The organism is Actinomycetospora chiangmaiensis DSM 45062, assembly GCF_000379625.1.
In the GTDB taxonomy this organism is placed as follows: domain Bacteria; phylum Actinomycetota; class Actinomycetes; order Mycobacteriales; family Pseudonocardiaceae; genus Actinomycetospora; species Actinomycetospora chiangmaiensis.
This window is the reverse complement of record NZ_KB903243.1, coordinates 111955-168525: the sequence shown is the minus strand read 5'-3', so window position 1 is coordinate 168525 and position 56571 is coordinate 111955. Positions and strand designations below refer to the sequence as shown.

Sequence of the window (56571 nt, the reverse complement as noted above, 5' to 3'; positions counted from 1 at the left end):
CACCCCGCCGACCTGGGAGCGCACGCGCTGACGGCGCTCATGGAGCGGACGGGTGTCGACCCCGGGGCCGTCGAGGACGTCCTCATGGGCTGCGTGACACAGCTCGGCCCGCAGGCCGGGGTGATCGGCCGGACGGCGTGGCTCTCCGCCGGCTTCCCGGAGCACGTCCCCGGCACCACGATCAACCGCGCGTGCGGCTCCTCGCAGCAGGCGCTGCACTTCGCGGCGCAGGGGATCATGTCCGGGACGCAGGACCTGGTCGTCGCGGCCGGCGTGGAGAACATGGCGATCGTGCCGATCGACGCGAACGCCTCGGTGCTCGAGCGCATGGGCACCCGCCGCGAGGGCGCGAAGTGGATCGAGCGCTACGGCGAGCAGGAGATCAGCCAGTTCCGCGGGGCGCAGCTCATCGCGGACAAGTGGGGCATCACGCGGGAACGGATGGAGGAGTTCGCGGTCGAGTCGCACCGGCGGGCCGCCGTCGCGACCGACGAGGGCCGGTTCACCGGGCAGATCGCCCCGCTGAACTCCCTGTCCCGCGACGAGGGCATCCGGCCGAACGTCGACCTCGAGAAGATGGCCTCCCTCCCGCCGTTGCGCGAGGGTTACGCCCTGACGGCGGCGGTCTCCTCGCAGGTGTCGGTCGGTTCGGCGGCCCTGCTGATCGCCTCCGAGCAGGCGATGCGCGACCACGGCCTCAAGCCGGTCGCGAAGGTCTCGACGATGGCTGTCGTCGGAGAGGACCCGGTCCTCATGCTCACCGGCCCCATCCCCGCGACGCGGTCGGTCCTGAAGAAGGCGGGCCTGACGATCGACGACATCGACCTGTTCGAGTGCAACGAGGCCTTCGCGCCGGTGGTGCTCGCGTGGGCCGAGGAGACCGGCGCCTCGCTGGAGCGCACCAACGTCAACGGCGGTGCCATCGCGATGGGCCACCCCCTCGGAGCGACCGGAGCCGTGCTCGCGACGAAGCTCGTGCACGAACTGCGCCGTACCGGCGGGACGCGCGGTCTGCAGACGATGTGCGAGGGCGGCGGCCAGTCGAACGCCACCATCATCGAGCGAGTCTGAACAGCCCAACAGTGAGGGCCGGTCGGCGCCGGTCGTTCCGACCATCGAGGGGCGGATCGGTTCCCTGCTCGCGCGACCCGCGTGGGGCTCGCACCATCATGGGGTGAGCCTCGGGCGGGTGGTCGGCATCCTGGTGGGGCTGCTCGTGCTCTACGCGATCATCTCCCAGCCGCTGACCTCGGCGGCGATGGTCCGCAGCGGGGGCAACGCCCTGCAGTCGGCGGGGACGAGCCTGATCCAGTTCGTGCGGGGCGTCGCGCCGAGTGGCGGGTCGTCGGGGTCGGCGTCGGTGTCGGTGTCGGGCGCGAGTTCGTCCGGATCAGGGGCCGGCACCTACACGGTCCGATCCGGCGACACCCTGTCCTCCATCGCCGCGCGCAACGGCGTGAACCCCGGATCGCTCGCAGCGCGCAACGACATCGCGAACCCGAACCTGATCGTCCCCGGCCAGCAGCTGTCCCTGCAGTGACCTGTTCGCCGAGCAAGAACTGGTCGAGCCGCGCGACGTGGTCGCTCATCGATCACTTCGCGCGGCGGGATGAGATCTTCGAGGTGGCTCGGCCCGGTGCGCCCCTCCGAGGAGGGCCGGAACCGTCAGCAGCTGTCCCTGCGCTGACCGGGGACGCGGAGATCAGCGCGTCGCGTTGTGGCCGCGGACGCCCTCGGCGAACTCGACGGTGAACCCGTCGGGATCGCGGAGCTGCATCGAGCGCTCGAAGCCCCGGTCGCGGGGCGGTACACGGACCTCGATGCCCGCGGCGACGAGCTCGGCGTAGCGGCCGTCGAGATCGTCCGTCCCGAGCTCGACCTGCACGAGGGCCGCGGCGGCGCCGAGCCGGCCCACGGCAGCACGGGCCTCGAGCAGTCCGAGCGTCGCGCCGTCGAAGCGCAGCAGCGCGAACCCGCCGTTGCGAATCTCCTCGACGAAGCCGAGCGACCCGTAGAAGCGGACGGACCGCTCCAGGTCGGTGACGGGCAGACTCAGGCCTTCGAACCAGGTGGTCATGACGCTCCTCGCGCAGCACGATCGGACGCGCCACGGGGAGCCGCCACCGGCGACACCCGGAGCGTTCCGACGCCGCACTCCGAGCGAGCGCGAGCGTACCGGTGCGCCACGCCCCTGTGTGCGTCCGTGCCAGGGCACGGAAAAGTACTGACGGGGTGGAGCCACCTAGACGACGACCGACGTCTCCACCGTGTACCGGTCGGCGCGGTAGAGGTGGCGCCCGACCTCGACCAGGGCCCCGGCGTCGTCGTACACGAGCATCTCGGCCGTGACGCAGGCCAGCGGCGTCTCCTGCTCGAGCAGCGACGCCTCCTCGTCGGTCGCCAGGCGGGCGCCGATCGTCTGGCGGGCGATGGCGATCTGCACGCCGCGGGCGCGCAGCAGATCGTAGAGGCCGGTGACGGTGAGCTCGGCGAGGTCGTCCTCGGTGAGGCGCACCGGCTCGGGCAGGTAGTTCGTCATGACGGCGAGCGGCTCGTCGTCGGCGGAGCGGAGCCGGCGGATGCGCTGCATCGTCTCGTCGGGCGGCAGCACCTCGGCGAGCCCGAGCGACGACGCGGGCACGGTGTCGGCGGAGAGCAGCCGGGTCCGCGGCGAGCGACCCGCCGTCGTGAGGTCCTCGTGGAGCGACGACAGCCGGACGTCGCGGTGGATCGCGGGGCGGGTGACCTGCGTGCCGAGCCCCCGGCGCCGCACGAGCATGCCCTTGCGGACCAGTTCCTGGATGGCCTGCCGCGCGGTCGGCCGCGCGAGGCCGAGCCGCTCGGTGAGGGCCAGCTCGTTCTCGATCCGGTCGCCGGGCCGCAGCTCTCCGGAGACGATCTTGCCCTCGATCGCCTGGGCGAGCTGGTGGTAGAGCGGCACGGGGCTGGTCCGGTCGAGCCGCACGTCCAGCGGGACGGCCTCGGAGCGGGTGGCCATGGCGCGAGCATAACGCTCCACGTCCTATTGTCATCATGTCTGTACAAAGTATTGACGTTGTCGGTGGCCCGGCCTACCGTTCGCTCCTGACGCCGGAACCCGCCGCGACGAAGCACCGAGAGGGCCATCATGAACGCCTCCGTCGAGCCGCCCGAGGTCCTGACGTTCGGCCGGGCCGGGGTGGACATCTACCCCCTGCAGGTCGGGGTCGGGCTCGAGGACGTCACCTCGTTCGGCAAGTTCCTCGGGGGGACCACCGCCAACGTCGCGGTGGCCGCGGCCCGGCTCGGGCGCCGCGCCGCGATCATCACCGGCGTCGGGGACGACCCGTTCGGCCGCTACGTGCGCCGGGAGCTGAACCGGCTCGGGGTGGACGACCGGTACGTCGTCACGAACACCGAGTACGCCACGCCCGTCACCTTCTGCGAGATCTTCCCGCCGGACGACTTCCCGCTGTACTTCTACCGGAAGCCCACCGCGCCGGACCTGCAGGTGCGTCCTGCGGACCTCGACCGCGACGCCATCGCGGGCACCGACCTCCTGTGGCTCTCGGTCACCGGGCTGTCCGAGGAGCCCTCGCGCTCGGCGCACCACGAGGCGCTCGCCGCCCGTGGCCCCGGCCGCACCGTGCTCGACCTGGACTACCGGCCGATGTTCTGGGAGTCCCCGGAGCAGGCCCGCGCCGAGATCCAGAAGATCCTGGGCCAGGTGACGGTGACGGTCGGGAACCGCGAGGAGTGCGAGGTCGCCGTCGACGAGACCGACCCGGACCGGGCGGCCGACGCGTTGCTCGACGCCGGGGTGACGCTCGCCGTGGTCAAGCAGGGGCCCAGGGGCGTGCTCGCCAAGACCCGGACGGAGCGGGTGGTCTCCCCGCCGCTCGACATCACCCCCTACAACGGCCTCGGCGCCGGCGACAGCTTCGGGGGCTCGCTGGCCCACGGTCTGCTCGCGGGCTGGCCGCTCGCCGAGGTCCTGCACCGCGCCAACGCGGCCGGGGCGATCGTCGCCTCGCGCCTCGAGTGCTCCACCGCCATGCCGACGCCGGCCGAGATCGACACCCTCCTCGCGGAGCAGAACCCCGTCGCTCCGCTCGCCCCTGCCGGCGACCCGAACGAGAACCCGGTGACCCCGTGACCCCCTCCTTCGTGTCCGACCTCGCGGAGCTCCGCGACGTCCGGGCGCACGACCCGGGCCGCGTCGGCGCGCTGCTCGCCGCTCGGGCGCGCCAGCCGTTCCTGCCCACCGACCGCCGGCTCATGCTGGTCGCGGCCGACCACCCCGCCCGCGGCGCGCTGTCGGTGCGCGGCAACCCCGACGCGATGGAGAGCCGCCCCGAGCTGCTCGACCGGCTGGTCACCGCGCTCGCCCGCCCCGGCGTCGACGGGGTCCTGGGCACCGCCGACGTCCTCGAGGACCTGCTCCTGCTCGGGGCGCTCGAGGACAAGGTCGTGGTCTCCTCGATGAACCGCGGCGGCCTGGCCGGCTCGGCGTTCGAGATGGACGACCGGCTCACCGGCTACGACGTGGCCGCCACCGTCGACGCGGGCTTCGAGGCCATCAAGATGCTCACCCGCATCGACCTCGCCGACCCCGCGACCGTGGTCACCCTCGAGACCTGCGCGCAGGTCGTCAGCGAGGCCAACCGCGCCGGCATCGTCGCGATGGTCGAGCCCTTCATCTCGCGCCGGGTCGACGGCCGCGTGGTCAACGACCTGTCGCCCGAAGCCGTCATCCGCTCCGTGCACATCGGGCAGGGTCTCGGCGCCTCCAGCGCCTACACCTGGCTCAAGCTGCCCGTGATCGACGACATGGAGCGGGTCATGGCGGCGACGACGCTGCCGACGCTGCTCCTCGGCGGCGACCCGGCCGGCCACCCCGACGACACCTACGCCTCGTGGGCCCGTGCCCTCGCGCTCCCCGGGGTCCGTGGGCTCGTCGTCGGCCGCTCCCTGCTCTACCCGCCCGACGACGACGTCGCGGCCGCCGTCGACACCGCCGTGTCGCTCGTCCGGCCGCCGAAGGAGGCCGCGGCATGACCCGCACCGTCCTCGGCAACGAGCTCCACCTCCCGTCGGGAAGCACCGCCGCCGACGGCTTCGACACCCTGATCACGCCCGAGGTCGCCGGCTGGAGCCACTCCTCGTTGCGCATCCTCACGCTCGCCCGCGGCGAGGAGCGGAGGGTCGCGACGGCGGGTGAGGAGATGTTCGTCGTCCCGCTCGGTGGGGCGAGCGGAGCGACGGGGAGGGGCCGGGCGTCGGGCGCGGTCACCCTCGGAGGCACGACGTTCGAGCTGCAGGGCCGGTCGAGCGTGTTCGCCGGCGCCACCGACGTCGTCTACCTCCCGGTCGACGCCGAGGTCACGGTGCGCGGCGAGGGACGCTTCGCGCTCACCGGTGCCCGCACCGACCGGCAGCTCCCGTTCCGCTACGCGCCCGCCGCCGACGTGCCGGTCGAGCTGCGCGGCGCCGGGCAGGCCAGCCGGCAGGTTCGCAACTTCGGCACCGTCGGGGTGTTCGAGACCGCCTCGTTGATCGCGTGCGAGGTGATCACCCCGAACGGGAACTGGTCGAGCTACCCGGCGCACAAGCACGACACGGCGGGCCCGCACGAGTCCGAGCTCGAGGAGATCTACTACTTCGAGATCGCGCCCTCGCCGCACGGCACCCCGGGCATCGGCTACCACCGCACGTCCACCTCGGAGGCGGGCGAGATCGACGTGCTCGTCGAGGTCCGCGACCGCGACACCGTGCTCGTCCCGTTCGGCTGGCACGGACCGTGCATGGCCGCGCCGGGGCACGACATGTACTACCTCAACGTCATGGCCGGCCCCGGGCCGGAGCGTGCCTGGCGGATCACCGACCACCCCGAGCAGGCGTGGGTGCGGGAGACGTGGGCGGACCAGGGCATCGACGCCCGATTGGGAGGCCAGTAGTGGAGACCGTCCGGCTGACCGTCGCCCAGGCGACGGTGCGCTTCCTCGCCGCGCAGTACTCCGAGCGCGACGGCGTGCGGCAGAAGCTGTTCGCCGGCTGCTTCGGCATCTTCGGCCACGGCAACGTCGCTGGCCTCGGGCAGGCGCTGCTGCAGGCGGAGCTGGCTGGAGACGCTGCGCCCGACGCCTTCAGATACGTCCTCGGGCGCAACGAGCAGGCCATGGTGCACACCGCGGTGGCCTACGCCCGGACGCAGGACCGGCTGCGCACCTGGGCCGTCTCGACGAGCGTCGGCCCGGGCGCCACCAACATGGTCACCGGCGCCGCCCTCGCGACGATCAACCGGCTGCCGGTGCTGCTCCTCCCCGCCGACACGTTCGCCGACCGCGCCGCCTCTCCGCTGCTGCAGGAGCTGGAGCTGCCGGGTTCGGGCGACGTGACGGTCAACGACTGCTTCCGGCCGGTGTCGAAGTACTTCGACCGCGTGTGGCGCCCCGAGCAGCTGCCGGCCGCGCTGCTCTCGGCCATGCGCGTGCTCACCGACCCGGCCGAGACCGGCGCCGTCACCGTCTGCTTCCCGCAGGACGTGCAGGCCCAGGCCCACGACTGGCCGGTCGAGCTGTTCGCCGAGCGCACCTGGCACGTGGCCCGCCCGGTCCCGGAGCGGTCCGCCGTCGCGCGGGCCGCCGAGGTGATCCGCTCCGCGCGCGTGCCGCTCGTCGTCGCCGGCGGCGGCGTGCACTACAGCGGTGCGGTCGAGGCCCTCGGCGCGTTCTGCGAGGCCACCGGCATCCCCGTCGGCCAGTCGCAGGCCGGCAAGGGCACGCTCGCGTGGGACCACCCCCAGTGCCTCGGCGCGATCGGCTCCACGGGCACCACCGCGGCCAACGCGGTCGCCGCGGACGCCGACGTCGTCATCGGGATCGGCACCCGGTACTCCGACTTCACGACGGCGAGCCGCACCGCCTTCGCGCACCCGGACGTCCGCTTCGTCAACGTGAACGTGGCGCCGATCGACGCGGTGAAGCACTCGGGCGTGGCCGTCGTGGCCGACGCGCGCGAGACGCTGGAGGCACTGACCGCTGCGCTCGAGGGCCACACGGTCGACGCGTCCTACGTCGAGCGGTACCGCGCCCTGGACGCGGAGTGGGCCGCGACCGTCGACGCCACCTACCACCCGGAGACCCCGGCCGGTGCCGACGGCCTGCTGACACAGGGCGAGGTCCTCGGCATGGTCAACGACCTGTCCGACCCCCGCGACGTCGTGGTGTGCGCCGCGGGCTCCATGCCCGGCGACCTGCACAAGCTGTGGCAGACGCGGGACCCGAAGGGCTATCACGTCGAGTACGGCTACTCCTGCATGGGCTACGAGGTGGCGGGAGGCCTCGGCGTCGCCCTCGGGTCGCCCGACCGCGACGTGTTCGTCCTGGTCGGCGACGGTTCCTACCTGATGATGGCCACCGAGCTGGTCACCGCCGTGCAGGAGGACCTCAAGGTCATCGTGGTGCTCGTCCAGAACCACGGCTTCGCCTCGATCGGCGCCCTCTCCGAGTCGCTCGGCTCGCAGCGGTTCGGCACGAGCTACCGCTACCGCACGTCGTCGGGTCGGCTCGACGGCCCGCACCTGCCGGTCGACCTGGCCGCGAACGCCGAGTCGCTGGGCGTGCCGGTCCGCCGCGTCCGCACGGCGGACGAGTTCGCCGCAGCGGTGACCGCGGCGAAGGCCGAGGACCACGCATCGGTCATCCACGTGGAGACGGACCCGCTGATCGGGGCACCCGACTCTCGGTCCTGGTGGGACGTACCGGTCAGCGAGACCGCCACGCTCGCCTCCACCCGGTCCGCCCGAGCCACCTACGACGCCAACAAGGCGAGGCAGCGGCCCTTCCTCGCGCCCGCCGAGAAGCACTGATTCGGAGATACGAGATGACCAGCACGCTGGACGAGACCGCCACCACCCCCACCGACGGCGGCGTCCCGGAACTCACCCACTGGATCGGCGGCCGGGCCACCCCCGGTGGCAGCGGGATCTACGGCGACGTCACGAACCCCGCCACCGGTGAGGTGAGTGCGCGGGTGCCGTTCGCCTCGGCCGAGGAGGTCCTCGACGCGGTCGCGGCGGCGAGGGCGGCCTTCCCTGCGTGGCGGGACACCTCGCTGGCGCGGCGCACCTCGATCCTCTTCCGGTTCCGGGAGCTGCTGAACGCCCGGGCGGGTGAGCTCGCGGAGCTCATCACCGCCGAGCACGGCAAGGTCCTCTCCGACGCCGCCGGGGAGGTCGCCCGCGGCCAGGAGGTCGTGGAGTTCGCCTGCGGCATGCCGCACCTGCTCAAGGGCGGGTCGACGGAGAACGCCTCGACCGGTGTCGACGTGCACTCGGTCCGCCAGCCGCTCGGGGTCGTCGGGATCATCTCGCCGTTCAACTTCCCGGCGATGGTGCCGATGTGGTTCTTCCCGATCGCGATCGCGGCGGGCAACACGGTCGTGCTCAAGCCGAGCGAGAAGGTCCCGTCGGCGGCGCTGTGGATGGCCGAGCTGTGGCGGGAGGCCGGGCTGCCCGACGGCGTGTTCAACGTCGTCAACGGCGACAAGGTCGCCGTCGACGGGCTGCTCACCAGCCCCGACGTCAGGTCGATCAGCTTCGTCGGCTCCACCCCGATCGCCCGGTACATCTACGAGACCGGCACCGCGCACGGCAAGCGCGTCCAGGCCCTCGGCGGCGCGAAGAACCACATGGTGGTGCTGCCCGACGCCGACCTCGACCTCGCCGCCGACCAGGCCGTCAACGCCGGCTTCGGCTCCGCGGGGGAGCGCTGCATGGCCATCTCGGCGCTCGTCGCGGTCGGCGACTGCGCGGACACCCTGGTCGGGAAGATCGCCGAGCGGGCCCGCGGGCTGCGCACTGGCGACGGACGCCGGTCCTGCGACATGGGCCCGCTGGTGACGAAGGCGGCCCAGGACCGGGTCTCCGGCTACGTCGACGCGGGCGAGCGCGAGGGCGCGACGGTCGTGGTCGACGGGCGCAACGGCGAGTTCGACGCCGACGGGCAGGGTTTCTTCGTCGGCCCGACGCTGCTCGACCACGTCGGCACCGACATGTCCGTCTACACCGACGAGATCTTCGGCCCGGTGCTCAGCGTCGTGCGCGTCGACTCCTACACCGAGGCCGTCGACCTGATCAACGCCAACCCGTACGGCAACGGCACCGCGATCTTCACCAACGACGGCGGCGCGGCACGGCGGTTCCAGAACGAGGTCGAGGTCGGGATGATCGGCGTGAACGTGCCGGTCCCGGTGCCGATGGCCTACTACTCCTTCGGCGGCTGGAAGAACTCGCTGTTCGGCGACACCCACGCCCACGGCACCGAGGGCGTCCACTTCTTCACCCGCGGCAAGGTCATCACCACCCGCTGGCTCGACCCGTCCCACGCCGGGCTGAACCTCGGCTTCCCCACCAACGCCTGACCCCGCGGCCCGACGGCGGGATGAGGAGCACCCGCCGTCGCGGGAACGCGATCGAGACGCCCTCGTGGGGGAGGAGCGTCCGCGAGCCTCCTGGCGATGGGAGCTGCGGAAGCGGCCATGGCTTCCGGCGCGTCCCGGGATGCACGACGTGCACCTCGCCGTCAGCGCATGCCTGGAGCGCTCTAAGTACATCCTTATATTGTCTGTACAAAGCGTTGACGACGACGGGTGCGGCTGCCTAGCGTCGTTCCCGTCCGGTGGCGTCGAGCCCCGACCCCGACTCATCGAGGAGATCGCAGTGAGCAGCATCCGCGTCGGCTCCGCCCCCGACTCGTGGGGCGTGTGGTTCCCGGAGGACCCGGAGCAGACGACCCCCGAGCGGTTCCTCGCCGAGGTCGCCGGTGCCGGGTACGACGTGATCGAGCTCGGCCCGTACGGCTTCCTGCCGACCGACCCGATCGCACTGGCCGACGCCCTGCGCGGGCACGGCCTGTCGGTGTCGGCCGGCACGGTGTTCGAGCACCTGCACCAGCCCGACTCCTGGGATCACGTGTGGGACCAGGTCGCCGACGTCGCGTCCCTGACACGCGCGGTCGGTGGCGAGCACCTCGTCGTCATCCCGGAGCCGTGGCGTGACCACAAGACCGGTGCGCCGAAGGAGCCCCGTGAGCTCGACGCAGCCTCCTGGGACCGCCTGACGACGGGCATGGACACCCTCGGCCGCCGCGTGCTCGAGGAGTACGGGCTGCGCGTGCAGTTCCACTCGCACGCCGATTCGCACGTCGGGTACCAGCGCGAGATCGAGCGCTTCGTGGAGTCGACCGACCCGCGCTACGTGAACCTCTGCCTCGACACCGGCCACGTCTCCTACTACGGCGGCGACAACGTCGCGATCATCCGCGCCTACCCGGAGCGCATCGGCTACCTGCACCTCAAGCAGGTCGACCCGGCGATCGTCGCCCGCGTCGAGGCCGAGGACCTGCCCTTCCCCGACGCCGTCCGCGCGGGCGCGATGATCGAACCGCCGCTCGGCGTGCCGTCGATGCCCGACGTGCTCGCCGCCGTGGAGGAGGCCGTCCTCCCGGTCAACCCGGACGTCTTCGCCATCGTCGAGCAGGACATGTACCCCTGCCCGCCCGACATGCCGCTCCCCATCGCGAAGCGCACCCGCACCTACCTCGCCGGCTGCGGCGGCGCCGTCGCCGTCGGCCCCGCCGCCCTCACCACCGCCTAGGAAGGAGACACCCCATGACCAGCCCCAGGGTCGAGCTCAGCTCCGCTGCGTCTCCCGACGACCTCCGCGTCGCCGTCCTCGGCGTCGGCAAGATGGGCGCCTTCCACGTCGACAGCCTCTCGCGCCGCACCCGCGGCGCCCGGGTCACCGTCGTCAGCGACTTCGTCGACGAGCAGGCCCACCGTGTCGGCGACCCGGTCGGCGCCCGGGTCGTCGCCGACCCGCTCGAGGCGATCCGCGCCGACGACGTCGACGCCGTCGTGCTCGCGAGCCCGGGCGCCGCGCACCACGAGCAGGTCCTCGTTTGCCTCGAGGCCGGCAAGCCCGTGCTGTGCGAGAAGCCGCTGACCGTCGAGGCGTCCACCTCGCTCGAGGTGTACCGCCGCGAGTCGGACCTGGGCCGCCGTCTCATCCAGGTCGGCTTCATGCGCCGCTTCGACCACGAGTACGCCCGGCTGCAGCGCATGATCGCCGCCGGCGAGTTCGGCGCGCCCCTGATGCTGCACTGCACGCACCGCAATCCGGACGTGCCGAACTTCTTCGACTCGCAGTTCATGATCCGCGACTCGGTGGTCCACGAGGCCGACACCGCCCGCTTCCTGCTCGGCGAGGAGATCGCCGCGGTGAGCGTGGTCAAGGGTCGTCCGACCTCCACCGCTCCGGCCGGCACGTCCGACCCGATGCTCGTGCTGTTCGAGGCCGTATCCGGCGCGTTGGTGACCATCGAGATCTTCGTGCGGACCGGGGTCGCCTACGAGGTGCGCACCGAGCTCGTCGGCGAGCGCGGCTCGGCAACCATCGGGCTGGACCAGAACGTCGTCGTGAAGCGCCCCGGCGGTACCTGGGGCGGCACGATCACGCCCGGCTTCGTCGAGCGCTTCGGCCAGGCCTACGACGACCAGATGCAGCGCTGGGCCGACGCCGCCCGCGCCGGGATCGCCTCCGGCGGCGACGCGGTCGACGGCCCGGGCAGTTGGGACGGCTACGCGGCCGCGGCCATCTGCGAGGCCGGGGTGGCCGCCGTCGTGAAGGGCGTCCGCGTGGAGACCGGGATGGACGCGCGATGAAGCTCGCCCTCGATGCGCAGATGTTCCACCGGACGACGCCGGTGGTCGACCTGCCCGACGCCGTCGCCCGCGCCGGCTACCAGTGGATGGAGCTCTCCCCGAAGGAGGACTTCATCCCGTTCTTCGCACACCCGCGGGTGGACTCGGCGACGGTCGCGACCCTGCGTCGCCGCGCCGCGGACGCAGGCGTCGGGATCTCGTCGGTGCTGCCCGTCCTGCGCTGGTCGGGGCCGTCGGAGGAGGCCCGCCAGGCCGCCGTCCGGGCGTGGCGGCGGGCCATCCGCATCACCGTCGACCTCGGCGTCGACACGATCAACACCGAGTTCAACGGGCGGCCCGAGGCCGCCGAGCACGCCGAGGCCATGTTCCTGCGCTCGTTCGAGGAGCTGGCCCCGGACTTCGAGCGCGAGGGCATCAGGCTCGTGCTCGAGCCCCACCCCGACGACTTCATCGAGGACGGCCACGCCGCCGTCGACATGATCGCCGGGCTGGACCGGGACTGGATCACGTTCCTGTACTGCACCCCGCACACGTTCCACCAGGGGAACGACGCGGCCGGGATCATCGCCCACGCCGGGGCGCGGGTGACCAACGTGCACCTCGCCGACACGCTCGACCACCAGGCGTCGGGCGGGCTGCGCTACATCGTCAACCCGCCGGGGTCGACGGTGCGGGTGCACCAACACGCGCCGATGGGCGCGGGCGAGGTCGACTTCGACGAGGTCTTCGCGGCGCTCGCGACGGAGGGCTTCGACGGCACGCTCACCCACTGCGTGTTCGGGTGGGAGGAGCGCGCGCTCGACGTGGTGTCCCGCGATCGCGAGACGATCACGGCCCTCGTCGGGAAGCACTTCGGGACCGTCACCTGGGAGACGCCGTGACCGGCATCGGGCTCGTCGGGGCCGGGTGGATGGGCCACCTCCACGCGCGGGCGTACGCGCGGTTGCCGCACCACGTGGCGCTCGCCGACCGGCCACGCCTCGTCGCGGTGGCCGACGCCGTCGCCGCGGCGGCCGACGACTTCGTCGCGCGGTACGGCTTCGAGCGGGCCACCACCGACTGGCGCTCCGTGGTCGACGACCCGGCCGTCGGAGCGGTGAGCGTCGCGGCGCCCAACGGGTTGCACCGGGAGATCGGCGTGGCGGTCGCGCAGGCCGGGAAGCACCTGTGGATCGAGAAGCCCGTGGGCCTGACGTCAGTGGACACCGCCGCGGTCGCGGACGCCGTGCACGCCGCCGGCGTCACCTCCACCATCGGCTTCAACTACCGGATGGTGCCCGCGATCGCCCGGGCCCGGCGGCTGCTCGCCGAGGGTGCGATCGGTCGGCTCACACACGCCCGCTTCCGTCTGCTCACCGACTTCGCCGCCCATCCCGACGGCGGATTGAGCTGGCGGTTCACGCGGGCGCAGGGCGGGTCCGGGGTGCTGAACGACCTCGCCGTGCACGGCGTCGACCTCGTCCGCTTCCTCGTGGGCGAGCCGCGCAGCGTCGTCGCCGACGGCGAGCGGTTCATCCCTCGCCGCCCGGTGGCAGCGGCGGGGGCGAGCCAGTACTCCCGCGGGGGCGACGAGTACGGCGACGTCGAGAACCTCGACTACGTCTCCGTGCTCGGCCGGACCGTCGACGACGTCATCGTGCAGCTCGAGGCCAGCCGCGTGGCGGTCGGCGACCAGAACGACTACGGGTTCGAGATCCACGGGACGAAAGGCCTCGTGTCGTTCGACTTCCGGCGGCCGGGGGAGTTGCTGGTCTCCTCCGGCGACGGCTACGTCGACCAGGCGAGCTCGGTGGTGGCCGCCGCCCCGGGCGACGGCGACTTCGCCCTGTTCCAGCCCGGTGCCGGCAACCCCACGTCCCTGGACGACCTCAAGGTCTCCGAGGCGAACGCGTTCCTGCGTGGCGTCGGCGGCGGAGCCGTGGCGCCCGGCGCGACGATCGACGACGCCCTCGCGGCCGCCCGCGTGCTCGACGCGATCGCGCACTCGATGGACAAGCGGGCCTGGGTCGACCTGGGCTGAGCCGCCCCTCCGTCGAGCGGGCCAGCGGGACCGTGGTGCAGCACGAGTGGGCGGCGCAGCGGTCGGGCGCACGGATGGCGCACCTGGAGGGCGTCGGCCACTGGTGGCCCGAGGAGCCGCCGACGCCGGTCGCCGCGGCGCTGCAGGCCTTCTGGGCGGAGCTGCCCGATGTCGCCCGCGCTCCGGCGACCCGCACCTGACCCACCGAGCGGAACCCGACCCCTCAGGCCGGCGCGGAAGTCTCGAGGTCGATCTGCGGCGGATAGACCATGTGCGCCGCGACGGTGCAAGCGGTCTCCGGGTCGGCCTCCCGGGCAATCAGGTGCAGGGCGAGGTCGATGCCGCTCGTGACGCCGCCACCGGTGACCAGCGACCCGTCGTCCACGACCCGTGCGTCCCGCCGCACGAGCGCGCCGGACGCCTCGAGCGCGTCTATCGCGCTGGGGTGCGTGACGGCGGGTCGACCGGCGGTGAGGCCCGCGGCCGCCAGGATCATCGCCCCGGTGCAGACCGAGGCGACGATCGTACCGCGATCCGACAGGTCCGCGACCCGCTGCGGAAGCACCCCGCGGTCGGCCACTGCCCGGGCACCGGCTCCAGGCGTGAACCACCCACCGCCCGGAACGACGACGAGGTCGGGCTCCCCGAGCACCTCGGACACGGTCAGCACCACGCCGTGCGCACTCGTCACGGTGCCTGGCGCGTCTACTCCGACCAGCGTCGACGACCATCCGTCGAGCCGATGCGACGCGTGTGAGAACACTTCGTGCGGCCCGAACGCGTCCAGGTCGTCGAAGCCGTCGAACACCACGATCTCGATCCGCATGGCACCCAGCCTGGCCCGACCCGTCGTCGGGAACGAGTGGCTGGAACGACGATCACCACCAGAATCCGGCCAGTTACTGATCCGCGCTCGGAGCTCGCAGCGCTCCATCGCTCTGGGCGTGCTTCGACGGGATTCCCGACGACAGCTCGCTGGCGCGTTGATCGACGAGCCGGGTGAGGAGTTGCTGGGCGTAGCCGAAGACGAGGGCGTACGCCAGGATCTGCTGCTGGGACCCGAACGACCAGGTCAGGCCGGGAATTGCTTGGCCGTTGATCAGGATCAGTGCGCCGACCGCGGTCAGGGCGCCGGACGGGACCTTCAGTAGTGCGAGCGACGTGGCGAGGTTGTAGGGCGTCGGCCGACGGTCACCAGACCGTGCGTGTGCGGGGCTGTACCGACGAGTGACGTGAGCCGATCGAGGGCTCATCGCCCCGGTGAAGGCTCGCGCGGCGCGGCGGGAGCGCCGGTCGAGGAGCGGACCACGACCTCCGGCGGGATCACGACCTCCCGGCGTGTGGACCGTCCGCCGTCGAGACGCTCGCCGATCAGGTCGAGGGTGTGGCGGGTGAGTCCCGGGACGTCCTGGCGCACGGTCGTCAGGGCGACCGCGCCCATCCGCGCCAGGGGCGAGTCGTCGAAGCCGCCCACCGACACCTGCCCCGGCACGTCGACCCCGGCGCGCTGGAGTTCGGCGATGAAGCCGACCGCCGCCTGGTCGTTGAAGAGCAGGACGGCCGTCGGCCACGTGCCGGACAGCACCGCGCGAGCGCTCCGCACCCCGTCGTCGGCGTCCTTCCCGCCGGCGAGCACCAGCGGTTCCAGCCCGGCCTCGGCCATCGCGCGCCGGTACCCCGCCTCGCGGTCGGCCGCGATCACCACGTCATGGCCTCGGACATAGGTGATACGACGGTGTCCGAGCCCGATGAGGTGGCGGACCATCTCGGACACCCCCGACTCGTCGTCGAGGCGCACCACGTCGAGCTCCGCGCCCGGCATCCGTCGCCCGACCGTGACGACCGGCACCTGCCGGTCGAGGGCCACCAACCGATCGACCGGAGCCTCGGTACCGATCAGCACGAGCGCCTCGCACCGGGAGTCGAGCAGCGATTCGACGGCCCGCGCCTCGTCGCGGTGCGGTGTGCGCGGCCCGAGGAGCAGGTCGTAGCCGATCCGGTCGGCGGCCGCGAGCATCTCCTCGGCCAGCTCGGCGTGGAAGGTCGAGCGCACCTCCAGCACCACGCCGATCATCCGACTGCGTCGCGACGCCAGGGCGCTGGCGGCGCGGTCGGGTCGGTAGCCCAGCCGGTCGGCCGCGGCGAGGACGCGCTCCACCGTGTCGGCCGAGGGCCCCGGCGCCCCGCGCATCACCATCGACACCGAGGCCCGGGACAGCCCGACCTCGGCGGCGACGTCCTCGAGACGGATGCGCCGGGTCACGGCTACAGGTCGAGTCGCAGCGACGCGGTGCAGGACCGGGACACGCAGATCATCATGCAATCGTTCCGCGAGCGCTCCGCCGCGTCGAGCACCGAGTCGCGGTGGTCGGGCACACCGTCGAGCACCCGGGTCTCGCACGTGCCGCAGGTGCCCTCGGCGCACGAGGAGACCACGGTCGCGCCGGCCTCCTCGACCACCTCCAGCACCGACCGCTCCGGCGGCACGTCCAGCGTGACCCCGGTCCGCGCGAGCTCGACGGTGAACGCCTCGGCCCGCAGCGGCTCGCCGATCGGCTTCGGGCTGAACCGCTCGACGTGCAGCGCGCCGGCCGGCCAGCACGCACACCGGTCCTCGACCGCCGCGAGCAGCGGCTCCGGCCCGCAGCAGTAGACGAGCGTGTCCTCGCGCGGTGTCCCGAGCAGCGTGTCCAGGTCGAGCAGCCCGACCTCGTCCTGCGGTGCGACGGTCACCCGGTCCCCGTAGCGCGCCAGCTCGTCGAGGAACGCCATCGACGCGCGCTGCCGCCCGCCGTACACGAGGTGCCAGTCGGCCCCCGCCGTGTCGGCCGCAGCGATCATCGGCAGCAGTGCGGTGATCCCGATACCGCCCGCGATGAACAGGAACCGCTGCGAGCACGCGAGCGGGAAGTTGTTGCGCGGCCCCCGGACGCGGAGTCGGTCGCCGACCTGCAGCGTGTCGTGCACGTGCCGCGACGTCCCACGCCCGTCGGCCTCGCGCAGGATGCCCAGTCGCCACGTCTCCCGGTCGCCCGGCGAGCCGCAGAGCGAGTACTGCCGCGGCGCGACCCCGTCAACCAGCAGGTCCGTGTGCGCGCCCGGCTCCCAGGCCGGGAACGACCCGCCGTCGGGAAGGGCGAGCGAGAGTGTGACGACGCCGTCGGAGACTGTCTCCTTCCCGACGACGAGCGCCTCGAGCTCGGTCTCGGTGCGCTCCTCCCGACGTCGGGTCCCGGTCGCCGTCGGACCCGATGTCCGGAGCGGCAGGCGCTTCCAGACGTACATGTTCGGCGAGCTCGGGTAGAACGTCGGCTCGCCGTCGAGCTCGTAGTCACCGAGCAGCGGCAGCGCCTCCTCGAGAGCGATGCGTGCCTCGAGCCGGGCGAGCGGCGCGCCGAGGCAGCCGTGCACGCCCTCGCCGAAGCCGACGTGGCGGCCGGGCGGGCGGGTGATGTCGAAGCGGTCGGGGTCGGGGAAGCGGCGGTCGTCGCGGTTGGCGGCGCCCGGGATGAGCACGACGCGCGCGCCCTTCGGCAGTGTGACGCCGTGCAGCGTGACGTCGCGCGAGGTGGTGCGCGCGGTGAGCTGCAGCGGGGTCGCCCAGCGCATCGCCTCCTCGACGGCGGCGGGGATGAGCGACGGGTCGGCCTGGAGCAGCGCGCGCTGGTCGGGGTTCTCGGCGAGCAGCTTGAAGAGCGTGCCGGTCAGACCCGCAGTCGACTCGACGCCGCCGAGGAACAGGATCGTCATGAGGCCGCTGACCTCGGAGACGGGCGTGATGTCGTCGGGGACGAACGGGGTGCCGTCGATGTCGGCGGTGACCATCTTCGTGAGCAGGTCGTCGCGGTGCTCGTGACGGCGCTCGTTCAGCACGTCGATGAAGTACTGCTGCACCCCGGCCGTCGCGGCCTTGGCCTTCGGGCCGAGGTGCGGCGTGCCGGGGATGCGCTCCTTGAGCTCGTGCGTCCAGGTCTCCAGCTGGGCGCGGCGGGCGAGCTGCTCGTCGGTCGCGTCCGCTCGGCCCGGGAAGCCCATGAGGTGGAAGAAGACGTCGAAGGGCATCGGCCACGCGAGCTCGTCGGCGATGTCGAGGGTGGTGCGGCCCTTCAGGTTCGCCACGAGCTCGCGGACCACGCTGCGGATGCCCGATTCCATGGTCGCGATCCGCCGCGGCACGAAGTAGGGCTGCACGACCCGGCGCACCTGGTCGTGCCGCGGGTTGTCCATGCTCCCGATCGAGCCCGGTGGCACCTGCTCGAGCCGCGAGTCGTCGATGTCCATGCCCTCGAAGCTGCGGAACAGGTCGGCATCGGTGATCGCCGCGCGCACGTCGTCGAATCGGGTCAGGGCGAACCACTGCCAGCGCTCCGACCAGTAGACCGGCGCCTCGTCCCGCATCCACCGGTACGTCCCGAACGGGTCGGCGGTGTAGAAGGTCGGGTCGAACGGGTCGTACTCGACGGCGGTGGGTGCGGCCATCGGGGTCCTCCGAAGCGGGTGGTGGGGCTGGCTCCGAGTATTTTAGAGCGCTCTAAAAGCTGATCGCAATGCTTGTCCGGACAAAAGAAGAGGCCCGCCGACCGGAGTCGGCGGGCCTCGGTGCGTGGCGGGGATCAGACCCTGAATGCCGCCTCGAACGCGTCCAGCGCCGCATCGGGGTCGCCGCTCGCCCACCCCTCGAGTCCGACCACGCCGGTGTAGCCCCGGTCGGCGAGGGCCCGGGCGATCGCCGGGTAGTGGATCTCCCCGGTGCCCGGCTCGCAGCGCCCCGGCACGTCCGCCACCTGGATCTCGCCCACGAACGGCAGCGCCTCGTCGAGCAGGGCGATGAGGTTCCCCTCGCCGATCTGCGCGTGGTAGAGGTCGAGGTTCATCCGCACGTTCCGGGATCCGACCGCCCGCACCAGCTCGAGCGTGTCCGCGGCCCTCGCGAACGGCACCCCGGGGTGGTCGACGTCGAGGTTGAGGTTCTCGAGCGTGAACACCCGGCCGGCCTCGGCGCCGAGCTCCGCGACCCGGCGTAGCGTGTCGGCCGCCGTCAGCCACATCCGCGGCGTCACGACCTCCACCGGCACCACCGGCAGGCCCTGCCCGTCGAGGCCGGTGCCGTGCAGGTTCAGGCGCGGGCAGTCGAGCTTCGCCGCGACCTCGAGCGAGCGGCGGGCCGAGGCGAGCAGTTCGGCGATGCCGTCGGGGTCGGTGAGCGAACCGGTCAGGTAGCCGGTCATCGAGGAGTACCGCGCCCCCGTGGCCGTCAGGTCGTCGACGTCCTTCGTCGCCCAGTTCCAGATCTCGATCTCGAACCCGCGCTCGTGGAGCCGCCGGACGCGGTCGGCGAACGGCAGGTCCACGAACAGCATCTCCGCGCAGGCGGCCAGCGTGACGCTCATGCCAGCACCGACCGCAGGTGCTCGACGGACGCCGCGACGTCGGCGACCGGTCCGACACCGGACGGTTCCTCGGACAGGATCGTGTCCTGCTCCAGCACGTACCAGCCGTCGTAGCCGCGGGCGGCCAGGTCGCGCAGCACCGCCGTCAGGTTCACGTCGCCGGACCCGAGCGGCCGGTACATCCCCCGCGAGACCGCCTCGGTGTAGGTCAGCCGGCCGTCCTGCACCTGCCGGGCCAGCCCCAGGTCGACGTCCTTGAGGTGGGTGTGCGCCACGCGCTCCGGCGCCTGGCGGGTGATGTCGGCCGGGTCGGTGCCACCGATGAGCAGGTGCCCGGTGTCCAGGCACAGCCCGATCGACGAGCCCGCGAGCACGCGCTGCACGTCGTCGGTGTTCTCGACCATCGTCCCGACGTGCGGGTGCAGCACCGCCTCGACGCCGCGTGTCCGGGCGTACTCCGCGATCCGGTCGAGGTTGCCGAGCAGCAGCGACCAGCCGGCCGCGTCGAGCTCGGGGCGCGAGTCGTAGCCGGCGCCGCCGGAGTCGGCGGAGAGCACGAGCGTGCCGGCGCGCGCGGCGTCGTAGCTCGCGAGCAGGTCGACGACGCCGGGCAGCGGGTCGTGGTCCGGCACGTGCAGCAGCGTCGGGGTGAAACCGCCGACGGCGTGCAGGTCGTACTCCGCGAGCGTCGCGGCCTTCGCGGCGGCGTCGGCGGGCAGGAACCCGTCGGGCCCGAACTCGGTGGCCGCGAGTCCGACCTCGCGCATCTCGGTGAGCACACGCTTGGGCTCGAGCTGGTAGCCCCAGCCGGGGACCTCGCACACGCCCCAGGAGATCGGAGCGCCGGCGATCTTGGGGCTGTTCATCGGGTGACCTCGTCGATCCGCACCGGACGGTGCTCGTGCAGGGACAGGGTGGCGGCCTCGGCGATCCAGTTCGCGGCCATGGCGTCGGCGACGGAGCACGGCGTCGACCGCGTCCCTGCCACCAGCTCGGTGAAGGCGCTCAGCTCCGCCCGGAACGCGGGCGCGAGGCGATCCATGAAGAACCCGTGCGGCGTTCCCGCCGGGAACGCGACGCCGGGCTCGGCCGAGCGCAGCGGCAGCCCGTCGTCGAGCCCGACGGCGAGCGAGTCGCGGTCGCCGTGCAGCTCCATCCGCACGTCGTAGCCGCGCGGGTTGTAGCGGGTGTTGGAGACCAGCGCGTGCGATCCGTCGTCGAGCGTGAGCAGCGCGGCCGACGTCGAGACGTCCCCGACCTCGGCGAACACCGGGTCGCCCGCCGTGTCGCCGGAGGCGAACACCTCGACGACCTCACGGCCGGTCACCCAGCGGAGGGCGTCGAAGTCGTGCACCGAGCAGTCGCGGAAGATGCCACCGGAGATGCGGACGTAGTCCAGGGGCGGCGGCGCCGGGTCCAGCGTGGTCGCGCGGACGGTGTGGACGCGACCGAGCGCGCCGTCCTGCACGGCCGCCCGCGCCGCGATGTAGCCGGCGTCGAAGCGCCGCGGGTAGCCGATCTGCACGCGCTCGTCGCGGCCCGCGAGCTTCGCGGCGACGTCGAGCGCGTCGTCGATGCGACCGGCGAGCGGCTTCTCGCAGAAGGCGGGGAGCCCGGCGTCGACCGCGGCGAGCAGCAGCTCCGGGTGGGCCGGCGTCGCCGCGGCGATGACGACGCCGTCGACGCCCGCGGCGAACACGTCCTCCGGGGTCGCGACCGCGGTGGCGCCCACCTCGGCCGCGACGGCGGCGGTCACGTCGGCGCGCGCGTCGGTGACCACGAGCCCGTCGACGATCCCGCGCAGCGTGTGCGCGTGGAAGGCCCCGATGCGCCCGAGGCCGATGAGTCCGATCTTCACTGCAGTGCCTTTCCGTCGTGGGCGCCGGGGACCTGCTGGTCCCAGTCGATGACCGAGCCGGTGACCACCCCGGACCGGTCGGAGAGCAGGAGGACGACCATCTCGGCGGCGTCCTCGGGGTCGGCCAGGCGACCGGCGGGCAGGTCGGCCCCGGCCCGCGCGCGCCAGTCGTCGTCCGCGCCGTGGAACCGCCGCTGGGTCGCGTCCTCGCCCTCGGTGGCGGTCCAGCCGATGTCGAGCTGGTTGATCCGGATCCGGTCGAACCGGTGCGCGTGCGCGGCGTTGCGGGTGAGCGTCGCGAGGCCGCCCCTGGTCGCCGCGTAGGGGCTGAGCTCCGGCGCCCCGCCGCGGGCCGCCTCGGACCCGATGTTCACGATCGAGCCCGGCTCGCCGCGCCGGACCAGGTCCGCCACGACGGCCTGCATGAGGAAGAACGGGCCGCGCAGGTTGACCGCCACGTGCGCGTCGAACAGCTCCGGGGAAGTGTCGAGCAACGAGCCGCGGTCGGTCAGCCCGGCCGCGTTCACCAGGCCGTCGACCCGTCCGAACTCGGCGAGGACCGTCGACACCGCCGTACGGCACGCCTCGACGTCGGCGACGTCGCAGGACACGAACAGTGCGCCCAGGTCCGCCGCGACCTTCTCCCCGTGTTCCCGACGACGGCCCGCGACGGCCACCGTCGCTCCCTCCCGCCGGGCGACCCGGGCGGTCGCCGCGCCGACGCCGGAGGTGCCGCCGACCACGAGCACCACGCGGTCCGCGAGCAGCCCGCTCACGTGACCACGCCCCGGCGTCGGGACGTCTGACCGGCCAGGACCTCGTCCAGCTGCGCGGCCGACCACCGTTCGCGCACGGCCCGCAGCAGGACGTCCGCCGGCGAGGGCGGCGCGAGGCCGTCGACCGGCGGGTCCGCGTCGAGGTCGGTCGGGAACGCGTAGCCCTCGGCGGTCGCGGCGACGGCATTCTCCAGCGCGCCGTCGTCGGGCAGGGAGAAGAGCGCGGGGAAGACCGCGCGGGCCATCGCGGCGCGGTCGCAGCTCTCCATCGCCCGGCCGAAGGCCGACGAGATCTGGAGGAGGTTGGCGAGGCGGTGGACGTCGGCCGTGCGGTTGTGGCCGGCGCCGTGGAGCAGGGCGGGGTTGAAGAACACCGCGTCGCCGGCGGAGAGCGGCAGCTGCACGTGGTGCTCGGCGAAGTAGGCGCGGAAGTCCTCGCGGTCGGCGACGAGGTAGCCGTGCGGGTAGGTCTGCGAGCCCGGCAGGTACATCGTCGGGCCTGACTCGACGGGCATGTCGCCGTGCGCCACGGCGCCCTGCAGCGTGAGCGCGGGGGAGAGGCGATGGACGTGGGCGGGGTAGCGGGTGGCGCCGGCCGCGTCCATGAAGCCGAGGTGGTAGTCGCGGTGGGGGCTCTGGGCGGCCCCACCGGGGTTGACCTGGTTGACCTGCGAGGTCACCTGGTAGCCGGGGCCGAGCCAGGCCTCGCAGACCAGCGCGAGCGCGGGGTTCGCGTAGTACGCGGCGAACACCTCGGGAGCGCGGCGGGCGAGCTTCTCCGCGGCGTTCCAGATGCGGTCGTTGGCGCCGGGCTTCGCGAAGTGATCGCCCGCGACGGCGCCGGAGGCGCGCTGCTCGGCGATCATCGCGCGGAACTCGGCGGTGGCCGCCTCGAGCACCGGGCCGGCGAATGCGCCGGCGAGGACGACGATGCCCGCCCCGTCGAGCAGGGTCGCGACGAGTTCGGCCTGCACGCCGTGGCGCTCGTCGGCGAGGAGGGTCGCCACGTCGTAGACCGGCACGCCCTCGCGGATCTCCGCGGCCCGGGGGTGCGCGGCCGGGTCGGTGCCCCGCTCGACGTGGGCGCGCAGGTCCTCGACGTGGGCATCGGCCGGGTCGAGCCACATCGGGGCCGCGATCGACGTCATCGTCGGACTCCTTCCGGGAGCCTTTAAAGCGCTTTAAGGTGCACGATGAGTGTCCGTGCTCACGGGATTTCATGTCAAGACAAAGATGCGGAGTGCCCCGGCATGTCTCGTCCTCGACTGGCCGACGTCGCCACGGCCGCCGGGTGCTCCACCGCCTCGGTGTCGCTCGTCCTCCGCGGCGCGCCGGGGCCCAGCGAGGCGACGCGGGTGCGGGTGCTCGCGGCGGCCGAGGAGCTCGGCTACCGGCCCGACCGGGCGGCCAGCCTCCTGGCCCGCCGTCGGTCCGGGATGCTCGGCGTCGTCACCGACGTGCGCTCGACGTTCCACTCCGAGCTGGTCGAGGAGCTGCTCGCCGCGTCCGCCCGGCGCGGCTTCGACCTGCTCATCGGTGCACGCAGCCCGGCTCGCGACGAGGAACGGGCGGTGGAGACGCTGATCGACTCCCGGTGCGAGGCCCTGCTCCTGCTCGGGACGTCCAGCCCGGGCGAGTGGCTCGTCGCGCTCGACGGGCAGGTCCCGCTCGTGGCCGTCACCGGCCGCGCGAGCGGGGTCGACAGCGTCCGGGTGGACGACGAGCGGGGCGCCCGCGAGGCGACCGAGCACCTCCTCGCGCTCGGGCACCGCGCCGTGGTCCACGTCGACGGCGGGCCGGGGACGATCGCCGCCGATCGCTGCCGCGGTTACGAGCGGGCGATGACGGCGGCCGGGCTGGAGCCGCGCGTGGTGCGCGGCGGGCACGGGGAGGCCGACGGCGCGGCGGCCGCGGCGGACCTCGGCGCGGCGACCGGGGTGACGGTGTTCAACGATCGCGCCGCCGTCGGCCTGCTCGACGCCCTCGTGCGTGCGGGGGTGCGGGTGCCCGGCGACGTCTCGGTCGCCGGGTTCGACGACAGCCCGCTCTCCCGCCTGGCCCACGTCGACCTCACGACCGTCAGCCAGGACGTCCCGGCCCTCGTCGAACACGCCCTCGACCTGGTGGCCCGGCGTCTCGACGGGGAGCGGGACGAGGTGGGCGAGGTCGTGCTCGCGCCGCGGCTGGTCGTGCGCGGGACGACGGCGCCGCCGCCGTGCGCCCGCCCCTGATCGGCGCGAACGGGCCGTTCGTCACGGAAGAGGGTGACGAACGGCCCCTTCGTACCTCTCGAGGAGGCGCGCCTCAGTGCAGTACCGGCTCGGTCCGCGGTCGCGGCACGAACCCGGCGGCGGCGTAGACCACGTCGATCAGCTCGGCTTGGGCCACGGCGTCGTCGAGGTCGAGCGGGTAGGGGGCGCCCTCGCGCAGGTGCGCCCGCAGGGCCTCGAGCTGGTAGGTGTACGTCGAGCGGGTGCCGAGATGCTCCGTGCGGTGCTCCCCGTCGACGTGGACGACGATCCGGTCGTCGAACTGCGGCAGCACCACGTTCATCGCCGTCGCCTCGCCGCGTGAGCCGATCACGCGGGCGGTGATCGTCCACGAGTCGGCGGCCATGTCGCAGGACGCTCGGCCGGTGACCCCGGAGGGGAACGCGAGGTCCGCGGTGATCGATGCGTCGACCGCCGGCGAGCGTTCGGTCCCGGAGGCGTGCACGACGACGGGTTCGGAGCCGACCAACCGGCGCTGCAGGTGGAGTGCGTAGCAGCCGAGGTCCATGAGGGCGCCGCCGGCGAGATCGAACGACCAGCGAGGGTCGTCCTGGGGTGGGGCCGGCATGCGGAACGTCGTCTCGACGTGCTGCAGCTCGCCGAGCTCGGACCGCAGCGAGACGAGGCGGCGGGTCACGGGGTGGTGCACGTGGTGAAACGCCTCGACGACCACCACCCCCGCCGCTCGTGCGGCCGCGGCGACCTCGCGGGCCTCCGCCGCGTTCGAGGCGAACGGCTTCTCGACGAGCACGTGCTTCCCCGCCTCGATCGCCGCCCGGGTCCAGCGGCCGTGCAGGCCGTTGGCGAGCGGGACGTAGACGACCTCGACCTCCGGGTCGGCGAGCACGTCGTCGTAGGTGTCGTGCACCCGTTCGACGCCGTGCTCGGCCGCGAAGGCCTCGGCCCGCCCGTGATCCCGGGCGGCGACGGCGACCATCCGGTCGCCCGTCGTCGTCGCGGGCTCCGCGAGCGCGACGACCGCGATGCGGGCGGCGCCGAGGACGCCGAAACGCAGGGGGGAACTCACCGCTGGAGCTCGTGGGAGAGCTCGGCGAGTTCCTGACCGCCCGCCATCTCCCCGGTGAGCTCCTCGAGGGAGACCTCGGCGCGCGTGCGGTCGAGGACCCGACGGCCCAGTTTCAGGATGATGAAGTGGTCGCCGACCATGTAGGCGTGGTGCGGGTTGTGGGTGATGAACACGACCCCGAGGCCGGCGTCGCGGGCGGCGGCGGTGTACTTCAGCACGACGCCGGACTGCTTGACGCCGAGGGCGGCGGTGGGTTCGTCGAGGATCAGTACCCGGGCGCCGAAGTAGACGGCGCGGGCGATCGCGACGCACTGGCGCTGACCGCCCGAGAGCGTGCCGATCGGCTGGTTGATGTCCTTGACGTGGATGCCCATCTTCTTGAGCTCGGTGTCGGCGATCTCGCGCATCCGCGGGATGTCGAGCGGCGCCAGCGGGAACCTGCCCTTGCGCAGTTCCGAGCCGAGGAAGAAGTTGCGCCAGACCTCCATGAGGGAGACGACGGCGAGGTCCTGGTAGACGGTGGCGATGCCGCGGTCGAGCGACTCGCGCGGCGAGCCGAAGCGGACCTCCTTCCCGTCGACGGTCAGGGTGCCCTCGGAGTGCGGGTGCAGTCCGGACATGATCTTGATCAGGGTGGACTTCCCGGCGCCGTTGTCGCCCAGGACGCAGGTCACCTCGCCGGCCCGGACGGTGAGGTCGACGCCCTCGAGGGCGCGGATCGCGCCGTAGGCCTTGCCCACGCCGGACATCGCGACGAGCGGGGTGCCGGCGGTCAGGTCGGCCGAGGCGTGCTCGGCGATCGTGTCGGTCATGATCAGGGTCCCTACGTGCGCTTCGAGGCGGAGTTCTTGACGTACAGGTTCACGAGCACGGCGAGCAGGAGCATCACGCCGAGGAAGGTCTTGAACCAGTTCGGGTCCCAGCCGGCGTAGACGATGCCCTGGGTGGTCATGCCGAAGATGAAGGCGCCGATCGCGGCGCCGATGGCGGAGCCGAACCCGCCGGTGAGCAGCGCGCCGCCGACGACCGCGGCGACGATGTAGATCAGCTCGTTGCCGACGCCGAGGCCCGCCTGCACGGTGGAGAAGTTCAGCAGCAGGTGCTGGCCGAGGAACCAGGCCATGAACGCGACGCCCATGAACAGGCCGATCTTGACCTTGGCGACCGGGACACCGACAGCGCGGGCGGAGTCCTGGTTGCCGCCGACCGCGAAGATCCAGTTCCCGGTCCGGGTGCGCAGCAGGATCCAGCTGGCGACGGCGACGAACACCAGCCACCAGACGACCGACGCCTTGACGGTCATGAACCCGAGCGGTATGTCACCGGCGAAGATCGCCTTGGCGGAGTCGAACCCGTCGAGTTGGTCGATGTTGGTGGTGGCGACGGTGCCGGTGACGAGCTTGGTGACCCCGAGGTTCACGCCCTGCAGGACGAAGAACGTCGAGAGCGTGATGAGGAAGCTCGGGAGCTTGGTCTTGACCAGCAGCCAGCCGTTGAGGGCGCCGATCGCGAGCGAGATGACCAGGCTGACGATCACGCCGACCCAGACGTTGAGCGAGAGCTGGTAGGAGAGCATCGCCGAGGCCAGGGCACTGGTGGTGACCGCGACGCCCGAGGACAGGTCGAACTCGCCGCCGATCATCAGCAGGGCGACGCCGAGGGCGACGATGCCGATCGTGGAGGCGGAGTAGAGAACCGTCGAGAGCGCCTCGACCGTGCGGAACGGCGGGGCGATGACGAAGAAGAAGACGAAGATGACCACCGCCGCCGCGAACGCGCCGATCTCCGGGCGGCCGAGGACGCGGGCGCCCAGCGAGCGCTGCACGCGGACCGGTCCGTCCGGGCTGCTCGGGGTGGGAGGGGACTGGGTCGCGACGGGGGTGCTCATCGCTGGGCTCCAAGGGGACTGGGATTCATGCCGACAGGGGACCGGCGCCGGTCCGCGGGGGCGGACCGGCGCCGGGTGGATCAGCGGGTGTTCTTCGCCGCGTACTGCGTGATCGGGCCGATGTTGCTGGCGTCGACGAACGACGGACCGGTGAGCACGGGCTTGCCGCCGCCGATGTCGTTGCCGTTGCTGAGGTTCAGCCACAGGGCCTGGACGGCCATGTAGCCCTGCACGTAGGGCTGCTGGTCGACCGAGAACGCGATCTGGTTGGACTGGATCGCCTTGGCCACGTCGGCGTTGAGGTCGAACGTGACGATCTTCGCCTGGCTGCCGGCGGCCTGCTTCGCCTGCATGGCAGCGAGGGCGACCGGGGCGCCGAGGGTCACGACGTCGGTGATCGACGGGTCCTGGGCCAGCTTGGCCTGGATGGTCTGCTGCACCGACGGCAGGTCGGTGCCGTTGACCTGCAGGTTCTCGGTGTTGGCATAGGCGCTCTTCACGCCGGCGCAGCGGGTCTCGAGGGCTACCGAGCCCTGCTCCTGGATGACGCAGAGGGCCTTGCCGCCCGGGTTGAGCTGGCCGAGACGCTGGCCCGCGCTCTGTCCGGCGAGGGTCTCGTCGGAGCCGAAGTACATCTTCAAGCCGTACTTCTGGTAGTTGTCGATGCCCTGGTTGAAACCGACGACCGGAATCCCGGCCTGCGCGGCCTTCTGCGCGACGGGGCCGACCTGGTCGGGGTAGGACAACGTGACCGCGATGCCGTTGACCTTGGAGTCGATGGCGTTCTGGACGAGGGTGGCCTGCTGCCCGCCGTCGTTGTTGTTCGAGTACTTCAGGTCGACGTTGAGCTCGGAGGCCGCCTGCTGCGCGCCCGCCCGGACCTTGTCCCAGAAGGAGTCACCCGGTGCCTCGTGGGTGACCATCGCGATGGTGAACCGCTGGCCGGTCGCCTGGTTCTGGTTCTGCGCGCCACCCTGGCTGGAACACGCCGTGAAGGTGAGCGCGACGGCGGCGGCGGCCGCGACGGCCAGCACGCTCCGAATACTCCTCATCGAGCATCAGTTCTCTCTGTGCGTCGCCGCCGGCGGGGTCCGGCAGCGGGACTTCCGGGGAGTGACCCCGACCACGGTGATAGGAGTACGCTCCCTCACTCGTCAGGTCAATACTTTGTTTGGACATAGTGTCGAGAGGCCGGGGTGGGAGTGACCATGGACCCGCGTCATGCGTCACCTGTCCGGAGCAGCCCGGTGCCGCTCTACTTCCAGGCGGCCCTCCATCTGCAGCAGATGATCGCTGACGGTGATCTCGCCCCGGGAACGAGGCTGCCGAACGAGGCGGAGCTCGCGACGCAGCTGCGCGTCTCCCGGCCCACGGTCCGGCGCGCCGTGTCCCACCTCGTCGAGCAGGGGTTGCTGGTCCGCCGCCGCGGTGCCGGGGTGCGGGTGGTCGCGCCGTCGGTCCGGCGCAAGGCCGAGCTGACGAGCCTGTTCGACGACCTGGCCCGGCACGGCGGGACGCCGCGCACCGAGGTGCGCGGCCTCGTCGTCGGGCCGGTGCCGGCGGACGTCGCCACGCGGTCGGGGATCCCGGCGGGCACGATGGTGACCTCGGTGGAGCGGTTGCGCTTCGCGGGCGACGAGCCGCTGGCGCTGATGACGAACGTCGTGCCGTGCGACGTGCTCGCGCCCGACGCGGCGATGCTGCGCGAGAAGGGCCTCTACCAGCTCCTGCGCGACGCCGGGTGCGTGCCGGTCGCGGCCACGCAGGTCGTCGGGGCCCGGGCGGCCAGCGCGACCGAGGCGGGGCTGCTCGACGAGCCGCGCGGGGCGCCGCTGCTGACGATGACCCGGACCGCCTGGGACGACCGCGGCCGCCTCGTCGAGTACGGCGCGCACCTCTACCGAGCGTCGCGCTACTCGTTCGAACTGGATCTGGGGGGCGGTGGGGCGACGCCGGTCGAGTAGGGTGCCGCCCGGGGGATCTTCGGTGATGAGCGAGCGAGCGGTCGTACTCGGTGGAGTACGCACCCGGGTGGTCGACGAGGGCGTCGGCCCCGTGGTGGTGCTCGTGCACGCCACCCCCTTCGACCTCGACTACTGGTCCGGTCTCGCGATGCAGCTGCGGGGCGATTGCCGCATCCTCCGGTACGACCTGCCCGGTCACGGAGCCGCGGCCCACGCGCCCGTGCCGTGCACCGCCCGCCTCGTCGAGGACCTCCTGGAGCTGCTCGACCTGCTCGAGGTGCCCACCGCGCACGTCGTCGGGCACTCCCTCGGGGCCGTCGTCGGGCAGCGCTTCGCGCTCGACCACCCCGACCGGACCCGGCGGCTGTCCCTGCTCGCGCCCCGGTCCTCGCCGTCACCGCTCTTCGCGACGCTGTCCGAGGCCCTCCGCGCGGACACCGCCGTCGCCGACATCTCGATCACCCGCTGGTTCACCCCGGCGCAGCTGGCCCGCAACGGGTCGGCGGTGCAGTACGCCCGGACCCGGGTGCAGCGCACCCCGGTCCGATCGTGGGCCGACGGCCTCGCGCGGGTGGCCGAGGCGGACGACCTCGCGGACCTGCCCCGGCTGCGGATACCCGTGGAGATCGTCGTCGGCGAGGACGACCACGGCGCCAAGCCGGAGCACGCCCGCGCGATGGCCGATGCCATCCCGACGGCGAGCTTCCACCTCGTCCCGCGCGCCCGCTCGCTCCTGGCGCTCGAGCAGCCGGAGGTCGTGGCGCCGCTGCTGCGGTGAGGGGGCCGTCCCCGTCCGCACGCGGCCCTCAGCCCCGCCCGGCGGTCCGCGGCGGCCGCGCGCCGTCGCCGTCGAGCGACACCCCCGTCAGTTCCTGCGAGACCGCCCAGACCCGCGCGGCCTCCTCCCGGCTGCGCAGCGGGCGGTAGAGCGGCTGCTCGGCGGGGCCGCCGCGGACGTGACCGAGGCCGTCGGGCCCGTAGAACCCGCCGTCGCGGGCCGTGGGGGACGTCGCCGCGGACAGCGCCGGGAGCAGGGCGGTCTCCACCGTGCCGATCAGGCCCCACCGGGACATCGCGCGGATCAGTCCGATCTGCGGGGTGTCCCGGGTCCGCCCCACCTCGGGGCGGGCGGCGAGCAGGTTGGTCGGGACGACGCCGGGATGGGCGAGGGTGCTCGTGATGCCCCACCCGTGCGCCGCGCTGCGGCGGCCGAGTTCGAGCGCGAACAGCCCGAACGCGATCTTCGAGGAGCTGTACGCGCGCCCGCCTGCGTAGGAGCGTTCCCACTGGAGGTCCTCCCAGTGCACGGCGCCCGAGCGCGCGGCCACGCTGAGCTGGGACGTCACGCGCGCCCGGCCCGCCTGCAGCAGCGGCAGCAGGTGCCCGACGAGAGCGACGTGTCCCAGGTGATTCGTCCCGAACTGCAGCTCGAAGCCGTCGGTGGTGGTCTGCCGCTCGGGCGGGGTCATCACGCCCGCGTTGTTGACGAGCAGGTGGACCGGGCGGCCCTCCTCGCGCAGGGTCGCACCGAGTGCGGCGACCGAGGCGAGCGAGGACAGGTCGAGCTCGCGCAGCGAGACGTCGGCGGCGGGGGTGCGGCCGCGGATCGTCGCGAGCGCGGCGCGGCCCTTCGCCGGGTTCCGGACGGGCAGGACGACCTCGGCGCCGGCGGCGGCGAGCCGGCCGGCGAGCGCGAGTCCGACGCCGTCGCTCGCGCCGGTGACGACGGCGCGGCGGCCGGTGAGGTCGGGGACGGTGATGTCGGGGGTGCGGGACACGCGGTGCTCCTCGGGGTCGGTGGGGCGACACCGACGACGGTTCTCCGACGTGCGGGCGGTAGCCACGGCCTGGTGATCCGTGGCTACGGATCCGGACCGCGCGGTAGGAAGACGACACCGAGGAGAGGCGGGGCCGATGATCGACCGGGCCGGGCTGGCGACGTTCCTGCGCCGTCGGCGGGAGGCGCTGCAACCCGACGACGTCGGGCTGCCCCGCGGGCGGCGACGGCGGACGAGCGGGCTGCGGCGCGAGGAGGTCGCCGCGCTGTGCCACATGTCGGCCGACTACTACGCCCGCCTGGAGCGGGAGCGCGGACCGCAGCCCTCGGAGCAGATGATCGCCTCGATCGCCCAGGGGCTGCACCTCTCGCTCGACGAGCGCGACCACCTGTTCCGGCTGGCCGGGCACCACCCGCCCACCCGCGGGCCGGCCGGCACCCACGTCGGTCCCGGGCTGCTGCGCATCCTCGACCGGCTCGACGACACTCCCGCCGAGATCGTCACCGAGCTCGGGGAGACGCTGCGGCAGACGCCGCTGGGCGTGGCGCTCAGCGGTGACCTGACCCGCCACACCGGCCCGGCCCGCAGCCTCGGGTACCGCTGGTTCACCGACCCGGCGACCCGGGCGCTCTACCCGCCCGAGGACCACGCCGCGCTGTCGCGGCTCTACGCCTCGGGGCTGCGCGGACTGGTGGGCCTGCGCGGTCCCGACTCGCGTGCGGCGCACCTCGCGGAGCTGCTGCTCGGGCGCAGCGAGGAGTTCCGTGCGCTGTGGGAGACCCAGGAGGTGGGGGTCCGCCCGCCCGCCGTCAAACGTATGGTGCACCCCGAGGTCGGCGTGCTCGACCTCCACTGCCAGACGCTGCTCGACCCCGACCAGTCACATCTGCTGCTCGTCTACACCGCGGTGCCCGGCAGCGAGACCCACGAGAAGCTGCAGCTGCTGTCGGTCCTCGGGCCGGCGTCAGCGGACCGGGTGGTGGACGGCGGGTGACCGCGCGGCCCGTGCCAGCAGTGCGGCACGGGCGGTGAGGAGGTCCCCGGGCCGCCCGAGGTCGAGTCCGATCATCTCCGCGATCCGTCGGACGCGGTGGTCCACGGTGTTCGGGTGCACGTGCAGGTCGGCGGCCGTGGCGCGGCGGGCGCAGTCGTGGCGCAGCCAGCTGTGGAGGGTGTTCTCCAGCTCGGGGTGCCCGTCGAGGCGGTCCAGGCGGGACGCGAGCGCGTCGAGGGCCGGCCCGGGACGGGTCAGCTGGTAGGCCACGGCGACGTCGCGCAGCTGGACGACCGGCTCGGCCGGCCCGGCGATCCCGGCGACGCGCAGCACCTCGCGCGCCAGCTCGGCGGCGCCCCGGACGTCGTCGGTCCGCCCGGTGACGGCTGCGACGCGCAGCTCGGCACCGGCGACGACGACGAGCTCGCGGGTGAGGTGACGGAGCCGGCGCAGCACCGGCTCGGGGACGTCCGGACCGTCGGGGAGGTCCTCGGCGGCGAGGGGCAGCACCACGATCCCGGAGTCCGCCGACAACGAGACGAGGACGTCGCCGGGGAACTGGCGCTCCAGCTCTCCGCGGACCCGGCGTACCTTGCGGCGCTCGACGACGGTCCCGTCGACCTCGTCGCCCGCCAGGGCGTCGGGGTGCGGGGCGAGGACGACCGCGAGGACGACGACCCGCGGCGGCAGCCGGAGCTCGCCGACGCGGGCGGCCGTCGCCGCGGACGCCCCGGCCAGCAGTGCCGACAGTGCTGCCTGCCGGCCGCGGGCGTCGTGCGCCCGGTCGCCGTCGGCGGCCTCGAGGTAGCCGGCGGTGACCACCGGCGTCACCCACGACAGGTGATCGAGCATCGCGTCGAGGACGCCGTGCCAGGGCGCGGTCCCGACCTCCACCACCCCGGCCTCGACCGCGGCGTCGAGGAGCCACCGGGCGCTCAGCTGGTAGGCCCGCAGCGCCGCGCCCAGCGCCACGCCCTCCTCGGCACGGCGCGCGGCGGACTCCCGCAGCCGTGGCTCGGCCGCTCGCCGGACCTCCTCGTCACCCTCGAGCGAGGCGATCACGACGTCGAGGTTGAGGTTCGTGATCGCCCGGACGTCGCCCTCGAGCTGCTCGACGGGCAGGGTCCGGTACTGCGGGTTCACGGTCCGGTGGCCGTGCACGAGGGCGTCGCACATGGCGTCCTTCTCCGCCCGCAGCCACGCGGCGACCGGACGGTGGGGCGCGCCGGACGACGGTTCGTTGTGACCGGTCACAACGCCCTCCCCTCCAGGGTTGATCCAGATTCCCAGCCGACGGTGCCCTCGTGCCGGTCATCCTCGGAGCTGCGGACCCGTTGAGCACACAGGGGGTCGGTAGGCCGCCGTTCCGGTGCCCCCCGCCGGAACGTCGGCCCGCCCCCGGACGGTGCGATCGCGACGGTGGCGAGGACCGGGGCGATCAGCGGGAGTGCTCACGCGTTAGTCCTGCGGCGTCTCGTGCGTCCTGTGGGCGGGCACCGCATGCCGGTACGGGAGAGGGGTCCCGTCCCTCGACGTGACGCGCGACACTGGGTTGGATGTGACTGGTACCACTCAGCCCCGTGGAGGTTCCCGTGTCCCCCTCGATCGACGGTTCCGGCATCGACCGGATCCTGTCCACCGCCGTGGCGAACGGCGCCGTCCCGCACGTCGCCGCGATCGCGGCCGACCGTGACGGCGTGATCTACGAGGGCGCGGCGGGTGACCGGGTCGCCGGCGGCGGCGAACCCGTCTCGACGAGCACGCACTTCCGCATCATGTCGATGACCAAGATGGTCGCGACGACGGCGGCGCTGCAGCAGATGGAGTCCGGCCTGCTCGACCTGGACGCGCCCGTCGAGTCCTACGTGTCCGAGTTCAGCGGCGTGCAGGTGCTGGAGGGCTTCGACGGCGACACGCCCAAGCTGCGGGAGCCCGCCTCGAAGGCGACGGTGAAGCAGCTGATCACGCACACGTCCGGGCTGGGCTACTGGTTCTGGGACGAGGGGATCAAGCACTTCGAGGAGGCCACCGGGACGCCGAACGTGGTGCCGGGCGACATGGCGGCGTTCAACGCCCCGATGGTCTGTGATCCAGGTACCCGCTTCGTCTACGGCATCAACACCGACTGGCTGGGGCGCGTGGTCGAGGCCATCGCCGGGACCACGCTCGACGTCGTGGTGAAGGAGAACATCACCGGCCCGCTCGGGATGGACGAGACGATGTTCGCCCTCGACGACGCCCGCCAGGCGAACAAGACGCCGGTGCACGCGAAGGGCGAGGACGGCACCTGGGGCTCGATCGGGAACGTCCTGCCCGACGACCCGCAGTGGTGGGCCGGCGGTCACGGCCTGCACTCCACGCCGCGCGACTACATCCGCTTCGAGCGGGCCCTGCTGCGCGGCGGCGAGCTCGACGGCGAGCGCATCCTGCGCCCGGAGACCGTCGACGCCGCCTTCTCCGACCAGCTCGACGGCGCCCCGATGCCCACCGAGATCCCCACCGCCGACCCGGCCACCACCGACTCGCTGACCCTCGGCCCGGGCTGGACCTGGGGCTACGGCCTGCTCATCAACACCGCAGACGTGCCCGGCGGTCGGCGCGCGGGCAGCGGTGCCTGGGCGGGCCTGTTCAACACCCACTTCTTCGTCGACCGCACCACCGGGATCTGCGCGTCGATCTACACCAACTCGCTGCCGTTCATCACCCCGGAGGCGTGGGGCCTCTACGAGGACTTCGAGCGGGCTCTCTACGGTGCGCTGTCGCGCTCGTGAGCAGAAAGTGGGGCTATAGCCCCACTTTCTGCTCACCTGCGCGTCAGCGCACCTCGTGCGTGGCCGCCGACCGGTAGTCGGTGTACGTGTACGGGTTGTCCAGCACCTTGGTCTCCGGGACCTCCGGGTTCATCCCGGCGGTCCAGGCGTCCTCGCCGAGGGTCGAGCGCAGGTGCTCGACGGTCGACTCCACGGTGCGGCGCGCGGCGGCGAGGTCGATGCCGACGAGGCGGTGGTCCCGCTTGACCACGCGGCCGTCGACGATCACGGCCTCGACGTCGCCGCGCTGCGCCTGGAACGCCACGTGGCCGTAGGGGTGCAGCACCGGGAACATGACCGGCGAGCGCTCGTTGCGCAGCAGCACCACGTCGGCCTTCTTCCCGACCTCCAGGCTCCCGAGGTCGCCCCGCCCGAGTGCCGCCGCGCCCCCGCGGGTCGCCCAGTCGACGACCTGCTCGGCGCGCAGCGCGGCGTGCGTGACGGTCTCGCCCTTGGCGTGGGCCTCGAGGTGCTCGCGCGAGCGGTCGGCGCCCAGGGTGGAGCGCATCGCCGAGAACAGGTCGCCGCTCCACCACACCGTCGTGTCCATCGACAGCGACACGGGGATGCCGTGGGAACGCAGCGCCCAGGTGGGCGGGTAGCCCTGACCCGCCGACTGCTCGCTCTCGGTGGACACCGAGACGGAACCGCCGGTCGCGGCGATGCGGTGGTAGGAGTCGGCGGACAGCGTCGCGGCGTGGACGTACACGGTCTCCGGCGTCATGAACCCGTGGTCGTGCATCAGCCGGATGCCGTCGTCGTTCGTGGCGCCCCAGACACCGGCGTGGGTGGTCACCGGGACGCCCAGCTCGCGCGCCACCTCGAACGCCGGCTTCTCCGGGAAGGCCGGGTCGCCCGTGACGTCGAAGGCGAGCTGGAAGCCCAGCAGGTCGCGGTCCCCGCTCATGCGGCGCCCGACGAACTCCCGGAACTCCGCCGAGGTGGTCCAGTTCGCCGGGGCGTCCTGGATGTTGCCGTAGGCGAGGACGAACCGGCCGGGGACCGCCTGCAGCGCGTCGACGGCGGCGTCCGCGTGCTGGGCGGTCTGCAGGCCGTGCGACCAGTCGACCGTCGTCGTGACGCCGGCGTCGACCGCCTCGATCGCGCCGAGCAGGTTGCCCGCGTACACGTCCTCCGGCCGGAAGGCCCGGCCGTGCTCGAGGTAGTACCAGACGAAGTACTGCGTCAGCGTCCAGTCGGCGCCGTAGCCGCGCATCGCGGTCTGCCACAGGTGCCGGTGCGTGTCGATCATGCCCGGCATGACGATGCCGCCGCGCGCGTCGATCTCCTCGGTGCCCGCCGGCACGTCGAGCTGCGCGCCGACCGCCGCGATCCGGTCGTCGACCACGAGGACGTCAGCGTCGGTCAGGACGGTGTGCGCGGCGTCGAGGGTCAGCACGGTGCCCCCACGCAGGACGACCGGGCGGCGGGCCTCACTCATCGCACTTGCTCCCTCACGTTCGGACACATGTCCGTGTGTCGGACACATGGTGCTCGTCACTGTGCTGAGCGACGGTTGCGGTGTCAACCGGCGCCGACCCGTCGTCGGGAAGGGAGACCGTGTCCGCCTGGCGGACGTAGGGTGCACGGCGTGCCGCGCGAGGGAACCGGACCGGACTTCATCGAGGCGCTGGCGCGCGGGCTGGAGGTGATCGCCGCGTTCTCGCCGACCCGTCCGGAGATGACGCTGGCCGAGGTCGCCGGGGCCACGGGCCTGGCCCGACCGACGGCGCGGCGCATCCTGCTCACGCTGACCGAACTCGGCTACGTGCGGTCGGGCGAGCGCGGATACGTGCTGACGCCGCGCGTGCTCGACCTGGGCGTGGCCTACGTCGGGTCGATGGGGCTGTGGGACGTCGCGCGTCCCCACCTCGAGGAGCTGTCCGTGCGGACGCACGAGTCCTGCTCGATCGCCCAGCTCGACGGCTCGGACATCGTCTACGTCGCGCGGGCGTCGGTGCCGAAGATCGTGTCGCTGGCGGTGACGATCGGGACGCGCTTCCCGGCGCTGCCGACGTCGCTGGGCAAGGTGCAGCTCGCGGCGCTGTCGCCCGAGGAGCTCGACCGGGTGCTGGCCGAACCCACCCGGTCCGGGCTCACCCCGCGCTGGCAGCCGACGCGCGAGGAGCGCGACGCGGCGCTGCGGGAGGTCCGGGCCCGGGGGTGGGCGGTCACCGACGAGCAGCTGACGCTCGGGATCCGGTCGGTCGCGGCCCCGCTGCGCGACGGGTCGGGCCGCGTGATCGCGGGCGTGAACGTCAACTGCCACGCCGCCGAGACGTCGGTCGAACGCCTCGTCGAGCACCACCTGCCGCTGCTGCTCGCCGCGGCCGGGGAGATCAGCGCCGACTTCGCCCGCCGGGAGTCGTTGCCGCACGTGACGTTGCCGGCGTCGTAGGCCCCTCCGTGGCAGCGAAGCGTCGTCGCTGTCATCCAGTGGCAGGGAAGCCACATCGTCGGGCCGGCGGTCGCCGGCCCGACCGGCCCGAGCGTGGCGCGCCGCTGACGTCCGGTGGCAGCCGTGTGCCACCGCCGACGTCGGGGTGGCGCCCGACCCCGGTTCCCGCGGGCCGGAAGTCACCGCGCGCACCGATCACCGGAGCGCGCACGATGACGCGGTGACGGACCCCGAGGTCGTGATCGTCGGTGCCGGCCCGGCCGGGCTGGTCCTGGCGTGGATGCTGCAGCGCGCCGAGGTGCCCTATGTCCTGGTCGACCGGCAGTCCCGGGAGCAGGTCGGCACCCTGCCGAAGGCCGGGATGATCGAGTACCGGACCGTCCAGCTGCTGCGTGACCAGGGATTCCCGCTGACGTTCGACGCGGAGAACCGGCGGCTCGAGTTCCGCACGCCGACGACGAGCTACGTGTTCGACTACGCCGACCTCACCGGCGACCGGCCGCACTACGTGTTCCCGCAGCACCGGTTCGTCGCCGACCTGGTCGGTGCGCTGGAGGCGGAGGGTGCGCCGCTGCTCTTCGAGCACCCCGTCACCCACGTCGACCCCGACGGGCCGGCCATCACCGCCGGCGGCACCACCTTCACGCCGCGGGCGATCGTCGGCGCGGACGGGGCGGGCAGCGTCGTCGCGCGGGCGCTCGGCGACCGGGTCGAGGTGCAGGACCGGCCGCTCGCGAGCCGCTGGCTCGTCGTCTCCGCGCGCACCGCGCCGCTCGTCGGCCACACGATCTACGCGGTCCACCCGCGGGGTTACGCCGCCCACCTGCGGCGGGGCCCCGAGGAGACCCGGTTCTACCTCGAGGTGCCGGCCGACGTGAGCGGCGCCGACCTCGACCCCGACGAGCTGCGCCGTGACCTCGCGGAGCGCCTCGGTGCACCGGGCGCCCTCGACGGGGTGGAGATCAGCGTCGACGACCTGGACCTGCGGACCCGGATGACGGCCCCGATGCAGGCCGGCGCGGTCTTCCTCGTGGGCGACGCCGCGCACCTGATCACCCCCGCCGGCGGCAAGGGCATGAACCTGGCGGTGGCCGACGCCGTGGAGCTCGCACACGGCCTCGTCGCGGCGCACCACGGCGACCGCGGCCGGCTGGACGCCTACTCCGACACGCGCCTGCCCGTGATCGCGGCGACCCAGGGCTTCTCCGACTGGTTCCTGCGCGTGCTGTCGGCCTTCTCCAGCGACGCACTGGGCGGGGACTCCTCGGCCGCGTTCGTCGACGCGGTGCGCGAGGGCTGGGTGCGGCGGCTGCGGGACGACCCGCTGCTCGCGCGCTGGTTCGCCCACGCCTACGCGGGGGTCGACGCGAGCCCCTGAGGCCTTGACGCCCCTCGTCGGGAAGGCTCAGGATCATCTTCGGACAGTCGTCCGACAGACGGACAGAGGGGATCGCGCATGGCTGGCCCGCTCGACGGGGTGCTCGTGGCCGACTTCTCCCGGATCCTCGCCGGGCCCTACGCGACGATGCTGCTCGCGGACATGGGCGCCGAGGTGGTGAAGGTCGAGGGCCCGAACGGTGACGACACGCGCACCTGGATGCCGCCGACCCGCGGGGAGACCTCGACGTACTACCTGGGGGTGAACCGCGGGAAGCGCTCGATCGCGCTGGACCTGCGCGATCCCGACGACGTCGCGGTCGCGCAGGAGCTCGCGCGGCGCGCGGACGTCGTGATCGAGAACCTGCGTCCGGGCGGGATGAAGAAGTACGGCCTGGACTACGAGACGGTGCGCGGCGCCAACCCCGGCGTCGTGTACGCGAGCATCTCCGGGTTCGGCTCCGGGAAGGGCGCGCACGTCCCCGGCTACGACCTGATGGTCCAGGCCATCTCCGGCCTGATGGACCTGACCGGCGATCCCGACGGCGAGCCCTTCCGCGCCGGCATCTCCGTCTTCGACGTGATGGCCGGCAACCACGCGGTGATCGGCATCCTCGCCGCCCTGCGCCACCGCGACCGCAGCGGCGAGGGCCAGCACGTCGAGTGCAACCTGCTGTCCTCGGCGTTGACCGGGCTGGTGAACCACTCGAGCGCCTGGGTGGCGGGCGGGGTGGTGCCGCACCGCATGGGCAACGCCCACCCCAGCGTCTTCCCCTACGAGCCGCTCGCGACGGCCGACGACGACATCATCATCGCCGCCGCCAACGACGGGCAGTTCCGCAAGCTCTGCGAGGCCCTCGGGATTCCCGAGGTCGCCGACGACGAGCGCTACGCGCGCAACGCCGACCGGACGAAGAACCGGGACGAGCTGCGCCCGATCCTCGTCGGGAAGCTGAAGGAGAAGACCGCCGTCGAGTGGTTCGACCTGCTGGTCGCCGCCGGCGTGCCGTGCGGGCCGATCCAGTCCATCGACGGCGGGTTCGCCATGGCCGAGCGGTTCGGGCTCGACCCGGTCGTCGAGGTCGGCGAGGGTGAGCGCGCGGTCCCGACGACGCGGCACCCGATCCGCTTCTCCGCGACCCCGGCGGTCTACGAGCTGCCGCCGCCCGAGCTCGACGAGCACGGCGCCGACCTGCGGACGTGGCTGAGCGCAGCGACGGGGGACGGCACCGGTGAGTGAGCACGAGTACGAGACCGCGCTCGGAGCCTCGTCACCCGACAAGATCACCCTGCTGGGCCACGACCTCGTCGAGGACGTGATGGGGCAGGTCGGGTTCGGGGAGCTGGCGTTCTGGCTGGCCACACAGCGCCGCCCGTCGCCGGGGGAGACCCGGGTGTTCGAGGCGGTCCTGGCCGCGCTCGCCGACCACGGCTACACGCCGACGGCCATCGTCACGCGCCTGACCTACCTCTCCGCCCCGGACTCGGTGCAGGGCGCGATCGCGGCGGGTCTGCTGGCGGGCGGTTCGCGGTTCCTCGGCGTGACCGAGGACTGCGGCCGGTTCCTGCACGAGCAGCTGGTGGGAGACGCAGCGAAGCGGAGCTCGACCCCAGGGGAGGCGCCGCTGCCGACCGACGACGCCGGGTGGGACGAGCTGGCGTTGCGGGTGGTCACCGAGCAGCGGGCCCGGAAGAAGTTCGTCCCCGGGCTCGGCCACCACGTGCACAAGCAGGGCGACCCGCGCACCCCCAAGCTCATGGCGCTCGCCGCCGAGGAGGGCGTGACCGGTCCGCACCTGGCGTTGTTCGCCGCGATCGGCCGGGTGCACCCGCAGGTGCTCGGGAAGCAGCTGCCGCTCAACGGCGCGGGGGTGTGCGGCGCGGTGCTCGCCGACCTCGGGCTGCCGCTGGAGCTGCTGCGTGGCTTCGCCCTGCTGGCCCGGACGGCGGGTCTGATCGGGCAGCTCGCCGAGGAGCTGCGCCACCCCGTCGCGAACGACATCTTCCTGTCGGTCGACCTGCACAACCGACCGGTCGGCCCCGACCCCTACACGCCGCCCCCGCTCACCGGAGAAGCGCATGGCTGAACTCGTCGCCGTCATCGCCTCGACCCACCACCCCTTCTACTACCGGGCGAGCACCTCGGTGGGGGAGGACCGGCCGCCGTTCGCGGACGAGTGGGTCTCGAAGATCGAGACGTTCCGGGAGACGCTGACCCGCGCGCGACCCGACGTGCTGGTCATGGTCGGTTCCGACCACTTCCACCAGCTGTGGCTGGACAACATGCCGCAGTTCCTCGTCGGGAAGGCGCCGGTCTACGACGCCAACTGGTACAACGAGGAACGCGAGTTCGGGCTGCCGAAGATGCGCCTGGCCGGCCAGGAGGACCTCTCGGCCTACATCCTGCGCGAAGGTCTCGACGCCGGGTTCGACCTCGCGTTCTCGAACGAACTGCGCATCGACCACTCCATCACGTGCCCGATCATCACGCTGCGGCCCGAGGCCGACCTGCCGATCGTGCCGATCTACACCAACATCTTCGCGCCGCCGCTGCCGCAGCCGAAGCGGTTCGTGCAGCTCGGGCGCACCGTTCGCGACCTCATCGAGTCGTGGCCGTCGGACCAGCGGGTCGCGGTCATCGGGACCGGCCACCTCTCCCTCGAACTCGGCGGGCCGCGCCAGTTCGGCCCGCACGGCCCGGACCCGGAGTTCGACCGCAAGGCCGTCGAGTGGATCGGCAGCGGCGACATCGAGGGGTGTCTGGCCGAGGTCACCCTCGACAGCCTCCACCGGCCCGGGAACGCCACCCACGGGTTCATGGACTTCATGCTGATGATGGGCGTCGCCGGCGAGGGCAAGAAGGCCGACCACGTCGACTCCCTCGACCTGTTCCACACCATGGAGGCCTACTTCACCTGGTACCCGAAGGAGGTCGGGTCGCTGTGAGCAAGTACCTGGTCAACAAGTTCCTCTACACCGTCGACCGCGACCCCGATCTCGTCGAGCGCTACCGCGAGAACCCCCGCGAGACCGTGCAGTGGTGGGAGACCCACGAAGCCGGGCGGCTGCTCAACTGCATCGACGCCGAAGCCACCACCTGGCTCGCCCTCGACGACGCCGAACGCGAAGCGCTGGCCTCCCACGACCACGTGACGCTCTTCGAGATGGGCGCCCACCCGTTCCTCACGCTCACGCTGTTCATCGCCATGTTCGAGCGCGACCACGGGCCCATGGAGTACCAGACCGCCTACGCCCGGGCGATGGAGCACATCACCCTGCCCTACCCGGACATCTCCACCTGATCCGCCACCGCCACTGAAGCCCTTCGTCGACGAGGAGCCACCGCGTGACGACCCTGCCGCTACTGCCCACCTCCCTGGTCGGGAGCTACGCCCAGCCGGACTGGCTGATCGACCGGGCGAAGCTCGCCGGCCGCTTCCCGCCGCGGGTGCGGGCGAAGGAGCTGTGGCGGGTCGAGGACCAGTACCTCGAGCAGGCCCAGGACGACGCGACGCTGCTGGCTATCCGGGCCCAGGAGCGCGCCGGGCTCGACATCGTCACCGACGGCGAGATGCGTCGGGAGAGCTACTCCAACCACATGGCGACCGCGCTCGACGGCGTCGACATCGACAACCCGGGCACCGCGCTCGACCGCTCGGGGCACCCGAACCCGGTGCCCCGGATCGCGGGGGAGATCCGCCGGACCCGGCCGATCGAGCGCCGCGACGTGGAGTTCCTGCGGGCGAACACCGACCGCACCGTGAAGATCACGGTACCGGGCCCGTTCACGATGTCCCAGCAGGCCCAGAACGACTTCTATCCCGACGCCGAGGCGGCCGCGATGGCCTACGGGGCGGCGGTGAACGCCGAGGTCAAGGACCTGTTCGACGCGGGCGCCGACGTCGTCCAGATCGACGAGCCCTACATGCAGGCGCGCCCGGAGCCGGCGCGGCAGTACGGGCTGGCCGCGCTGAACGCCGCCCTCGAGGGCGTCACCGGGACCACCGCGGTGCACCTGTGCTTCGGGTACGCGGCGATCATCCACGAGCGGCCGGAGGGCTACTCGTTCCTGCCCGAGCTCGCGGGGTGTCCGGTCGACCAGATCTCGATCGAGACCGCACAGTCCGGGCTCGACCTCGGGGTGCTCCGCGACCTCACCGACAAGACGATCATCCTGGGCGTGATCGACCTGTCCGACCCGACCGTGGAGACGGCCGAGACCGTGGCCGGCCGCGTCCGGCGGGCCTTCGACTACCTGCCACCCGAGCAGGTCGTCATCGCCACCGACTGCGGGATGAAGTACCTGCCCCGCGACGTGGCCGACGGGAAGATGGCCGCCATGGCCGGGGCGGCGCAGATCCTGCGGGGCTGACCGCCTCCCGTGGCAGGAAAGCGTCGTTGCTGTCAGCCAGCGGCAGCGACGACGCTCCGCTGTCACGTGGGGGAGACTGCCGATCATGGTCGCGCTCAACGTGGTGGCGTCGGGACGTGAGGACGGACCGACGCTGCTGTTCCTGCACGGGGTGGGCAACAGCCTGCGGACGTTCGCCTTCGCCGCCGACGCCCTGGGGGAGCGGGCCCGGGTCCTGCGCGCGGACCTCCGGGGGCACGGGTCCTCCCCGCGCGTCCCGGGCGGCTACCACCTCGACGGCTACGTCGCCGACGTCGAGGAGCTCCTCGAGGGCACCGGACCGGCGCTCGTCGTCGGGAACTCGCTGGGCGGGGCGATCGCGTGGACCCTGGCGCAGCGGCGTCCCGACCTGATCCGGGCGGCACTGCTCGAGGACCCGCCGCTGCGGTCGGCCGACGTGGGTGCGGTCGCGCCGATCTTCCAGGGGATCCGCGCCCAGGTGGCGCGCTGGCAGGCCGCCGGTACGGCGCCGGCGAGGGTCGCGGCCGCGCTCGGCACCGTGCCGGTGCTCGGCGGGCGCCCCGCGGCCGAGGTGCAGGGGCCCGACGTGCTCGACGCCCGTGCCCGCGCCTTCCTCGACGTCGACCCCGACGCCCTGGGCGCCGTCGCGCAGGGGACCGCGCTGGCCGCGCTCGACCTCGACGCGCCGGTCACGGTCCCCGTCCACGTCCTCGCCGCGGGTGAGGACAGCGGCTCCGTCCTGCCTGCCAGCGCCGCGGCGGCCCTGGCGCGGTCCCACCCGGACGTCACGCTGCGGCGCATCCCCGGCGCCGGGCACGTCATCCACGACGAGTCCACCCACCGGCCCGAGTGGCTCGCGGCGGTCGAGGCGCTGCTCCGCCACGCATGACAGGAACGCGTCGTTGCTGTCACTGGATGACAGCAACGACGCTCTCCTGCCACGTGGGCGGGACGAGGGGGTTCCCGACGGCGGCCCGGTGCGGCACGGTGGCAGGCAGTGACCGTCCGGGCGCCGACGGCCCGCGCGGCACGATCGGGTGACCGTCCGAGGTCGGACGGCGTGTCGAGGTTTGCGGCGAACGGCTGACGTCCGTGTGACGCAGCCCACCTGCCGCTCGACGGCCGATTGATACCACCCGTGTGCGGGACGACGCTCTGGGTCATGAACAGCGGCCCACCGGAGGGCATGTCATGAGCACCGTCATCGTCGTGATCGTGGTGATCGTCGTCCTCGCCGCCCTGGTCGGCGGCGGGCTGGCGATCGCCGCGCGCCGGCGCTCCGAGAAACTCCAGGAGGAGTTCGGCCCGGAGTACGACCGGGCCGTCGAGCACGCCGACAGCAAGGGCGAGGCGGAGAAGGAGCTCGCCGAGCGGCGCAAGCGCCACAAGCAGCTCGACCTCAAGCCCGTCGACCCGCAGACCCGCGAGCGCTTCCGCGGCGACTGGAAGCGGATCCAGGGCGAGTTCGTCGACGACCCGGGCGGGGCAGTCGAGAAGGCCGACTCGCTGGTGACGACGATCATGCGCGAGCGCGGCTACCCGGTCGACGACTTCGACCAGCGCGCGAACGACATCTCCGTCGAGCACCCCCGCGTCGTCGAGAACTACCGCGAGGCGCGCCGGGTCCGCGACGCGCAGCGCGACGGCTCCGCCGACACCGAGGACCTGCGCGGCGCCGTCACCTCCTACCGGAGCCTCGTCGAGGCCCTCCTCGACGACGGCGGGGACGACCACGGCGACCACGGCGACCGCCGTGACCGCGCGTCCGACGACGAGGCGGGGCGGCACCGCGACACCGGCCGCCGCGAGAACGGGCACGGCGCCGACGACCGTGCCGACCACGACCAGGCCCGCGACGACGACAGGAGCCGACGGTGAGCACGCACGCCGACACCAGCAGCGAGGACCGCGCGGACCGCCGCGACGACCTGGCCGACCGCCGGGACGAGCGCGACCACGCCGACCACGGGGACCGCTCCGAGCACGCCGGCCTCGGCGACCGGGCGGCCGACACGCGCCCCGACGACGACGGTCCGGGCCGCTACACCCGCCAGCACGGGGACCACGCCGGCCAGCACGACCACGACGCCGGGCAGGACTCGATCTCCGTGCTCGACCCGACAGCCAGCGAGCGGCTGCGCAACCGCTGGCAGGAGGTGCAGGCCGGGTTCGTCGACGAGCCGCGGCAGTCGGTCACCGAGGCCGACCAGCTCGTCGGCGAGGTGCTCGACGAGGTGAGCCGCGTGTTCCGCGACCAGCGCTCCGAGCTCGAGGCGGAGTGGAGCGGCAACGCCGAGCCCGGCACCGAGGAGCTGCGTCAGGCCCTGCGCCGCTACCGCGAGTTCTTCGACCGGCTGCTGTCCCTGTAGAGACCACCCTCCCCGACCGCCCGGGACGTACGTCGCCGCGTCCCGGGCGGTCTCCCACCCGTCGTCCGGAATGCGGGTACTCGTTCTCACCTGCGTTTGAGTGTTCCGCCGCTCCGGACCCAGAATGCGTCCCATGACAGGAGTGCAGGCGCCGGCCCGGGTCGGGCGCTGGGCGTGGGTCGTGGTGCTCGTCGTCGGGATCGTGCTCTTCGAGCTGGTCCGGCGGACGCTCATCGCGACGCTCAACCCGAACTTCGTGCCGTCGCTGATCCTGCTCGGCGCGGCGGTGATCCCCGCTGCCTTCCTCACCTTCATCGCCGGCCGCCGGCTGCCCACCGATCTCGGGGCGAACGCCCTCGCGCTGACCGCGCTGCTCGGCGGCGTGATCGGCACCGTCGTCGCCGGGACCCTCGAGTTCGACGCCCTGCAGCGGCTCGGCGGGCTGCCGATGCTGTTCGTGGCGCTCATCGAGGAGGCCGCGAAGCTCGTCGTCCCCCTGGCGCTGCTCTTCGTGCCCCGCTACCGGCGCATGCCCGCCAACGGCCTCGTGCTCGGTGTCGCCTCCGGTGCGGGGTTCGCGGCGCTGGAGACGATGGGCTACGCCCTGACGATCCTGATCCAGACCCGCGGGGACATCTCCGCGGTCGACGGCACGCTCGTGCTGCGCGGGCTGCTCGCCCCGGCCGCCCACATGGCCTGGACCGGGCTCACGGCCGCCGCACTGTGGCGCTGGGCGGAGCGCGGCTGGAGCGGACGGGCGTTCGGCGGGTTCGTCCTCACCTACGTCGTCGCGGTCGTGCTGCACACGGTCTGGGACTCGGTCGGCGGGCTGATCGTCTACGTCGTGCTGGCGATCGTCGCGTTCGTGCTCCTGCTCGTCGTCGCGCACCGGTTGTCCCACCCGGCGGCGCCCCGGCACGCCACCGTCGCCGCGACCTGACACCGGCGGACGAGAGGACCCGCCGCGACCCCGCTGCGGGTCCGCTCGCCCGGGGCGTGCTGCCAGGATCGGCCGCGTGGTCGGACTCGACGCCGTGCTCCCCGCGATGCTGGCCGCGATCGGCAGCCCCCTTCCCGACGACCCGTCCCCGCGGCTCCGGCTGCCCCCGGCCGCCCACGCCGTGCTGCTGCTCGTCGACGGCCTGGGCCGCGAGCTGCTCGACGCCCACACCGCCGATGCGCCGTTCCTCGCCGGGCTGGCCGACGTCGGCCCGCTGCAGGTGGGCTTCCCGACGAGCACCCCGATCAGCGTGACGAGCCTCGGCACCGGCCTGCCGCCGGGCGCGCACGGCACCGTGGGCGTGCGGTTCCGGGTCGACGACGTGCTCCTCGACGCCCTGACGTGGACACGGGGGAAGGAGGACCTGCGCGAACGCCTGGTCCCCGAGCGCGTCCAGCCGCGGCCGACGGTGTTCCAGCGGACCGACGTCGCGTGCACCGTCGTGTCCGACCGCACGTTCCGCGAGTCCGGCCTCACCCGCTCCGGGCTGCGCGGCGCGACGTACCGCGGGGTCTCCTCGTTCGGGGACCTCGCCGCGGAGATCCTCGCGGCCCCGCGCGGGCTGGTGTACGGCTACCACGCCGACCTCGACCAGCTCGGGCACCTGTACGGCCCCGGCTCGCCCGCCTGGCGACGGCAGCTGCGCATGATCGACCACTTCGTCGCGATGCTGGCCGGGGACCTGCCGTCGGGAACGCTCCTCGCGGTCACCGGCGACCACGGGATGGTCACCGTCGACCGCCGCCACGACGCCGACACCGACACCGCGCTCACCGCGGGCGACCCGCTCGTCGGCGGCGACCCGCGCGCCCGCCTGCTCTACTGCCGCCCCGGCACCACGGCCGACGTCCGCGCGGCCTGGACCGCCACCCTCGCCGAGGACGCCCTCGTCGTCGGGAGACAGGAGGTGCTCGACGAGGCGTGGTTCGGTCCGGTCGACGCGGCGATGCGGGCCCGGGTGCCCGATCTCGTCGTCGCGCTGCGGGGGACGGCGGCCGTGGTGCGCTCGGTCGACGAGCCGGTCCTGGCGCGGCTACCTGGCCAGCACGGCTCGACGACGACCGCCGAACGCCTCGTTCCGCTGCTCCTCCATGCCGTGGATGCGGCGGAATGATTGCGCGCAACTCCGCAGGCGCGGACGATCCCGACGTGCGGAAACGAGCTGTGCAAGGGGTCACAGTATTCGTCTAGTGTGCAAGACGGAGACCGGAGTGATCACCACCGCAGAGGAGCATGTGTGAGCGTCACGACCCATTCCGGTGGCTCGATCCTGGGCCACCCGGTCAAGCGCACCGAGGACCGCGAGCTGATCACCGGCGCCGGGGTCTACACGGGCAACATGCCCGTTCAGGGCGCACTGCACGCCTTCTTCGTCCGCTCGCCGATCGCGCACGGCACGCTCGGCGACATCGACGTCGACGAGGCGAAAGGGATGCCGGGCGTCGTCGCGGTCTACACCGCGGCCGACCTCGAGCTGAACGACCGTCCGGGCCTGCCCGGCGTCGTCCCCGAGACCATGAACCGTCCGCAGCTCGCCAAGGGCAAGGTCCGCCACGTCGGCGACATGATCGCCATCGTCATCGCGGAGACCGCCAGCGAGGCCATCGACGCGGCCGAGACCGTGTTCCCGGACATCGAGCCGCTGCCCGCCGTCACCGACATCGAGGCGGCCATGGCGGCCGACGCGCCGCTGCTGTTCGAGGGCACCGAGTCGAACATCGTCGCGGGCGCCGGCACCGGCGAGGTCGAGGGCATCTTCGACGACGCCGACGTCGTCGTGAAGGGCAAGTTCGTCAACCAGAAGCTCGCGGGCGTGCCGATGGAGCCGAACGCGGTCGTCGTCGAGCCCGGCGAGAACGGCAAGCTGACCTTCTGGGCGTCGACCCAGACCCCGCACGGCCTGCGCGACGCGATGGCGGGCGACCTCGGCCTCGACGGCGATGACATCCACGTCATCGCCCCCCGCGTCGGCGGTGGCTTCGGGCCGAAGGCCCACGCGTACTCCGAGTACACGATCATCGCGCGCGCCGCGCAGAAGCTCGGGCGCACCGTCCGCTGGAACGAGACCCGTTCCGAGAACATGCTCTCGATGGTCCACGGCCGCGCGCAGGTGCAGTGGGTCGAGCTCGGCGTCAAGAACGACGGCACGTTCGTCGGGCTGCGCGCCACCGCGGTCGGCGACGCCGGGGCCTACCCCGCGCTCGGCACGATCCTCCCGAGCCTCACGCAGCTGCTCGCGCAGGGTGTGTACAACCTGCCGGCCATCGACTTCACGTGGAAGGCCGTCGCCACCAACACCACGACGGTGGGCGCCTACCGCGGCGCCGGGCGGCCCGAGGCCACGCAGCTGCTCGAGCGGATCATCGACATGGCCGCCGACGAGATCGGCATGGACCCGCTCGAGATCCGGCGCAAGAACTACCTGCAGCCCGAGCAGTACCCGCTCACCACCCTCACCGGCGCGAACTACGACACCGCCGAGCACGAGAAGGCGGCGGAGGCGGCCAAGGAGGCGGCGGGCTACGACGCGCTGCTCGCCGAGCAGAAGCGTCGCCGCGAGTCCGGCGACCGCGTCGCGCTCGGCATCGGCGTCGGCTCCTACGTCGAGGTCACCGCCCCGCTCGGCCTCGACGGCGAGTACGGCTCGGCGCAGGCCCACCCCGACGGCACCTTCACCGTCATGGCCGGCACCTCGGCCCACGGCCAGGGCCACGAGACGGCGTTCTGCCAGCTCGCGTCCTCGGTGCTCGGTGTGCCGATGGAGAAGATCAAGCTGGTCCAGTCCGACACCGCGCTCGTCCGCAGCGGCGCCGGCACGCTCGGCTCCCGGTCGCTGCAGACCGGCGGTACGGCGATCCACAACGCCTCGCAGGAGCTGGTCGCCGAGGCCCGCGAGATCGCGGCGCACCTGCTCGAGGCCGCGGTCGAGGACATCGACCACTCCGACGACGGCTTCGGCGTCCGTGGCATCGGCGACAAGGTGATCTCCTGGGCGCAAATCGCCCAGGCCGCGGAGGACGGCTCCGGGTACGAGGACGGCAAGGGCCACGAGATGCGGCAGGAGCTCGACTTCAAGGCGGGCGACTCCACCTTCCCGTTCGGCACGCACATCGCCGTCGTGGAGGTCGACCTCGACACCGGCATGGTGCGCCAGCGTCGCCACGTCGCGGTCGACGACTGCGGGATCATCCTCAACCCGATGCTGGTCGCCGGGCAGCAGCACGGCGGCATCGCCCAGGGCATCTCGCAGGCCCTCTACGAGCGGGTGACCTACGACGAGGACGGCAACCCGACCTCGGGCAACCTCGCCTCGTACACGATCCCGACGGCGGCGGACCTGCCCTCGTTCGAGGTCTCCAACACCGAGACCACCACGCCCCTCAACCCGATCGGCGCGAAGGGCATCGGCGAGTCCGGCACGATCGGCTCGACCCCGGCGGTGCACAACGCCGTGATCGACGCCGTCTCGCACCTGGGCATCCGGCACATCGACATGCCGCTCACCCCGGAGACGGTGTGGCGGGCCATCCACGGTGCCACCGGGTCCGACCCGGCGAACCGCCAGCAGGCGGGCCCGGAGTACGCGGGCAAGGCCATCACCGAGGACACCCCGGACAGCGCGCACGCCTGACCGGAACGACCCCGAACGGCACCTCCGCGCGGCGGGGGTGCCGTTCGTGCGTGCGGGGACGGTCGCCGAACGCGACCGTCCGGCACCCATGGTGATGCAGTAGCCGACTACTGCAGATGCGGCGGGCCGAGCGGGCCACGATCGTCCGGTTGGTTGGCCTACCTCACCTCCTGGAGCGCTGCCGATGACGTCCGTCATCCCGTTCACCAGCAACTACTCGGACGTCAGCACGAACGAGGGCTACCAGTACGAGTTCCGCTGCCTGCGCTGCGGGAACGGCGTGCGCTCCCGGTTCCGGCACTCCGTCACGGGGACCGGGGGCCGGATCGCCGCGCTCGCCGGGGACCTCATCGGCGGGGAGTGGGGCAACCGCATGGAGAGCGTCGGTCTCCTGGCGTCCTGGGGCCGCGGCAGCACCCGCGGGACGACCAACGACAAGCGTCTCCAGGAGGCCTCGGCCGACGTCGCGGACGAGTTCGTGCAGTGCCGCGGGTGCGGGTCGTGGCTGTGCCGGCAGATGTGCTGGAACGACGCCGCGGGCTACTGCCTGCAGTGCGTCCCCCGCCCGGCGCCCACGGTCGAGGGCCGGTGCGGCCGCTGCGGGTCCTACGGCGACGGGGCCTACTGCGGCCACTGCGGCGGGCCGTTGCGCGTGAGCGCGTCGTGCCGGAACTGCGGGACCCAGGTGGGCAACGCCAACTTCTGCCCGGGCTGCGGGTCACCGCGGGGCTGACGGGCGCGCGAGCCACGGGTCGTCGACGGCGGGTGCGACCTCCGGACCGTGCTGCTCGAGGGTGTAGAGCCGCAGCCGGGTTCCGTCGGGGTCGGCGAACACCACCAGCCACGCCCGGATCGCGGCGATCACGGGCGAGTGGGCCACGCCCCGCGCGTCGAGGTGCGCCGACCAGGCCGCGAGCGCGGCGCGGTCGTCGACGGCGAGGGTGAGCGGGTCGAAACCGGCCGACGCCCGGGCCTGCTCCGCGTCGAGCCGCAGTTCGACGAGGGGGTCGAGGCCGGGCACCCGGAGGATCACGGCGTAGAGCCGCCCGTCGCCGTCGACGTGGTCGGCGTCCGTGAGCCGCACGGCGCCGAACACCGCCGTGTAGAAGTCGACGGAGCGCAGCAGGTCGGAGACCGGCAGCTTCACGTGGTGGATGCCGCGCAGCGAGGGGGTCACGGTGCCTCCGGGTCGAGGTGCACGAGGCGCTCCCGCGCCTCGTCCGCGCCGAGCCCGACGGCGTCGACGATCCCGTCGGGACGGACCAGGACCGTCGTGTCCAGCGTGGGCGCGGGCACGATCCGTGGCCGGTCCCCGCTCACCGCGGTCGTCGCCGGGTCCGCGAACACCCACACCGGGGCGTCGACGGGGGCGGCCAGGCGGGTCGGGGGCAGCCGTCGGCCGACCGGCGCGTCCCCGGTGTACCCGAGGTCGAGCTGGGAGAGCCGGCCGGCGAGGAAGTCGGTGACCTCCGCGATCCCGCGGACGGCGGCGAGCACGGTGTTGCGCAGTGCCCCGAGCCGGGGGTCGGTGAGCGTGGCGAGCGTCGTCAGCTGCCCGGTGAACGCGATGAGTTCCTCCGCGACCGGGCGCCGCTCGTCGTCGTACCCGTCGAGCAGCGACTCCGGGGCGCCGTGGCGGAGGATCTCGGTGAGACGCCAGGCGAGGTCGGCGGCGTCCTGGATGCCGGTGTTCATGCCCTGACCGCCGGCCGGGCTGTGGGTGTGCGCGGCGTCGCCGAGCAGCGCGACCGGCCCGTCGACGAGGCGCGCGGCGACCCGCTGCTGGAAGCGGTACGTCGTCGACGCGACCAGGTCGACGACCTGCGCCGTCCGCAGCGCGCCGCCGGTATGCGTCGCGAGGGTCCCCTCGACGTCGGACGCCGAGGGTGGGGGCGTCCCCGGCGGGGCCGAGGCGACGATGCGGTGCATCCCGTCGGGCATGGGCGAGACCAGGGCGACCCCGTCGGGCGCGAGGAAGAACGCGGTGTCGGTGTCCGACGGTCCGTCGAGGTCCAGGTGGACGTCGGCCAGGGCGAACAGGGCGGCCGGGGAGTCGCCCCGGAACGCGATGCCCGCCGCCTCGCGCACCGGGCTGTGCAGGCCGTCCGCGCCCACGAGATAGCGGGCCTGCACCGTCCGGACGACGCCGTCCGGGGAGGCGACGGTGGCGAGCACGCCGGGGTGGGTGCGCTGCCACGCGAGCAGCCGGTGGCCGCGGAACAGCTGCCCGCCGACGGCGTCGAGCCGGTCCGCGAGGACCTGCTCGGTGACGTCCTGGCCCACGAGCAGCAGGTGCGGGTGCGGGCTGTCCAGCGACGCGTAGGACACGCGCAGCAGGTCGTCGTCGCCCTCGCGCAGCGCGAACCCGTCGCCGGGCAGACCGCGGGCGACCAGCGTGGCGCCGACCCCGAGGCGGTCGAGGTACTCCAGCGTCCGGGGCTGGACGCCGGCGGCCTTCGCGCCGGGGGAGACCTGCTCCTTCGGCTCGAGGGTGACGTGGTCGACGCCGGCCAGGGCCAGTGCGGTGGTGAGCGTGAGGCCGGCGGGACCGGCGCCGACGACGAGCACGTCGGTCCGGATCGGCAGGGTGGCGGTCACGACGAGGCTCCGTCCGGATCGGCCGGGCGACCCAGCGTCGTGACGAGCCGGGCCATGTCCCGGGCCCCGTCGCCGTCGGCCGACGCGCGGGCGTAGAGCGCGTCGACGACGTCGACGAGATCGGTCGGGAGGCCGGCCGAGCGCGCCGCGACGCCGATGAGGTCGATGTCCTTGCGGACGGCGTCGACCGCGGTGATCACGGTGTCGTCCTCGCCCAGGGCGATCGCCCGCTTGTAGCCCAGGTACGGACTGTCCGCGGCGGACCCGTGGACGACGTCGAGGACGTGGCGCGGATCGACGCCCAGCCCGGCGGCCAGCGCGACGGCCTGGGCCATCGCGAGGTTGAGGGTGGTGACCCAGGCGTTGGCGGCGAGCTTGACGCGGCTGGCCGGGCCGGGGGCGTCGCCGACCCAGGTGACCGTCGCGGCGATCGCGTCGAGCACCGGGTCGACGGCCGGGCGCAGGGCGGGGTCGCCGGCGGCCATGACGTGGAGCTCGCCCCGTTCGGCCGGCCCGCGGTTGCCCAGCACAGGGGCGTCCACGAGCCGCATGCCGAGCCGGTCGGCGGCGGCGACCACGGTGTCGACGTCGACGCCGACCGTCGCGCTCTGCACCACGACGGCCCCGTCCCCGAGGGCACCGGCGATGCGCTGCAGGACGTCGAGCACGGCGTCGCGGTCGAACACGATCACGACGACGACCTCGGCGCCCGCGACCGCCCCGGCGGGCGTGTCGGCGATCCGGGCGCCCTCGTCCCCCACGGGCTCCGCCCGGTCCCGGGTGCGGTTCCAGGCCGTGACCGTGTGGCCGGCCCGCAGCAGGCTGCGGGCCATGCCGGCGCCGATGGCGCCGGTCCCGAGGACGGCGACGCGCATGACGATCATCTCCCATCACGAGAACGTTCGTTATCGCAAAGGTAGATCCGTCGATCATCCCCGTCAAACGCGAGTCGTCGTTCTCGCTTTACGCTGGTGCGATGCCGCGCCTGACCACCGAGACCTGGAACCGCCGTCGTCGGCACGTCCTGGAGAGCGCCTGGTCGTGCTTCTCACGTGACGGCTTCCACGCGACCTCCATGGACCAGGTCATCGAGGCCAGCGGCATGTCCGCGAACGCGGTCTACCGCTACTTCGCGAGCAAGGACGAGCTGATCGACGCGACCGTCGACGAGGCGCTCGCGGCCGCGGAGGCGGTGTTCGCGACGCTGCTCGACGACGACCCGCTGCCCGGCCCCGACCGGCTGGTCGAGCAGCTCGTGGCCACGGTGCAGGCGCGTCGGGGGGAGCCCTACGACCTCTCCCGGCTCGCCATGCAGGCGTGGACCGAGGCGCTGCGCCGCGACCACCTCCGTGCGCGGGTCGCGGCGTACTACCGCGCCGTCGCACGGCACGTCGAGGACCTCGTCCGGCGCTGGATCGACGCCGGGCTCGTCGCGCCGGGAACGAGCCCGGGTGCCGTCGCGCGGCTCGTCATCACGCTGATGCCCGGCCTCGTCGTCACGGAGAACCTGGTGGAGCCGACCGTCGTCGGGGACCTGCTCGCCGGACTGACGGCGTGCGCCGGCGCCACGGGGTGACGGGTCGCCGCCGACCGGACGCCCGGACGGCTGTCCGTAGAGTGCGGCGGGTGGCCGGTATCCGCGCGCTCCAGCGCAGTGACCTCCCCCAGGTCAGCACCCTGTTCGCCCAGGTCATGGGGGGTGCCTCGGCCGAGCACGTCGCGCCCTACTTCCGTCGGATCCTGTTCGAGGACCCCTGGGCGGACCCGGAGATCCCCTCGCTGGTGCACGAGGGCCCCGACGGCGGCATCGTCGGCTTCATCGCCGCGAGCACCCGCCGGATGGTGCTCGACGGGCGCCGGGTGCGGATGGCGGTGAGCAGCAACCTCGTCGCGCACCCCGACTGGCGCTCGAAGGGCGTCGGGGCGCTGCTCAACCGCAAGCTCCTCGGCGGCGCGCAGGAGTTCACGATCGCCGACCGCGCGAACGACGACTCCCGCGGGCTCTGGCTCGGGCTCGGCGGCCAGGAGCTCGCCGGCCAGTCGATCGCGTGGTTCCGGGTGCTCGCACCGGCGGCGACGGCGGGCACCCTCGTCGGCCGCCGCTCCGCCCGCCTGGGCCGCGCCGCCCGCCTGCTCTCCCGCCCCGTGGACGCCGTCGGCAGCCGGCTGGTCCCGCCCCCGCCGCGGCCCCTCGGCTCGACCGAGGAGCTGGACGCGGAGACCCTCGCCGAGCAGGTCGCGACGGCGGGCCGTCGGCTGCGGCTGCGGCCGGACTACGACCCGGTGTACCTGCAGTGGGTCCTCGCCGAGGTCCGTCGGCTGGGCCGCGGCGCGCTGTGGGCCCGGCTCGTGCGCGGGCCCCAGGGGCGGGTGCTGGGCTGGTTCCTGTACCTGCTGACGCCCGGTGGGGTCGCCGAGGTGCTGCAGGTCGGCGTCACCGGCACCGACCCCGACCCGGTGCTCGACCATCTGATCGCCCACGCCGCGGCGCATGGCGCCTCGGCGGTGCAGGGGCGGCTCGAGCCGGCGACGGCGGGGCTGATCGGGCGCCCGGGCGTGGTGGTCCGCAAGAACGCGCGGGCGCTGGTCCACGCGGAGGCGAACGTGCTGGGTCTGCTCAGCTCCACCACCGCGCTCTGCAGCCACCTCGACGGCGAGTGGCTTGTCTCCCACGCCGCCCGCCAGTAGTCCCGGCCGGGGCGCGTGACACGATCGTCGACCGTGGTCCCACGTGAACTCGCGGTCCTGATCGTCTCCTACCGGCGGGCGGATCTCCTGGACCGCGCGCTCGCGAGCGTCGACAAGTGGCTGCCCGAGGCCCGGGTGCACGTGTGGGACAACGGTTCCGCCGGCTCGCCCGCCGTGAAGGCCCTGGCGGCCACCCGACCCGACGTCACGTGGACCTTCTCCGAGTTCAACCTCGGCTACATCGCCGCCATGAACAAGCTGATGGCGCAGGTGCCGGACTGCGACGTCCTGCAGCTCAACCCCGACGCCGAGCTCCTCGGGCCGTGCACACGCGCCCGGGAGGTGCTGGCCGAGCCCGGCGTCGCCGTGGTCTCGCCGACCGTGCTCGACCCCGAGGGCCGCGACCTGCCGTGGGACGTCGCGCACCGCGAGCAGGGCGTGGTGCGCAACCTGCTGAACTCGGCCGGGTACGCGAAGCGCCTGCGCGGCCGCACCGTCAGCGACCTCTACCCGGAGGCGCCCGAGCAGGTCGACGGCTACCTCACCGGCTGCGCGCTGTTCATCTCCCGCGACGCCTGGAACGCGCTCGGTCCGTTCGACGAGCAGTTCTTCGTCTACGGCGAGGACGCCACGTGGCAGCCGAACGCCCGGCGGCACGGATGGCAGCTGCGCCTGGTCGACGAGGCCGAGCCGCAGGTCCGGCACTCCTCCGGTGGCACCGTGGCCGACGACCCGCTCGCCTCCATGCGCGGCGGCGACCTGCTGCGATCCGCCCAGGTGATGGTCCTGGGCCTGGAGCACAACGCCGGGCGTGGCTCGCTCTACGCGGCCGGGTCGACGCTGCTCGACCGCGTCCAGCGTTCCAAGCGCGGCCCGCGTCGCGCGCGGCTGGACGCCCTGGCCGCGCAGGCCGGGGGACGACCCGCCGTCGTGGTGATCACCAACGGCCTGCGGCCCGGCGGCGCCGAGCGGCAGCGCGTGGTGCTCGCCAACGAGCTCGTCGAGCGCGGTCACCCCGTGACGCTGGTGTGCCTGCAGCACCTCGGGCAGTACATCAGCGAGCTCGACCCCCGGGTGCGCATGTTCATGCAGCCCTGGTGGCAGCCGGTGGTCGACGTGGCCGCGACCGACGAGGCGATCGTCGTCGGGGGGTGCACGAAGACCGAGATCGGTTTCGCGACGGCGTGGCGCGCGCTCGGCCGCGTCACCGGCCAGCAGCGGTACTGGATTCCCGCGGCGCACGACCCCGCCGAGCTCGACCGCCCGACCTACTCCGAGGCCCAGGCCCGTGCCCTGCGCACCGCCGACGGCCTCCTGGTGCTCTCCCGGCAGCACCACGCCGACCTGTCGCGCCACCAGCGGCTCACCGACCGCGTCATGGTCGCGCCGAACGGCCTCACCCCGGGCACACCGCTCGGCGAGGTCCCGACGACGGGTCCGGTGCGGTTCTGCATGCTCACGCGCCTGAAGACCTACAAGAACACGACCCTGCTGATCCGGGCGCTCGACGCCCTCGGCCGCGACGACTGGACGCTCGACATCTTCGGCGAGGGACCCGACCGCGACGTGATGGAGGCCGAGACCCCGGCCCACCTCACCGACCGGGTGCACTGGCGGGGCGTCTCGCCGGGCCCGGACCACGCCTTCGCGGAGACCGACG

The 56571-nt window shown here is 73.1% G+C and carries 54 protein-coding genes (2 of these 54 cut by a window edge); 34 read left to right on the top strand and 20 right to left on the bottom strand.

Features of this window, described 5'->3' with window-relative positions; translation table 11 throughout:
• Both A3CO_RS0120250 and A3CO_RS0120245 read left to right on the top strand, forming a co-directional pair.
• On the top strand, positions 1 to 1071 hold the 3' portion of the coding sequence (locus A3CO_RS0120250) for an acetyl-CoA C-acetyltransferase (RefSeq protein WP_018334073.1). It extends 72 nt beyond the left edge of the window; only the last 1071 of its 1143 coding nucleotides appear in the window; the start codon falls outside the window, past its left edge; it ends in the stop codon at positions 1069 to 1071.
• Between the two features lie 103 nt (positions 1072 to 1174).
• On the top strand, positions 1175 to 1540 hold the full coding sequence (locus A3CO_RS0120245; protein WP_018334072.1) for a LysM peptidoglycan-binding domain-containing protein: 366 nt from the start codon (positions 1175 to 1177) through the stop codon (positions 1538 to 1540).
• Positions 1541 to 1702: 162 nt separating this feature from the next.
• Here the strand turns inward: A3CO_RS0120245 and A3CO_RS36125 are convergent, their stop codons facing one another.
• On the bottom strand, positions 1703 to 2077 hold the full coding sequence (locus A3CO_RS36125; RefSeq protein ID WP_018334071.1) for a VOC family protein: 375 nt from the start codon (positions 2075 to 2077) through the stop codon (positions 1703 to 1705).
• 165 nt (positions 2078 to 2242) lie between these two features.
• Entirely contained in the window at positions 2243 to 2998 is a 756-nt protein-coding gene (locus A3CO_RS0120235) for a GntR family transcriptional regulator (protein WP_018334070.1), read from the bottom strand.
• Positions 2999 to 3127: 129 nt separating this feature from the next.
• Here A3CO_RS0120235 and iolC point away from each other — a divergent pair, with 129 nt between their 5' ends.
• The 10 genes from iolC to A3CO_RS38300 all read left to right on the top strand — a co-directional run bounded on the left by iolC (position 3128) and on the right by A3CO_RS38300 (position 13923).
• Positions 3128 to 4135: a 5-dehydro-2-deoxygluconokinase gene (iolC, locus tag A3CO_RS0120230; protein ID WP_018334069.1), complete on the top strand. Its 1008-nt coding sequence runs from the start codon at positions 3128 to 3130 to the stop codon at positions 4133 to 4135.
• Complete coding sequence (locus A3CO_RS0120225; RefSeq protein WP_018334068.1) at positions 4132 to 5037, top strand: class I fructose-bisphosphate aldolase; 906 nt, start codon at positions 4132 to 4134, stop codon at positions 5035 to 5037. Before iolC ends, A3CO_RS0120225 begins: the two co-directional genes overlap by 4 nt.
• Positions 5034 to 5936 carry a 5-deoxy-glucuronate isomerase gene (iolB, locus tag A3CO_RS0120220; RefSeq protein WP_018334067.1) on the top strand — a complete coding sequence of 301 codons (903 nt, stop codon included), beginning with the start codon at positions 5034 to 5036 and terminating at the stop codon, positions 5934 to 5936. Before A3CO_RS0120225 ends, iolB begins: the two co-directional genes overlap by 4 nt.
• Positions 5936 to 7849, top strand: coding sequence for a 3D-(3,5/4)-trihydroxycyclohexane-1,2-dione acylhydrolase (decyclizing) (gene iolD, locus A3CO_RS0120215; protein WP_018334066.1), 1914 nt, complete (start codon positions 5936 to 5938; stop codon positions 7847 to 7849). Before iolB ends, iolD begins: the two co-directional genes overlap by 1 nt.
• 14 nt (positions 7850 to 7863) lie before the next feature.
• On the top strand, positions 7864 to 9402 hold the full coding sequence (locus tag A3CO_RS0120210; RefSeq protein WP_018334065.1) for a CoA-acylating methylmalonate-semialdehyde dehydrogenase: 1539 nt from the start codon (positions 7864 to 7866) through the stop codon (positions 9400 to 9402).
• A gap of 298 nt (positions 9403 to 9700) precedes the next feature.
• Positions 9701 to 10636 (top strand): sugar phosphate isomerase/epimerase family protein, encoded by a 936-nt coding sequence (locus A3CO_RS0120205; RefSeq protein WP_018334064.1) that lies wholly within the window; start codon positions 9701 to 9703, stop codon positions 10634 to 10636.
• A gap of 14 nt (positions 10637 to 10650) precedes the next feature.
• On the top strand, positions 10651 to 11703 hold the full coding sequence (locus tag A3CO_RS33390; protein WP_018334063.1) for a Gfo/Idh/MocA family protein: 1053 nt from the start codon (positions 10651 to 10653) through the stop codon (positions 11701 to 11703).
• A complete protein-coding gene (locus A3CO_RS0120195; protein ID WP_018334062.1) occupies positions 11700 to 12584 on the top strand; it encodes a sugar phosphate isomerase/epimerase family protein in 885 nt (294 codons plus the stop codon). Before A3CO_RS33390 ends, A3CO_RS0120195 begins: the two co-directional genes overlap by 4 nt.
• On the top strand, positions 12581 to 13723 hold the full coding sequence (locus A3CO_RS0120190) for a Gfo/Idh/MocA family protein (protein WP_018334061.1): 1143 nt from the start codon (positions 12581 to 12583) through the stop codon (positions 13721 to 13723). Before A3CO_RS0120195 ends, A3CO_RS0120190 begins: the two co-directional genes overlap by 4 nt.
• Positions 13724 to 13755: 32 nt before the next feature.
• Complete coding sequence (locus tag A3CO_RS38300) at positions 13756 to 13923, top strand: hypothetical protein (protein WP_018334060.1); 168 nt, start codon at positions 13756 to 13758, stop codon at positions 13921 to 13923.
• A gap of 23 nt (positions 13924 to 13946) precedes the next feature.
• On the opposite strand, the gene A3CO_RS0120180 is transcribed toward A3CO_RS38300, so the two are convergent.
• The 8 genes from A3CO_RS0120180 to A3CO_RS0120140 form a co-directional block, all read right to left on the bottom strand.
• Positions 13947 to 14549, bottom strand: a complete 603-nt coding sequence (locus A3CO_RS0120180) for a DJ-1/PfpI family protein (RefSeq protein ID WP_018334059.1) — start codon at positions 14547 to 14549, stop codon at positions 13947 to 13949.
• A gap of 423 nt (positions 14550 to 14972) precedes the next feature.
• Positions 14973 to 15986 (bottom strand): LacI family DNA-binding transcriptional regulator, encoded by a 1014-nt coding sequence (locus tag A3CO_RS33385; protein ID WP_018334057.1) that lies wholly within the window; start codon positions 15984 to 15986, stop codon positions 14973 to 14975.
• Positions 15987 to 15988: 2 nt separating this feature from the next.
• Positions 15989 to 18202, bottom strand: a complete 2214-nt coding sequence (locus tag A3CO_RS0120165) for a cytochrome P450 (RefSeq protein WP_018334056.1) — start codon at positions 18200 to 18202, stop codon at positions 15989 to 15991.
• Positions 18203 to 18336: 134 nt separating this feature from the next.
• On the bottom strand, positions 18337 to 19113 hold the full coding sequence (locus A3CO_RS0120160) for a TIM barrel protein (RefSeq protein WP_018334055.1): 777 nt from the start codon (positions 19111 to 19113) through the stop codon (positions 18337 to 18339).
• Positions 19110 to 19979, bottom strand: a complete 870-nt coding sequence (locus tag A3CO_RS0120155) for a sugar phosphate isomerase/epimerase family protein (protein WP_018334054.1) — start codon at positions 19977 to 19979, stop codon at positions 19110 to 19112. Before A3CO_RS0120155 ends, A3CO_RS0120160 begins: the two co-directional genes overlap by 4 nt.
• Entirely contained in the window at positions 19976 to 20971 is a 996-nt protein-coding gene (locus A3CO_RS0120150) for a Gfo/Idh/MocA family protein (RefSeq protein WP_018334053.1), read from the bottom strand. The genes A3CO_RS0120155 and A3CO_RS0120150 overlap by 4 nt, the downstream gene beginning before the upstream one ends.
• Positions 20968 to 21747, bottom strand: coding sequence for an SDR family oxidoreductase (locus A3CO_RS0120145; RefSeq protein ID WP_018334052.1), 780 nt, complete (start codon positions 21745 to 21747; stop codon positions 20968 to 20970). Before A3CO_RS0120145 ends, A3CO_RS0120150 begins: the two co-directional genes overlap by 4 nt.
• A complete protein-coding gene (locus A3CO_RS0120140; protein ID WP_018334051.1) occupies positions 21744 to 22895 on the bottom strand; it encodes a phytanoyl-CoA dioxygenase family protein in 1152 nt (383 codons plus the stop codon). Before A3CO_RS0120140 ends, A3CO_RS0120145 begins: the two co-directional genes overlap by 4 nt.
• Positions 22896 to 22997: 102 nt before the next feature.
• On the opposite strand from A3CO_RS0120140, the gene A3CO_RS0120135 reads away from it, so the two are divergent.
• Complete coding sequence (locus tag A3CO_RS0120135) at positions 22998 to 23978, top strand: LacI family DNA-binding transcriptional regulator (protein WP_033414718.1); 981 nt, start codon at positions 22998 to 23000, stop codon at positions 23976 to 23978.
• Between the two features lie 73 nt (positions 23979 to 24051).
• Here A3CO_RS0120135 and A3CO_RS0120130 read toward each other — a convergent pair whose 3' ends face one another.
• The 4 genes from A3CO_RS0120130 to A3CO_RS0120115 all read right to left on the bottom strand — a co-directional run bounded on the left by A3CO_RS0120130 (position 24052) and on the right by A3CO_RS0120115 (position 27966).
• Positions 24052 to 25044, bottom strand: a complete 993-nt coding sequence (locus A3CO_RS0120130) for a Gfo/Idh/MocA family protein (RefSeq protein ID WP_018334049.1) — start codon at positions 25042 to 25044, stop codon at positions 24052 to 24054.
• The gene (locus A3CO_RS0120125) at positions 25041 to 25856 is read right to left on the bottom strand and encodes an ATP-binding cassette domain-containing protein (protein ID WP_018334048.1); all 816 of its coding nucleotides are present in this window, start codon (positions 25854 to 25856) and stop codon (positions 25041 to 25043) included. Before A3CO_RS0120125 ends, A3CO_RS0120130 begins: the two co-directional genes overlap by 4 nt.
• Positions 25857 to 25867: 11 nt before the next feature.
• Positions 25868 to 26932, bottom strand: coding sequence for an ABC transporter permease (locus A3CO_RS0120120; RefSeq protein WP_018334047.1), 1065 nt, complete (start codon positions 26930 to 26932; stop codon positions 25868 to 25870).
• An 80-nt stretch (positions 26933 to 27012) separates the two neighbouring features.
• Positions 27013 to 27966, bottom strand: a complete 954-nt coding sequence (locus A3CO_RS0120115) for a substrate-binding domain-containing protein (protein WP_018334046.1) — start codon at positions 27964 to 27966, stop codon at positions 27013 to 27015.
• A 213-nt stretch (positions 27967 to 28179) separates the two neighbouring features.
• Between A3CO_RS0120115 and A3CO_RS0120110 the strand changes: the two genes are divergently transcribed.
• Entirely contained in the window at positions 28180 to 28896 is a 717-nt protein-coding gene (locus A3CO_RS0120110) for a GntR family transcriptional regulator (protein WP_018334045.1), read from the top strand.
• A gap of 25 nt (positions 28897 to 28921) precedes the next feature.
• Positions 28922 to 29674: an alpha/beta fold hydrolase gene (locus A3CO_RS33380; protein ID WP_084682087.1), complete on the top strand. Its 753-nt coding sequence runs from the start codon at positions 28922 to 28924 to the stop codon at positions 29672 to 29674.
• Positions 29675 to 29702: 28 nt separating this feature from the next.
• Here A3CO_RS33380 and A3CO_RS0120100 read toward each other — a convergent pair whose 3' ends face one another.
• Positions 29703 to 30674 (bottom strand): SDR family oxidoreductase, encoded by a 972-nt coding sequence (locus A3CO_RS0120100; RefSeq protein WP_018334043.1) that lies wholly within the window; start codon positions 30672 to 30674, stop codon positions 29703 to 29705.
• Between the two features lie 136 nt (positions 30675 to 30810).
• On the opposite strand from A3CO_RS0120100, the gene A3CO_RS0120095 reads away from it, so the two are divergent.
• A complete protein-coding gene (locus A3CO_RS0120095; RefSeq protein ID WP_018334042.1) occupies positions 30811 to 31668 on the top strand; it encodes a helix-turn-helix transcriptional regulator in 858 nt (285 codons plus the stop codon).
• Here A3CO_RS0120095 and A3CO_RS33375 read toward each other — a convergent pair.
• Positions 31639 to 32922 (bottom strand): PucR family transcriptional regulator, encoded by a 1284-nt coding sequence (locus tag A3CO_RS33375; RefSeq protein WP_018334041.1) that lies wholly within the window; start codon positions 32920 to 32922, stop codon positions 31639 to 31641. The genes A3CO_RS0120095 and A3CO_RS33375 overlap by 30 nt on opposite strands.
• A 338-nt stretch (positions 32923 to 33260) precedes the next feature.
• Here A3CO_RS33375 and A3CO_RS0120085 point away from each other — a divergent pair, with 338 nt between their 5' ends.
• Positions 33261 to 34439: a serine hydrolase domain-containing protein gene (locus A3CO_RS0120085; protein ID WP_018334040.1), complete on the top strand. Its 1179-nt coding sequence runs from the start codon at positions 33261 to 33263 to the stop codon at positions 34437 to 34439.
• Positions 34440 to 34482: 43 nt separating this feature from the next.
• Here A3CO_RS0120085 and A3CO_RS0120080 read toward each other — a convergent pair whose 3' ends face one another.
• Positions 34483 to 35919: an amidohydrolase family protein gene (locus A3CO_RS0120080; protein ID WP_018334039.1), complete on the bottom strand. Its 1437-nt coding sequence runs from the start codon at positions 35917 to 35919 to the stop codon at positions 34483 to 34485.
• A gap of 150 nt (positions 35920 to 36069) precedes the next feature.
• Here A3CO_RS0120080 and A3CO_RS0120075 point away from each other — a divergent pair, with 150 nt between their 5' ends.
• From A3CO_RS0120075 to A3CO_RS0120010, 14 genes are all read left to right on the top strand, one after another.
• Entirely contained in the window at positions 36070 to 36876 is an 807-nt protein-coding gene (locus A3CO_RS0120075; RefSeq protein WP_026204803.1) for an IclR family transcriptional regulator domain-containing protein, read from the top strand.
• A 220-nt stretch (positions 36877 to 37096) separates the two neighbouring features.
• Complete coding sequence (locus tag A3CO_RS33370; RefSeq protein WP_018334037.1) at positions 37097 to 38254, top strand: FAD-dependent monooxygenase; 1158 nt, start codon at positions 37097 to 37099, stop codon at positions 38252 to 38254.
• Between the two features lie 78 nt (positions 38255 to 38332).
• Positions 38333 to 39493: a CaiB/BaiF CoA transferase family protein gene (locus tag A3CO_RS0120065; protein ID WP_018334036.1), complete on the top strand. Its 1161-nt coding sequence runs from the start codon at positions 38333 to 38335 to the stop codon at positions 39491 to 39493.
• On the top strand, positions 39486 to 40340 hold the full coding sequence (locus tag A3CO_RS0120060) for a citryl-CoA lyase (protein ID WP_018334035.1): 855 nt from the start codon (positions 39486 to 39488) through the stop codon (positions 40338 to 40340). The genes A3CO_RS0120065 and A3CO_RS0120060 overlap by 8 nt, the downstream gene beginning before the upstream one ends.
• Complete coding sequence (locus A3CO_RS0120055) at positions 40333 to 41199, top strand: DODA-type extradiol aromatic ring-opening family dioxygenase (protein ID WP_018334034.1); 867 nt, start codon at positions 40333 to 40335, stop codon at positions 41197 to 41199. Before A3CO_RS0120060 ends, A3CO_RS0120055 begins: the two co-directional genes overlap by 8 nt.
• Complete coding sequence (locus A3CO_RS0120050) at positions 41196 to 41555, top strand: hypothetical protein (RefSeq protein ID WP_018334033.1); 360 nt, start codon at positions 41196 to 41198, stop codon at positions 41553 to 41555. Before A3CO_RS0120055 ends, A3CO_RS0120050 begins: the two co-directional genes overlap by 4 nt.
• 44 nt (positions 41556 to 41599) lie before the next feature.
• A complete protein-coding gene (locus A3CO_RS0120045; protein WP_018334032.1) occupies positions 41600 to 42625 on the top strand; it encodes a uroporphyrinogen decarboxylase family protein in 1026 nt (341 codons plus the stop codon).
• Between the two features lie 85 nt (positions 42626 to 42710).
• Positions 42711 to 43514 (top strand): alpha/beta fold hydrolase, encoded by an 804-nt coding sequence (locus A3CO_RS0120040; protein ID WP_018334031.1) that lies wholly within the window; start codon positions 42711 to 42713, stop codon positions 43512 to 43514.
• A 302-nt stretch (positions 43515 to 43816) separates the two neighbouring features.
• The gene (locus A3CO_RS33365; protein WP_018334030.1) at positions 43817 to 44503 is read left to right on the top strand and encodes a hypothetical protein; all 687 of its coding nucleotides are present in this window, start codon (positions 43817 to 43819) and stop codon (positions 44501 to 44503) included.
• Positions 44500 to 44994 carry a hypothetical protein gene (locus tag A3CO_RS36120; protein ID WP_051086019.1) on the top strand — a complete coding sequence of 165 codons (495 nt, stop codon included), beginning with the start codon at positions 44500 to 44502 and terminating at the stop codon, positions 44992 to 44994. Before A3CO_RS33365 ends, A3CO_RS36120 begins: the two co-directional genes overlap by 4 nt.
• A 133-nt stretch (positions 44995 to 45127) precedes the next feature.
• On the top strand, positions 45128 to 45934 hold the full coding sequence (locus tag A3CO_RS0120025; protein WP_211214509.1) for a PrsW family intramembrane metalloprotease: 807 nt from the start codon (positions 45128 to 45130) through the stop codon (positions 45932 to 45934).
• 76 nt (positions 45935 to 46010) lie between these two features.
• On the top strand, positions 46011 to 47108 hold the full coding sequence (locus A3CO_RS0120020) for an alkaline phosphatase family protein (RefSeq protein WP_018334028.1): 1098 nt from the start codon (positions 46011 to 46013) through the stop codon (positions 47106 to 47108).
• A gap of 123 nt (positions 47109 to 47231) precedes the next feature.
• On the top strand, positions 47232 to 49625 hold the full coding sequence (locus A3CO_RS0120015; RefSeq protein WP_018334027.1) for a xanthine dehydrogenase family protein molybdopterin-binding subunit: 2394 nt from the start codon (positions 47232 to 47234) through the stop codon (positions 49623 to 49625).
• Between the two features lie 184 nt (positions 49626 to 49809).
• On the top strand, positions 49810 to 50358 hold the full coding sequence (locus A3CO_RS0120010; RefSeq protein ID WP_018334026.1) for a hypothetical protein: 549 nt from the start codon (positions 49810 to 49812) through the stop codon (positions 50356 to 50358).
• On the opposite strand, the gene A3CO_RS0120005 is transcribed toward A3CO_RS0120010, so the two are convergent.
• From A3CO_RS0120005 to A3CO_RS0119995, 3 genes are read right to left on the bottom strand one after another with little or no spacing between them, the layout of a single operon-like run.
• A complete protein-coding gene (locus tag A3CO_RS0120005) occupies positions 50344 to 50802 on the bottom strand; it encodes a VOC family protein (RefSeq protein WP_018334025.1) in 459 nt (152 codons plus the stop codon). The two genes, A3CO_RS0120010 and A3CO_RS0120005, sit on opposite strands and share 15 nt — an antisense overlap.
• The gene (locus tag A3CO_RS33355) at positions 50799 to 52223 is read right to left on the bottom strand and encodes an FAD-dependent monooxygenase (protein WP_018334024.1); all 1425 of its coding nucleotides are present in this window, start codon (positions 52221 to 52223) and stop codon (positions 50799 to 50801) included. The genes A3CO_RS0120005 and A3CO_RS33355 overlap by 4 nt, the downstream gene beginning before the upstream one ends.
• Complete coding sequence (locus tag A3CO_RS0119995; protein ID WP_157647725.1) at positions 52220 to 53098, bottom strand: NAD(P)-dependent oxidoreductase; 879 nt, start codon at positions 53096 to 53098, stop codon at positions 52220 to 52222. Before A3CO_RS0119995 ends, A3CO_RS33355 begins: the two co-directional genes overlap by 4 nt.
• A gap of 101 nt (positions 53099 to 53199) precedes the next feature.
• Here A3CO_RS0119995 and A3CO_RS0119990 point away from each other — a divergent pair, with 101 nt between their 5' ends.
• The 3 genes in view from A3CO_RS0119990 to A3CO_RS33350 are tightly spaced (at most 50 nt apart) and all read left to right on the top strand, a layout consistent with a single transcriptional unit that may run on beyond the window.
• Positions 53200 to 53799, top strand: coding sequence for a TetR/AcrR family transcriptional regulator (locus A3CO_RS0119990; protein WP_018334022.1), 600 nt, complete (start codon positions 53200 to 53202; stop codon positions 53797 to 53799).
• Positions 53800 to 53849: 50 nt separating this feature from the next.
• Entirely contained in the window at positions 53850 to 54911 is a 1062-nt protein-coding gene (locus tag A3CO_RS0119985) for a GNAT family N-acetyltransferase (protein ID WP_157647724.1), read from the top strand.
• Positions 54912 to 54944: 33 nt separating this feature from the next.
• Positions 54945 to 56571: the 5' portion of a glycosyltransferase gene (locus tag A3CO_RS33350; protein WP_018334020.1), read on the top strand. The gene runs 344 nt beyond the window's last position; the window shows 1627 of its 1971 coding nt (coding positions 1–1627); it begins with the start codon at positions 54945 to 54947; its stop codon lies off the right edge, out of view.

Excerpts from the sequence above, each read along its gene's own strand:
- A3CO_RS36125 (WP_018334071.1), bottom strand. The coding sequence starts at position 2,077 with ATGACCACCTGGTTCGAAGGCCTGAGTCTGCCCGTCACCGACCTGGAG.
- A3CO_RS0120165 (WP_018334056.1), bottom strand. The coding sequence starts at position 18,202 with ATGGCCGCACCCACCGCCGTCGAGTACGACCCGTTCGACCCGACCTTC.
- A3CO_RS0120210 (WP_018334065.1), top strand. The coding sequence starts at position 7,864 with ATGACCAGCACGCTGGACGAGACCGCCACCACCCCCACCGACGGCGGC.
- A3CO_RS0120120 (WP_018334047.1), bottom strand. The coding sequence starts at position 26,932 with ATGAGCACCCCCGTCGCGACCCAGTCCCCTCCCACCCCGAGCAGCCCG.
- A3CO_RS0120160 (WP_018334055.1), bottom strand. The coding sequence starts at position 19,113 with ATGAGCGTCACGCTGGCCGCCTGCGCGGAGATGCTGTTCGTGGACCTG.
- iolC (WP_018334069.1), top strand. The coding sequence starts at position 3,128 with ATGAACGCCTCCGTCGAGCCGCCCGAGGTCCTGACGTTCGGCCGGGCC.
- A3CO_RS0120025 (WP_211214509.1), top strand. The coding sequence starts at position 45,128 with ATGACAGGAGTGCAGGCGCCGGCCCGGGTCGGGCGCTGGGCGTGGGTC.
- A3CO_RS0120180 (WP_018334059.1), bottom strand. The coding sequence starts at position 14,549 with ATGCGGATCGAGATCGTGGTGTTCGACGGCTTCGACGACCTGGACGCG.
- A3CO_RS0120195 (WP_018334062.1), top strand. The coding sequence starts at position 11,700 with ATGAAGCTCGCCCTCGATGCGCAGATGTTCCACCGGACGACGCCGGTG.
- A3CO_RS0120055 (WP_018334034.1), top strand. The coding sequence starts at position 40,333 with ATGGCTGAACTCGTCGCCGTCATCGCCTCGACCCACCACCCCTTCTAC.
- A3CO_RS0120040 (WP_018334031.1), top strand. The coding sequence starts at position 42,711 with ATGGTCGCGCTCAACGTGGTGGCGTCGGGACGTGAGGACGGACCGACG.
- A3CO_RS0119990 (WP_018334022.1), top strand. The coding sequence starts at position 53,200 with ATGCCGCGCCTGACCACCGAGACCTGGAACCGCCGTCGTCGGCACGTC.
- A3CO_RS33380 (WP_084682087.1), top strand. The coding sequence starts at position 28,922 with ATGAGCGAGCGAGCGGTCGTACTCGGTGGAGTACGCACCCGGGTGGTC.
- A3CO_RS0120135 (WP_033414718.1), top strand. The coding sequence starts at position 22,998 with ATGTCTCGTCCTCGACTGGCCGACGTCGCCACGGCCGCCGGGTGCTCC.
- A3CO_RS0120010 (WP_018334026.1), top strand. The coding sequence starts at position 49,810 with ATGACGTCCGTCATCCCGTTCACCAGCAACTACTCGGACGTCAGCACG.
- A3CO_RS0120125 (WP_018334048.1), bottom strand. The coding sequence starts at position 25,856 with ATGACCGACACGATCGCCGAGCACGCCTCGGCCGACCTGACCGCCGGC.
- iolB (WP_018334067.1), top strand. The coding sequence starts at position 5,034 with ATGACCCGCACCGTCCTCGGCAACGAGCTCCACCTCCCGTCGGGAAGC.
- A3CO_RS0120235 (WP_018334070.1), bottom strand. The coding sequence starts at position 2,998 with ATGGCCACCCGCTCCGAGGCCGTCCCGCTGGACGTGCGGCTCGACCGG.
- A3CO_RS0120140 (WP_018334051.1), bottom strand. The coding sequence starts at position 22,895 with ATGACGTCGATCGCGGCCCCGATGTGGCTCGACCCGGCCGATGCCCAC.
- A3CO_RS33365 (WP_018334030.1), top strand. The coding sequence starts at position 43,817 with ATGAGCACCGTCATCGTCGTGATCGTGGTGATCGTCGTCCTCGCCGCC.
- A3CO_RS0120065 (WP_018334036.1), top strand. The coding sequence starts at position 38,333 with ATGGCTGGCCCGCTCGACGGGGTGCTCGTGGCCGACTTCTCCCGGATC.
- A3CO_RS0120095 (WP_018334042.1), top strand. The coding sequence starts at position 30,811 with ATGATCGACCGGGCCGGGCTGGCGACGTTCCTGCGCCGTCGGCGGGAG.
- A3CO_RS33390 (WP_018334063.1), top strand. The coding sequence starts at position 10,651 with ATGACCAGCCCCAGGGTCGAGCTCAGCTCCGCTGCGTCTCCCGACGAC.
- A3CO_RS0119995 (WP_157647725.1), bottom strand. The coding sequence starts at position 53,098 with ATGCGCGTCGCCGTCCTCGGGACCGGCGCCATCGGCGCCGGCATGGCC.
- A3CO_RS0120155 (WP_018334054.1), bottom strand. The coding sequence starts at position 19,979 with ATGAACAGCCCCAAGATCGCCGGCGCTCCGATCTCCTGGGGCGTGTGC.
- A3CO_RS0120080 (WP_018334039.1), bottom strand. The coding sequence starts at position 35,919 with ATGAGTGAGGCCCGCCGCCCGGTCGTCCTGCGTGGGGGCACCGTGCTG.